The sequence below is a fragment of the Variovorax sp. SPNA7 genome (assembly GCF_033807855.1).
Lineage (GTDB): Bacteria > Pseudomonadota > Gammaproteobacteria > Burkholderiales > Burkholderiaceae_C > Variovorax > Variovorax beijingensis.
In genome coordinates, this window is record NZ_CP138514.1 from 619333 (window position 1) to 676832 (window position 57500).

50 protein-coding genes (2 of these 50 only partly in view) are annotated in these 57500 nt (G+C 68.7%); 31 read left to right on the top strand and 19 right to left on the bottom strand.

What is annotated here, in order from left to right:
- Both RZE77_RS30610 and RZE77_RS30615 read left to right on the top strand, forming a co-directional pair.
- On the top strand, window positions 1–174 hold the end of the coding sequence (locus tag RZE77_RS30610) for an SDR family NAD(P)-dependent oxidoreductase (RefSeq protein ID WP_319442444.1). Its footprint begins 627 nt before the window's first position; 174 of the gene's 801 nt are visible here — the last part of the coding sequence; its start codon lies off the left edge, out of view; it ends in the stop codon at window positions 172–174.
- Between the two features lie 53 nt (window positions 175–227).
- Window positions 228–1304, top strand: a complete 1077-nt coding sequence (locus RZE77_RS30615; RefSeq protein ID WP_319442445.1) for an alkene reductase — start codon at window positions 228–230, stop codon at window positions 1302–1304.
- 45 nt (window positions 1305–1349) lie between these two features.
- Here RZE77_RS30615 and RZE77_RS30620 read toward each other — a convergent pair whose 3' ends face one another.
- On the bottom strand, window positions 1350–1796 hold the full coding sequence (locus RZE77_RS30620) for a hypothetical protein (protein ID WP_319442446.1): 447 nt from the start codon (window positions 1794–1796) through the stop codon (window positions 1350–1352).
- 215 nt (window positions 1797–2011) lie between these two features.
- On the opposite strand from RZE77_RS30620, the gene RZE77_RS30625 reads away from it, so the two are divergent.
- Window positions 2012–2203: a hypothetical protein gene (locus RZE77_RS30625; protein ID WP_319442447.1), complete on the top strand. Its 192-nt coding sequence runs from the start codon at window positions 2012–2014 to the stop codon at window positions 2201–2203.
- A gap of 51 nt (window positions 2204–2254) precedes the next feature.
- Here RZE77_RS30625 and RZE77_RS30630 read toward each other — a convergent pair whose 3' ends face one another.
- Both RZE77_RS30630 and RZE77_RS30635 read right to left on the bottom strand, forming a co-directional pair.
- Window positions 2255–2797, bottom strand: coding sequence for a 2'-5' RNA ligase family protein (locus RZE77_RS30630; RefSeq protein WP_319442448.1), 543 nt, complete (start codon window positions 2795–2797; stop codon window positions 2255–2257).
- A gap of 61 nt (window positions 2798–2858) precedes the next feature.
- On the bottom strand, window positions 2859–3251 hold the full coding sequence (locus RZE77_RS30635; RefSeq protein ID WP_319442449.1) for a VOC family protein: 393 nt from the start codon (window positions 3249–3251) through the stop codon (window positions 2859–2861).
- A 73-nt stretch (window positions 3252–3324) separates the two neighbouring features.
- Between RZE77_RS30635 and RZE77_RS30640 the strand changes: the two genes are divergently transcribed.
- Window positions 3325–4086 carry a response regulator transcription factor gene (locus tag RZE77_RS30640; RefSeq protein WP_319442450.1) on the top strand — a complete coding sequence of 254 codons (762 nt, stop codon included), beginning with the start codon at window positions 3325–3327 and terminating at the stop codon, window positions 4084–4086.
- A gap of 114 nt (window positions 4087–4200) precedes the next feature.
- On the opposite strand, the gene oxlT is transcribed toward RZE77_RS30640, so the two are convergent.
- Complete coding sequence (oxlT, locus tag RZE77_RS30645) at window positions 4201–5553, bottom strand: oxalate/formate MFS antiporter (RefSeq protein ID WP_319442451.1); 1353 nt, start codon at window positions 5551–5553, stop codon at window positions 4201–4203.
- A 223-nt stretch (window positions 5554–5776) separates the two neighbouring features.
- Between oxlT and RZE77_RS30650 the strand changes: the two genes are divergently transcribed.
- From RZE77_RS30650 to RZE77_RS30665, 4 genes are all read left to right on the top strand, one after another.
- A complete protein-coding gene (locus tag RZE77_RS30650; RefSeq protein ID WP_319442452.1) occupies window positions 5777–7597 on the top strand; it encodes a sensor histidine kinase in 1821 nt (606 codons plus the stop codon).
- A 208-nt stretch (window positions 7598–7805) separates the two neighbouring features.
- Window positions 7806–8240, top strand: a complete 435-nt coding sequence (locus RZE77_RS30655; RefSeq protein WP_319433677.1) for a DUF4019 domain-containing protein — start codon at window positions 7806–7808, stop codon at window positions 8238–8240.
- 729 nt (window positions 8241–8969) lie between these two features.
- Window positions 8970–16862 carry an ESPR-type extended signal peptide-containing protein gene (locus RZE77_RS30660; protein WP_319442453.1) on the top strand — a complete coding sequence of 2631 codons (7893 nt, stop codon included), beginning with the start codon at window positions 8970–8972 and terminating at the stop codon, window positions 16860–16862.
- Window positions 16863–16891: 29 nt separating this feature from the next.
- Complete coding sequence (locus RZE77_RS30665; protein ID WP_319442454.1) at window positions 16892–17725, top strand: OmpA family protein; 834 nt, start codon at window positions 16892–16894, stop codon at window positions 17723–17725.
- Window positions 17726–17748: 23 nt separating this feature from the next.
- Here the strand turns inward: RZE77_RS30665 and RZE77_RS30670 are convergent, their stop codons facing one another.
- The gene (locus RZE77_RS30670; RefSeq protein WP_319442455.1) at window positions 17749–18339 is read right to left on the bottom strand and encodes an exopolysaccharide biosynthesis protein; all 591 of its coding nucleotides are present in this window, start codon (window positions 18337–18339) and stop codon (window positions 17749–17751) included.
- A gap of 213 nt (window positions 18340–18552) precedes the next feature.
- On the opposite strand from RZE77_RS30670, the gene RZE77_RS30675 reads away from it, so the two are divergent.
- From RZE77_RS30675 to RZE77_RS30690, 4 genes are all read left to right on the top strand, one after another.
- On the top strand, window positions 18553–18837 hold the full coding sequence (locus tag RZE77_RS30675) for a hypothetical protein (protein ID WP_319442456.1): 285 nt from the start codon (window positions 18553–18555) through the stop codon (window positions 18835–18837).
- Window positions 18834–19133: a hypothetical protein gene (locus tag RZE77_RS30680; protein WP_319442457.1), complete on the top strand. Its 300-nt coding sequence runs from the start codon at window positions 18834–18836 to the stop codon at window positions 19131–19133. The genes RZE77_RS30675 and RZE77_RS30680 overlap by 4 nt, the downstream gene beginning before the upstream one ends.
- Before the next feature lie 310 nt (window positions 19134–19443).
- Entirely contained in the window at window positions 19444–20166 is a 723-nt protein-coding gene (locus RZE77_RS30685; RefSeq protein WP_319442458.1) for a hypothetical protein, read from the top strand.
- 22 nt (window positions 20167–20188) lie between these two features.
- Window positions 20189–20938 carry a Crp/Fnr family transcriptional regulator gene (locus tag RZE77_RS30690; RefSeq protein ID WP_319442459.1) on the top strand — a complete coding sequence of 250 codons (750 nt, stop codon included), beginning with the start codon at window positions 20189–20191 and terminating at the stop codon, window positions 20936–20938.
- Window positions 20939–20966: 28 nt separating this feature from the next.
- On the opposite strand, the gene RZE77_RS30695 is transcribed toward RZE77_RS30690, so the two are convergent.
- Both RZE77_RS30695 and RZE77_RS30700 read right to left on the bottom strand, forming a co-directional pair.
- On the bottom strand, window positions 20967–21263 hold the full coding sequence (locus RZE77_RS30695) for a hypothetical protein (protein ID WP_319442460.1): 297 nt from the start codon (window positions 21261–21263) through the stop codon (window positions 20967–20969).
- A gap of 99 nt (window positions 21264–21362) precedes the next feature.
- Window positions 21363–21767, bottom strand: coding sequence for a c-type cytochrome (locus RZE77_RS30700; protein WP_319442461.1), 405 nt, complete (start codon window positions 21765–21767; stop codon window positions 21363–21365).
- 142 nt (window positions 21768–21909) lie between these two features.
- Between RZE77_RS30700 and RZE77_RS30705 the strand changes: the two genes are divergently transcribed.
- From RZE77_RS30705 to RZE77_RS30720, 4 genes are all read left to right on the top strand, one after another.
- Window positions 21910–22563 carry a hypothetical protein gene (locus RZE77_RS30705; protein WP_319442462.1) on the top strand — a complete coding sequence of 218 codons (654 nt, stop codon included), beginning with the start codon at window positions 21910–21912 and terminating at the stop codon, window positions 22561–22563.
- Between the two features lie 63 nt (window positions 22564–22626).
- Complete coding sequence (locus tag RZE77_RS30710; protein ID WP_319442463.1) at window positions 22627–23580, top strand: ribose-phosphate pyrophosphokinase; 954 nt, start codon at window positions 22627–22629, stop codon at window positions 23578–23580.
- Window positions 23581–23644: 64 nt separating this feature from the next.
- Window positions 23645–23848: a YgaP family membrane protein gene (locus RZE77_RS30715; RefSeq protein ID WP_319442464.1), complete on the top strand. Its 204-nt coding sequence runs from the start codon at window positions 23645–23647 to the stop codon at window positions 23846–23848.
- A 185-nt stretch (window positions 23849–24033) separates the two neighbouring features.
- Window positions 24034–24246: a hypothetical protein gene (locus RZE77_RS30720; RefSeq protein WP_319442465.1), complete on the top strand. Its 213-nt coding sequence runs from the start codon at window positions 24034–24036 to the stop codon at window positions 24244–24246.
- Between the two features lie 42 nt (window positions 24247–24288).
- Here RZE77_RS30720 and RZE77_RS30725 read toward each other — a convergent pair whose 3' ends face one another.
- The 5 genes from RZE77_RS30725 to RZE77_RS30745 form a co-directional block, all read right to left on the bottom strand.
- Window positions 24289–25092 carry a slipin family protein gene (locus tag RZE77_RS30725; protein ID WP_319442466.1) on the bottom strand — a complete coding sequence of 268 codons (804 nt, stop codon included), beginning with the start codon at window positions 25090–25092 and terminating at the stop codon, window positions 24289–24291.
- Window positions 25089–26552 (bottom strand): NfeD family protein, encoded by a 1464-nt coding sequence (locus tag RZE77_RS30730; RefSeq protein ID WP_319442467.1) that lies wholly within the window; start codon window positions 26550–26552, stop codon window positions 25089–25091. Before RZE77_RS30730 ends, RZE77_RS30725 begins: the two co-directional genes overlap by 4 nt.
- A gap of 237 nt (window positions 26553–26789) precedes the next feature.
- Window positions 26790–27794 (bottom strand): sodium:calcium antiporter, encoded by a 1005-nt coding sequence (locus tag RZE77_RS30735; protein ID WP_319442468.1) that lies wholly within the window; start codon window positions 27792–27794, stop codon window positions 26790–26792.
- Between the two features lie 83 nt (window positions 27795–27877).
- Window positions 27878–28306 (bottom strand): universal stress protein, encoded by a 429-nt coding sequence (locus tag RZE77_RS30740; protein ID WP_319442469.1) that lies wholly within the window; start codon window positions 28304–28306, stop codon window positions 27878–27880.
- 37 nt (window positions 28307–28343) lie between these two features.
- On the bottom strand, window positions 28344–30977 hold the full coding sequence (locus RZE77_RS30745) for a cation-translocating P-type ATPase (protein WP_319442470.1): 2634 nt from the start codon (window positions 30975–30977) through the stop codon (window positions 28344–28346).
- Between the two features lie 145 nt (window positions 30978–31122).
- Between RZE77_RS30745 and RZE77_RS30750 the strand changes: the two genes are divergently transcribed.
- Window positions 31123–32787 (top strand): PHA/PHB synthase family protein, encoded by a 1665-nt coding sequence (locus tag RZE77_RS30750; protein WP_319442471.1) that lies wholly within the window; start codon window positions 31123–31125, stop codon window positions 32785–32787.
- Window positions 32788–32810: 23 nt separating this feature from the next.
- Here the strand turns inward: RZE77_RS30750 and RZE77_RS30755 are convergent, their stop codons facing one another.
- The 5 genes from RZE77_RS30755 to RZE77_RS30775 all read right to left on the bottom strand — a co-directional run bounded on the left by RZE77_RS30755 (window position 32811) and on the right by RZE77_RS30775 (window position 39587).
- The gene (locus tag RZE77_RS30755) at window positions 32811–33653 is read right to left on the bottom strand and encodes a universal stress protein (RefSeq protein ID WP_319442472.1); all 843 of its coding nucleotides are present in this window, start codon (window positions 33651–33653) and stop codon (window positions 32811–32813) included.
- A 164-nt stretch (window positions 33654–33817) separates the two neighbouring features.
- A complete protein-coding gene (locus RZE77_RS30760; RefSeq protein WP_319442473.1) occupies window positions 33818–35206 on the bottom strand; it encodes a phenylacetate--CoA ligase family protein in 1389 nt (462 codons plus the stop codon).
- Window positions 35190–36464: an efflux RND transporter periplasmic adaptor subunit gene (locus RZE77_RS30765; protein ID WP_319442474.1), complete on the bottom strand. Its 1275-nt coding sequence runs from the start codon at window positions 36462–36464 to the stop codon at window positions 35190–35192. Before RZE77_RS30765 ends, RZE77_RS30760 begins: the two co-directional genes overlap by 17 nt.
- Window positions 36465–36469: 5 nt before the next feature.
- Window positions 36470–38860: an ABC transporter permease gene (locus RZE77_RS30770; RefSeq protein ID WP_319442475.1), complete on the bottom strand. Its 2391-nt coding sequence runs from the start codon at window positions 38858–38860 to the stop codon at window positions 36470–36472.
- 7 nt (window positions 38861–38867) lie between these two features.
- Entirely contained in the window at window positions 38868–39587 is a 720-nt protein-coding gene (locus RZE77_RS30775) for an ABC transporter ATP-binding protein (RefSeq protein ID WP_319442476.1), read from the bottom strand.
- Between the two features lie 208 nt (window positions 39588–39795).
- Between RZE77_RS30775 and RZE77_RS30780 the strand changes: the two genes are divergently transcribed.
- The 4 genes from RZE77_RS30780 to ubiM all read left to right on the top strand — a co-directional run bounded on the left by RZE77_RS30780 (window position 39796) and on the right by ubiM (window position 42916).
- Complete coding sequence (locus RZE77_RS30780; protein ID WP_319442477.1) at window positions 39796–40374, top strand: Rossmann-fold NAD(P)-binding domain-containing protein; 579 nt, start codon at window positions 39796–39798, stop codon at window positions 40372–40374.
- Between the two features lie 85 nt (window positions 40375–40459).
- The gene (locus RZE77_RS30785; RefSeq protein WP_319442478.1) at window positions 40460–40927 is read left to right on the top strand and encodes an OsmC family protein; all 468 of its coding nucleotides are present in this window, start codon (window positions 40460–40462) and stop codon (window positions 40925–40927) included.
- Window positions 40928–40960: 33 nt separating this feature from the next.
- On the top strand, window positions 40961–41629 hold the full coding sequence (locus tag RZE77_RS30790; protein ID WP_319442479.1) for a hemerythrin domain-containing protein: 669 nt from the start codon (window positions 40961–40963) through the stop codon (window positions 41627–41629).
- A 66-nt stretch (window positions 41630–41695) separates the two neighbouring features.
- A complete protein-coding gene (gene ubiM, locus RZE77_RS30795; RefSeq protein ID WP_319442480.1) occupies window positions 41696–42916 on the top strand; it encodes a 5-demethoxyubiquinol-8 5-hydroxylase UbiM in 1221 nt (406 codons plus the stop codon).
- On the opposite strand, the gene RZE77_RS30800 is transcribed toward ubiM, so the two are convergent.
- On the bottom strand, window positions 42913–43356 hold the full coding sequence (locus RZE77_RS30800) for a bacteriohemerythrin (RefSeq protein WP_319442481.1): 444 nt from the start codon (window positions 43354–43356) through the stop codon (window positions 42913–42915). The genes ubiM and RZE77_RS30800 overlap by 4 nt on opposite strands.
- Before the next feature lie 34 nt (window positions 43357–43390).
- Window positions 43391–44008, bottom strand: a complete 618-nt coding sequence (locus RZE77_RS30805) for a YitT family protein (protein WP_319442482.1) — start codon at window positions 44006–44008, stop codon at window positions 43391–43393.
- Between the two features lie 201 nt (window positions 44009–44209).
- Here RZE77_RS30805 and RZE77_RS30810 point away from each other — a divergent pair, with 201 nt between their 5' ends.
- The 10 genes in view from RZE77_RS30810 to RZE77_RS30855 are tightly spaced (at most 45 nt apart) and all read left to right on the top strand, a layout consistent with a single transcriptional unit that may run on beyond the window.
- Entirely contained in the window at window positions 44210–45475 is a 1266-nt protein-coding gene (locus RZE77_RS30810) for an MFS transporter (protein WP_319443444.1), read from the top strand.
- On the top strand, window positions 45472–47124 hold the full coding sequence (locus RZE77_RS30815) for an MFS transporter (RefSeq protein WP_319442483.1): 1653 nt from the start codon (window positions 45472–45474) through the stop codon (window positions 47122–47124). Before RZE77_RS30810 ends, RZE77_RS30815 begins: the two co-directional genes overlap by 4 nt.
- 45 nt (window positions 47125–47169) lie before the next feature.
- A complete protein-coding gene (locus RZE77_RS30820; RefSeq protein WP_319442484.1) occupies window positions 47170–50958 on the top strand; it encodes a nitrate reductase subunit alpha in 3789 nt (1262 codons plus the stop codon).
- A gap of 14 nt (window positions 50959–50972) precedes the next feature.
- Window positions 50973–52505 (top strand): nitrate reductase subunit beta, encoded by a 1533-nt coding sequence (narH, locus tag RZE77_RS30825; protein WP_319442485.1) that lies wholly within the window; start codon window positions 50973–50975, stop codon window positions 52503–52505.
- Between the two features lie 16 nt (window positions 52506–52521).
- Window positions 52522–53205, top strand: a complete 684-nt coding sequence (gene narJ / locus RZE77_RS30830; RefSeq protein WP_319442486.1) for a nitrate reductase molybdenum cofactor assembly chaperone — start codon at window positions 52522–52524, stop codon at window positions 53203–53205.
- Window positions 53202–53996, top strand: a complete 795-nt coding sequence (narI, locus tag RZE77_RS30835; RefSeq protein WP_319442487.1) for a respiratory nitrate reductase subunit gamma — start codon at window positions 53202–53204, stop codon at window positions 53994–53996. Before narJ ends, narI begins: the two co-directional genes overlap by 4 nt.
- Complete coding sequence (locus RZE77_RS30840; RefSeq protein WP_319442488.1) at window positions 53993–54772, top strand: peptidylprolyl isomerase; 780 nt, start codon at window positions 53993–53995, stop codon at window positions 54770–54772. Before narI ends, RZE77_RS30840 begins: the two co-directional genes overlap by 4 nt.
- Window positions 54769–55449, top strand: coding sequence for a carbonic anhydrase (locus RZE77_RS30845; RefSeq protein ID WP_125966172.1), 681 nt, complete (start codon window positions 54769–54771; stop codon window positions 55447–55449). Before RZE77_RS30840 ends, RZE77_RS30845 begins: the two co-directional genes overlap by 4 nt.
- Window positions 55433–56665: an NAD(P)H-dependent flavin oxidoreductase gene (locus RZE77_RS30850; RefSeq protein ID WP_319442489.1), complete on the top strand. Its 1233-nt coding sequence runs from the start codon at window positions 55433–55435 to the stop codon at window positions 56663–56665. The genes RZE77_RS30845 and RZE77_RS30850 overlap by 17 nt, the downstream gene beginning before the upstream one ends.
- Window positions 56662–57500, top strand: the start of a protein-coding gene (locus RZE77_RS30855) for an adenosylcobalamin-dependent ribonucleoside-diphosphate reductase (protein WP_319442490.1). Its footprint extends 1552 nt past the window's final position; 839 of the gene's 2391 nt are visible here — the first part of the coding sequence; it begins with the start codon at window positions 56662–56664; its stop codon lies off the right edge, out of view. Before RZE77_RS30850 ends, RZE77_RS30855 begins: the two co-directional genes overlap by 4 nt.

A 57500-nucleotide genomic window follows, 5' to 3' on the forward strand; every position in this document is an offset into this window, starting at 1 on the left:
ATGACCACCGAGCACATGGTCGATGCGGCACTCGCGGGATGGGACCAGGGCGAAGCGGTCACGTGGCCGTCGGTCGCCGATGCAACGCTGTGGGACAAGTACGAAGCAGCGCGCTCCGCGCTGTTCGCCGCCACGCAGGTGGGAACGCCGGCTCCGCGCTACCAGATCGGCTGAGGCCATTCCTTCTTCGCCTCTCTTTTCCCATTCCATTTTTCTCAGGACAGTCCATGCTTTTCGACGCCTTCTCCTTGCGCGCCACCCCGCTCAAGAACCGTGCCGTGATGTCGCCGCTCACCCGCAGCCGCGCGGCCGAGAACAACACGCCCAACAGCCTGATGGCCACGTACTACGCCCAGCGCGCGGGCGCCGGGCTCATCATCACGGAAGGCACCTCGCCCTCGCCCAACGGCCTGGGCTACGCCCGGATTCCCGGCCTGTTCAACGACGCTCAGGTGCAAGGCTGGAAGCTCGTGACCGACGCAGTGCATGCCAAGGGCGGCAGGATCGTCGTGCAGCTCATGCACACCGGCCGCGTGGCCCACACGGACAACCTGCCGGCCGGCGCCGAAGTGCTGAGCTCGTCATCGGAAACATGCCCCGGCCAGATGTGGACGGATACGCAGGGCAACCAGCCGCACACGCCGCCGCGCGCCATGACCGAGGCCGACATCCAGGCTGCGATCGGCGAATACGCCACGGCCGCGCGCCTTGCCATCGAGGCCGGCTTCGACGGCATCGAACTGCACGCGGCCAATGGCTACTTTCTCGAGCAGTTCCTGAACGCCAACGTCAACCGCCGCACCGATGGCTACGGCGGCACGGCCGAAGGGCGCAACCGGCTGGTGCTCGAGGTGGCCCGAGCGGCCGTGAAGGAAATCGGCGCGGAGCGCGTGGGCATCCGCCTGTCGCCGCACGGCGTGCTCAATGGCACGGGCGCATTCGAAGGCGTGGACGAACAGTACCTGGCGCTGGTGAAGCAGCTCTCCGCATTCGGCCTCATGTACGTTCACGTGCTCGACCATTCGGCCATGGGCACCCCGCCCGTCCCGGCCAAGCTGAAGACCGACCTCAGGGCTGCGTTCGACGGCCCCTTCATCCTTGCCGGCGGACTCGACAAGGCCAGCGCACTGCAGGCCCTGAGCGAAGGCCGCGCGGACCTGACGGCCATGGGCAGGGCTTTCATCGCCAACCCCGACCTGGTCGACCGCATGCGCCAGGACGCACCGCTGAACGCGCCCGCTCCGGAAACGTTCTACACGCCCGGTGCCAAGGGCTACACGGACTATCCGACGCTCGCGGGCTAGGCGCCGCCGGTTGCAAACAAGCACGCCGCCGGCGTGGCCGACGGCTCAGGCGCGCCGGCTGAACAGCCGGAGCGGCGAGCTCAACAGGCAGCCCAGCCAGAGCGCCGCAAGTCCGTCGGAGGCGTTGTCGTGCCAGCCATGCTTGTCGTCCCACAGCAGCGCGTCGTCTTCGATCTGCACGCTCCACAGCGCATCGGCAAGCACTTCGCGGCGAATCCGGTTGAGGCACTCGACCCAGTGACGGGCGCCCTTGTGCATGGCGAAGGGCTTGTTGTCGGGCAGGGCCGTCGCACCCGAGAACACCTCTGCGCCAGTCAGCCGCGATGTCTCGTAGCGCGTGAAGCTCTCCCAGTTGAGGCCCTTGCCCGTGTGCGCATAGCGCTCGATGTCGGCGATGATGTCGAAGGATTGCGCGATCGCGTCGATGCGCTGCGATTCGATGGGCGTCAGAGGCGTGTCCCGCTTCGCGGTGTAGTAGATGCTGAAGCCCATGGTGGGATGCGATGCCTGGGTGCTGGGTGAGTCCGCGGCGGAGGCGCGTTGGTCGGTGGATTCTGCCGCAGGGCCATGGACCGTCGGCACTTGCTTCCTGCGCTTGGATCGGCGTTACTCGGAGTCGTGCCAGGAGTCGCCTCGGCTCGGGAGGTCGCGATGTCAGGCCCGGCGTCCTTTCGCTATAGCCAGCCTGGAGAAGGAATTCGATCCCCATGCTTGATGCACTCGTCTCACCTTGGTCCTGCGTTGGCGCCGTCGTCGGGCTGCTGATTGCGATGGTGATCTACTGGGTTGCGCCCGCTGACATTGATACCGTCCAGATCGGCGCATGGCTGGTCGGCATTGGCTGGGCTGCTGGTCTTGCATGGGATCTCATTGGCTCGGAGCGCAGGAACAAACGGTAGACCGGGCGATCCGTCGAGCGGTAGTGGTTTGGCATCTGGAACCGAGCGGCGTCAATTGTCACGGGCCAGGGTATCGGCCGACGGCAAATGGAAGACATGGAACTCTTCCCAACGGCCCGTCGAATTTTCGATCAGCACGACCGAGGCGCAATCCGCCTTGATGCCGCCAGATGCATCCAGCCGCTCTTGCAACTCAGCAGCGGCTGCATCGGCCTCGGACGGGTTCCCATGAGCCACAGTAAGGTGCGGAACCACTCCTTGGTGTTCCCCTCCGTACGGCTGGAAATCCGGAAAGACATCGGCGAGCGCCCTGGTCATGGCGATGAACGGCCCGGGCGGTTCCGGCGCGAGATACGCGGTCGCCGGGAAGCGCGCCACCCTGCCCAGCGAAAAGGAAAAGGCGGCGACTCGATTCAACGCGTGTTGCGCTCGGTCCAGTACGGCAGGCGTGATGTGCCGAGGGTCCATGAACGGCACAAGCACAGTGATGTGCGCTGGCACCCCTAGCTGTGTCGTCGCGTCGAAACGCTGCCGAAGGTCGCCGACCCACGGCTCGGCCGAGGGCACCTTGACAGCAAACGCGGATATCGCCATGGGTCTCATGATATTCAACCGGCGATAGGCCGGAAGGTCCGCAACCGGCTCACAAGCCGTCTCAGCTCCCCGCCCTCGATGCAAGGTCCTGGCCAATCATGAGGCGGTGTCCATCAGGCGTCGTGACCAGGAACTCGCGCATGCCATGCGGCTTGTCTTCCGGCGCCTGCTTTATCAACGCGCCGCGCCGGACGAATTCTTCATGGAGTGCATCGACGTCATCCACATGCAGATATCCGAAGTAGCTGTGATCGCCCGTCGCAGACGGCGGGACGGCGTCCGGGCAATGGCCGATCATGATGCGCACATCGCCGCGCGAAAGAAGCTGCCAACCGGTCCCTTCCGGCCACTGTGCCTCGAAGCCCAGGGCGTCCCTGAAGTAGGCGGTGTTTCGCTCGAGGTCCGGAACGGCGAGCACGAACGAGAACGGGCGCAGCTGGTTGGCTTGTGACATCGGATTTCCTTTTGTGCAGTGGTCGCGGCGAATTGTGACGGGCCGGAGTACCTCGGGGCACAATGGCCCTGCCATGAGCACCATTGCCGAACCGTCATCCTCTTCTTCGCATGCCGCGCCCAAAATCCGCGTGCTGATTGCCGACGATCAGGCACTGATCCGTCGCGGCATGGCCATGCTGCTGGACGCTGCGCCGGACATCGAGGTGCTCGGCCAGGCGGCCGATGGCGTGGAAGCCGTGGAGCTGGCCCGCCGCCTGCTGCCCGATGTGGTGCTGATGGATCTGCACATGCCGCGCAAGGGCGGCGTGCTCGCGACGCGCGAGATCTCGGCCGCCTTGCCGCACACGCGCGTGATGGTGCTGACCACCTTCGACCGCGACGACCTGGTCTTCGACGCGGTGCGTGCCGGCGCGCAGGCTTACCTGCTCAAGGACGCTTCGGAAGAAGAGGTGCTGGACACCGTGCGGGCCGTGCATCGCGGCGAGTCGCGGCTGACGCCGCAGATTGCGCGCAAGGTGATGGACCAGTTCCGGCTGCTGGCCGATCGCGTCGCGCAAGAGCCGCCCTCCCCGCCGGCGCCGGACCCCCGCGCCGCAACACAGGCCGCCGCGCCCGGGGAGCCATCACCGTCCGATTCGGCGACGGCGACCAAACCGCTGACCGAGCGCGAGGCCGCGGTGCTCGAACTGATCGCCAAGGGCTATGGCAACCGCCAGATCGCGACGGCGCTCAACCTGGCCGAGGGAACGGCAAAGAACCACGTGAGCCGGATCATGCAGAAGCTCCACGCGAACACCCGAACCGAACTGGCAGTGCTGGTGTTGAAGAAGTAACCTCCCGAAGCGCCTTCGGCGCCTCCCCCCAAGGGGGGCGCACCCGGTGGCCCGGCAAAGCCGGTTCCACGGGTGCGCTGGACTTGGTAGTGCGGAGCTTGGTAGCGGTGCCGGTCAGGCCGTGCGGCCCGCAGGCGACAGGCCGCCGGGCATCGCGAGATCAGGCGCTGGCGAAGGCGCATGCGATGCGGCGGCATTGCTGGCCGTGTGCCTTGCGAGCATCGGCCGCAGCGCGACGATGGCCAGGAAGGCGGCGAACAGGTCGAGCGCTGCAACTGTGTAGAGCACGGTCGACCAGGTGCCGGTGGCTTCCATCATCAAATTGCCGAGCGGCACGAACAGCGCGCCGACGCCTTTGGCGCAGTACAGCACGCCATAGATCTTGCCGATGTGCTTGGTGCCGAAGGCGTCGCCCGCGAGCGCAGAGAACAGCGAGTACACCTCGCCCCAGGCCAGGAAGACCACGCCCGACAGGATCAGGAAGGCCCACGGGTTGTGGCCGAAGTAGCCCAGCGCAATGATGCCGATGCCTTCCAGCGTGAAGGCGATCACCATGGTCTTCTCGCGGCCGATGTGGTCGGAGATCCAGCCGAACAGCGGGCGCGAGATGCCATTCATGACACGGTCGAGCATCAGCGCGAGCGGCAGCGCGGCCATGGTGACGAAGTACAGGTCCACCTTGAAGTTCTTCACGCCCAGGTCCTGTGCGATCACGCCCAGTTGCGCCACGGCCATCATGCCGCCGGTGACCACGCAGGAGAACATCAGGATCATCAGCCAGAACAGCGGCGTGCGAAGCGCCTCGCCCAGCGTGTAGTCGCGCCGGCTCTGGGCGACCTTGGCCGAGCCGCGCACCTCGTTGCCCTTGGGCTGGCGCAGGAACCAGGCAGCGGCAAAGGCCAGCGAGCCCTGCAGCAAACCGAAGAACAGGAAAGCCTCCTGGAAGCCGGACGATTCGATCATCGCGGCGATCGGCAGGATGGTGGCGGCCGAGCCGGCGCCGTAGCCGCCAGCCGTCAGGCCCACCGCCAGGCCGCGCCGGTCGGGGAACCACTTGAGCGCGTTGTTGATGCAGGTGGCGTAGATCGAACCCACGCCGATGCCGCCGATGGCCGCGCCGATGTAGAAGCCCATCAGCGTGGTGGCCTGCGAGTTGATGACCCAGGCCGCGCCGATGAACAGCGCGCCAAAGGCCACGATCAGCCGCGGACCGAACTTGTCGATGAAGTAGCCCTCGATCGGCGCGAGCCAGGTCTGCACCAGCACGAAGATGGTGAAAGCAATCTGGATCGATGCGCGCTCCCAGCCGAACTTGCCCTGGATTTCCGGCACAAACAGAGTCCACGCGTATTGGATGTTGGCCGTGGCGATCATGCAGACGATGCCGACCACCAGCTGCAGCCAGCGGTTGTCGATCAATCGCGGCGGTGCGCCGGATGAGATGTATGTCGTGGAAGTGGGATTCATTCGTTGGGTCTCCATTCGTTGTCGCGCCGATCGCGTCGCGGCACGTTGAGGGTTGGGATTCAGTCGCGCTGCGGGCACGGATCGCGATGGGTGCAACTGTTGCCGCAAACCGCCGCCAGCGCGCCTGCCGGAAGTCACGCGGTGGATCGAGACAAACCCCGAGGACTCAGGGGAAGTACCCATGCCGAAAGTCACGGCCGCCGTTTGCGAGAATCCGCAGCCAATGAACCTCGCACGTCGCATCGATCCACGGCGCTCCATGGCTGCCGCGATCGGCTGGCTGCTGATTGCGCTCACGCTGTGCCTGGCGCTCGTGGCCAACCTGTGGCTGCGCAGCTTCGTGCGTGCGACGCTGCTCGAGCAGCACGGCCAGCGCCTGGAAGCCGCGGCCGAGCACGTCAACGCCGAACTCGACACCGCGCTGCTGCTGCGCCTGCAGGCCGTCAGCGTGGTGGCGGCCATGCTGTCGGAAGACGTTCAGCACAGCGAAGGCGCACGCCTGAAGCGGTCGCTCGAGGCGGTACGCCGCGGCGTGCCCGACCTGATCTGGCTGGCGGTGACCGATGCCGACGGCTTCATCGTCGCCGCGACCGACGAGCAGGTGGTCGGCCAGAACGTCAATCAACACGCGTGGATCTCGCAGGGCCTGGACGCCGCGTGGATCGAGGAAGGCCGCTCGCCGAACGAGCGCTTCCTGAAGCTCACCGCGCCGGTGCGCAACGCAGACGGCGCGATCATCGGCGTGGTCGCGGCGAACCTCCGCTGGAACTGGGTGCAGAAGATGATGGCCGAGATCCGCGCCTCCCCGGGCGAATGGCTGCTGATCGACCGCGACGGCATCGTGCGCCACGGGCCGAGCGCGCTCCTGGGGCAGCGCTGGCAGGACGCCGGCGATCCGATCACGCCCTTCGATCCCGTGGTCGCAGGCCTGGGCAACGACGGATCCGATCTGCCCACGCGCATCCGGACGAGGCGGCTGCTGGACAACCGGCCCTACCTGATCGCGACTCCGCCCAATGCCCGCGACGGCACGCTGCGCCGGCTCGGCTGGCAGGCCGTGGTGATCCAGCCGGTCGAATCGGTCGCGGCTTTTGCGACCGCCATCGAATGGCGCATCTCGATCGTGCTGAGCCTGCTGGGTTTGGCCGCCGCGGTTGCAGGCATCGTCATGGCGCGCCGCCTCACGCGCCGCGTGAGCGTGATCGCCCGTTCCGCGGACGCGGTGCTGGCCGGCAACGCCTCGCGCATCGAAGTGCCGCAAGGCGCCGACGAAGCCGCGCGGCTGGGCAGCGCACTCGACCGGCTGCTGGACACGCTGCGGCGCGAACGCGACGAGCTGCGCCGGCTCAATGCCGAGCTGGACGAACGCGTGCGGCAGCGCACCGAAGAGATCAACCGGCTCGCACGGGAATCGCGCGATGCGGCGGTGGTGCGCGAGCGGCTGCGCCTCGCGCGCGGGCTGCACGACACGCTGGCGCATTCCATGATGGCGATGCTCACCGAAATCCGCGTGCTCAAGCACCTCGCATCGAACCGGCCCGATGCGCTGCCGGACGAGCTGGTCCGGGCCGAGCGGGCGGCGCGCGACGGGCTGGACGAGGCACGCCGTGCGATCGACCAGTTGCGCAGCAACCCGGTGCGCGACATCGGGCTGGGGGCAGCGCTGGCCGAGCTGGCCAAGAGCCTGGGCGAGCGCTCCGGCATCGAGCTCGACTGCCGGATCGACCCTGCCTTGTCCGCCCTCGCGGCCGAGCCGGCCGAAACCGTGTTCCACATGTGCGAGGAAGTGCTGCGCAACGTCGAACGCCATGCGGGCGCGGCACGTCTCCTGATCCGCCTGCAGCGCGCAGGGAGCGACGGCATCGAACTGGAGATCGCGGACGACGGCATCGGCTTCGAGCCGAGTGCAGGCGCCGCGGGGCACTACGGGCTCGTGGGGCTGCGGGAGCAGGCCGACGCGATCGGCGCCCAGCTGCGCATCGACAGCCGCAGCGGCGAAGGCACCCGGGTGTCGCTGCGCTGGACGCATGCGGGCGCCGCCTGAGACGGGATCCGCAAAAGACTCGCCCTTCAATGGGAATGGCAATGGATAGATAGGGCGGTTCCATTAATTGCCCGTCATCGTGCGATCGCAGGGCGGCATCTGCATTCGCGCCTCAATCCTGAGTGCTATAAACGATTGGTACCATGAAAGTGCCACATGCAAATCGGCATACTTACATATTGAAATTAATATCACTCCCGGACCTGACATGACCTCAAAAAGCAAACTGCTGCTCGGCGCCGCATTCCTAGCGAGTTGGATGAGCGTGGCCTCGGCCCAGGACGCCGATCCGACGAACATGGTTCGCGGCGGCCTGCAGGCCATCCAATTGGTGGACCAGGGCAAGATCGGCGAACTCTGGGACGGCTCGGGCCCCGCCACCAAAAAGCGGGTCGCGCGTCCCGAGTTCGTTCGCCAGGTCGAGGCCTCGCGGTCGCCGCTGGGTGCGGCGCAGCAGCGCACGTGGATCTCGGTCAATCGCCAGTTGGTCGCCAACGAAGATCCCGATGTGGCCGGCCAATACATCAACGTCGAATACGAAACCCGCTTTGCCAACGCCGGCAACCGGGTGGTGCGCGAGATGACGAGTTTTCGCCTCGACCCCAGCGGCACCTGGCGCCTGAGCGGCTACGTGCTGCGCTAAGCCGCTCCCTCCAAGCCGCTCCCCTTCGATGCGCCGCGGCTCCGCGGCGCATCTGCCTGACGAATGCCCCATGGCGGCAGGCGTTCGCAACAGAATCTCCCCTTCCCGGTCGACGGATCGCCGCACCGCCTCCTGAGCGCGCGCCGTAGCGATCAGCAGCAGTTCGCCGCCTTTCTGGCAGCGCCATCTCCCCCGGCCTCGGCCACCCCTCAGTACCGAAAACGACCTCGGGCCCGACATTCCGTCGCCTGCGCCAATTCGGTGCGCATCAATTCGGTGCCGTCCAATTCGGGGCGCCAATTCGGCGTGCTACCACCATCAATTAACCGATATAAATTTTCAATCGAAAACTACGGAAATCCGTAGTAATAAATTTAACTTTTAAAAACTTCGTATTACTATTTGTAGATAATTATCAATAGAATTTTCCAAAAATAGCGTTTGAATAATATGCTAAGCAACTAAATTTATAATAACTTTACATTACTATTCATAAGACCACTCCAATAAAAATTCTTGATTGTTGCAATGCCGCAATGACGCGAATCCACCACACGCCAGTTGCATTCCTCCGCAATCTCTTAAGATCCGCCAAAAAATGTTTCCGTTTAATTGCAATTGAGAAAAAAGTTTTGCAATTATTTCTAAAGGTTCTATGGCATATGCCATCCATGGATCCGCTTGCCGTGGGCAAGGCTTCTGGCGTCTTGAACAATCGAGGAGAAATGCATGAATAAGTCGTACCGCAGCATCTGGAATGAGGCATTGGGCGCCTGGGTGGCGGCCTCGGAACTCGCGTCGACCCGGGGCAAGAAGGGTTCTTCGCGCGCCCTGGCGAGCGGCCCGGATGCCGAGGCATCACGGCCGGCGGACACCTCGAGAGTCCACGCCAAGTTCGCCAGGATCGTGGCCGCACTGGTGGCGATGGGCGGGATGGGTTGGGCCTCGTCGGTCCAGGCGCAGGTGAACTGCACTGCGGCGCCTTACAACTTCTACAGCGGCAGTGCGACGTGCGCGGGTGTTGAGTCCCAAGCGACCTTCGGCGGAGCCACTGCCATCGGTTTCAGGGCCACCAGTTCGGGGCTGAATGCCATTACTCTCGGCTATCAGGCCCTTGCCTCGGCGACGAATGCCCTTTACCTGGGTGCGCGCACCGCCCCCGGCACAGGCGCACTGGCGGAAAGCACCATCGCCATCGGCACGGATGTGACGGCCAGTTCTAACGCGGCCATCGCCATCGGCGTCCAGGCCAAATCCACCGCGCTCTTCGCCACGGCGATCGGCGTCAGAGCAACCGCCACCGGACAGGCAGCGGTCGCCCTCGGTGAGGACACGAACGCCCAGTCTGCGAACAGTGTTGCCATTGGTTTGGAAGCCGCCACGTCAGGTTCGACCGGTGCGGTTGCGATCGGCGCCCGCTCGAACTCGAGTGGCATCAACGCGACAGCGATCGGGGTCCAAGCAACCGCCACGAACACCAATGCCTTCGCCGCCGGCACGAGCGCGGCCGCGACCGCGGTGCGCAGCGTCGCCGTTGGGGCCGGGGCGACAGCAAGCGACGATGCAGCCGTCGCCCTCGGGAACGCCGCCCAGGCGCTTGGAAACAGTTCACTTGCACTCGGTGTGCAAGCGGTCGCTGTCGGGGCCAGCACGGTGGCGGTCGGCCAGGGTGCCGGCGCGGGCTCGACGGTCGCCAATACGGGTTCGGCCGCCGTTGGCATTGCCGCCGGCACGCTGGTCAGCGGCGCGCTGAACACCGCCATGGGGGGAGGCATTGCGAGCGTGATGCGGGGCGCGGGCTCGGGCGTCACGGGATCGCGCAACGTCGCCTTCGGCTCGGGCGACGGCACGGTCGCCTACGACGCCACGCTGGACGCTTCGGCAGGCAATCTGGTCAGCGGCAGCGACAACATCGCCATCGGCACCAACGCAGGTATCGGCGTCGCGGGCAATGCAACCACGTCGATCGGCCTGAACGCGAATGCGAGCGCGGACAACGCGATCGCCCTCGGTTCGCAGGCAAAGGCATCCGCACCAAATACCGTCGCGCAAGGCACCGGCACCAGTGCCAGCGGCGTGAACGGCATCGCGATCGGCTTCCAGGCGGTCGCATCCAAGACCAACTCCATCAACCTTGGCGCGCGCACGGCTCCGGGAGCGGGCGCCCTGGGGGAAAGCGCCATCGCCATCGGCACGGATGTGACGGCCTCGCAAGATCGCGCCATCGCACTGGGGATCGGAAGCCGGGCCACCGGCCTGGATGCGCTGGCGACTGGTACCCGGACCCTGGCGGCGGCCGACAACGCCACCGCGCTCGGCTCGGGCGGGACCACCGCTGCGACCGCCGTGCGCGCCACCGGCGTTGGCTCGCTCGCCATCGGCGGCAATGCCACCCTGGGTGCTCTTGCATCGGGCGCCAATGCCATCGCCATCGGCGGTGAATCCGTCGCCGATGCCGATGACGCAGTCGCCATCGGCCGGGCCTCCAGGGCCACCGGCGGCCGCGCAGTCGCCATCGGTTCGGGCAACGTCGCCAACGGCGACGGTGCCGTGGCGATCGGCGACCCCAACACCGCGACCGGCAACGGCGCGATCGCTTCGGGCCTGGACAACACCGCCACGGGCAATGGTTCGGTGGCGATGGGCAACACCAACATGGTCGGCGGCGGCGGCCAGGCGGTGAGCACGCCCGGCACGGCGGCCCAGGGCGCGGTCGGCATCGGCTACCGGAACACCGTGGTCGGCCAGGGCAGCGTGGCGATCGGCAGCACCAGCAGCGCACTGGCCGCGGGCGCAGTGGCGTTCGGCGACACGGCGGTGGCCAACAACGCGGACGACGTGGCGCTGGGCTCGGGCTCGGTGACGGCTGCTGCGGTTGGCACGGCCAGCGCCGTGATCGGCGGCACCACCTACAACTTTGCCGGCACCACGCCATTGAGCACGGTCAGCGTCGGCGCAGCGGGTGCCGAGCGCACCATCACCAATGTGGCGGCGGGCCGGATCTCTGCAACCTCGACCGATGCCATCAACGGCTCGCAGCTCTACGCCACCAACCAGGCGGTGCAGGCGATCGCGGCCAGCACGCCCACGCACTACTACAGCGTCAACGACGGCGGCGTGCAGCAGGGGAACTACACCAATAACGGTGCGACCGGCGCCAATGCGCTGGCGGCTGGCGTGGGCACCCTGGCAGCGGGCACACAAGCCACCGCCGTTGGCCCATTGGCAAGTGCCTCCGGAAAGTCCTCGATCTCGGTGGGTCTCCAATCCGAGTCGAGCAACGTCAGCACCATCGCGGTCGGCAACCGGTCCAACGCCTCCGGCTCCAACGCCACCGCGATCGGGTCGGTATCCAATGCCTCCGGCGACAACGCCATTGCATTCGGGTCGAGCACCATTGCGTCGGCCGCGAATGCCACCGCCGTGGGCAACCGGGCCACCGCGAGCGCCGCCAACGCCCTCGCGCTCGGCGTCGGCGCCACGGCCGCCCAGGCCGACGACGTGGCACTGGGTTCGGGATCGGTGACGGCCGCTGCAGTCGGCACGGCCAGCACCGTGATCAACGGCACGACCTACAACTTCCAGGGCACCACGCCGACTTCGACGGTGAGCGTCGGCGCTCCGGGCGCCGAGCGCACCATCACCAACGTGGCGGCCGGCCGGATCTCCGGCACCTCGACCGACGCGATCAATGGCTCGCAGCTGTTCGCCACCAACTCGGCGATCGATGCCGTGGCCGTCACCGCCGGCAAGGGCTGGAACGTGACCACGGGCCAGACCGGCACCGGCACCGCCACGGGCACCAGCCTGCAGAACATCGCCCCGGGCGGCACCGCCACCTACACGGCGGGCAACAACATCGCCATCACGCAGAACGGCGCGGAGGTGCAGATCGCCACCAGCGCGACGCCCAGCTTCACCAGCGTGACCACGGGCGGCACGGTGATGAACAACAACGGCCTCACGATCACGGGCGGCCCGAGCGTGACGATCAACGGCATCGACGCCGGCAACACGGTCATCACCAACGTGGCGCCCGGCGTGGCCCCCACCGATGCGGTGAACGTGGACCAGCTGACCGACACGGTGGCGGCCAGCAAGACCAAGTACTACAGCGTGAACGACAACGGCGTGGCCGGGGGCAACGTCAACAACGACGGGGCGCAGGGCATCAACTCCATTGCCGCAGGCGTGGGCGCCAGCACCACCGCGGCGGCCACCGGCAGCGTGGCCATGGGCACCAACGCCGCGGTCAGCACGGTCAATGGCGTGGCGCTGGGCTCCGGTGCGGCAGCAAGCGCCAATGCGGGCGACGTGGCGCTGGGCTCGGGTTCCGTGACGGCCACTGTGGTCGGCACGGCCAGCACCGTGATCAATGGCACGACCTACAAGTTCCAGGGCACCACGCCGGCTTCGACGGTGAGTGTCGGCGCTCCGGGCGCCGAGCGCACCGTCACCAACGTGGCGGCCGGCCGGATCTCCGGCACCTCGACCGACGCGATCAACGGCTCGCAGCTGTTCGCCACCAACTCGGCGATCGATGCCGTGGCCGTTACCGCCGGCAAGGGCTGGAACGTGACCACGGGCCAGACCGGCACCGGTACTGCCACAGGCACCAGCCTGCAGAACATCGCCCCGGGCGGCACCGCCACCTACACGGCGGGCAACAACATCGCCATCACGCAGAACGGCGCCGAGGTGCAGATCGCCACCAGCGCAACGCCCAGCTTCACCAGCGTGACCACGGGCGGCACGGTGATGAACAACAACGGCCTCACGATCACGGGCGGCCCGAGCGTGACGATCAACGGCATCGACGCCGGCAACACGGTCATCACCAACGTGGCGCCCGGCGTGGCGCCCACCGATGCGGTGAATGTGGACCAGTTGAACGACACGGTGACGGCCAACAGGACCAAGTACTACAGCGTCAACTCCGCCGGCGGCGGCAACGAGGACAACCTCGGCGCGACGGGTGCCGATGCGATCGCCTCGGGCAAGAACGCGACGGCCGCGGGAACCGCTGCAGTGGCCATCGGCCTGGGTGCGACGGCGGCGAACGCCAACAGCGTGGCACTGGGCTCGGGCTCGGTGACGGCCGCTGCAGTCGGCACGGCCAGCACCGTGATCAACGGCACGACCTACAACTTCCAGGGCACCACGCCGACGAGCACCGTGAGCGTGGGCAGCGTGGGCAACGAGCGCACCATCACCAACGTGGCAGCCGGCCGCATCTCCCAGACCTCGACCGATGCCATCAACGGCTCGCAGCTGTTCGCCACCAACTCGGCGATCGATGCCGTGGCCGTCACCGCCGGCAAGGGCTGGAACGTGACCACGGCGCAGACGGGCACCGGTACCGCCACGGGCACCAGCGTGCAGACCATCGCCCCGGGCGGCACTGCCACCTACACGGCGGGCGACAACATCGCCATCACGCAGAACGGTGCCGAGGTGCAGATCGCCACCAGCGCGACGCCCAGCTTCACCAGCGTGACCACCGGCGGCACGGTGATGAACAACAACGGCCTCACGATCGCGGGCGGCCCGAGCGTGACGCTCACCGGCATCAACGCCGGCAACACGGTCATCACCAACGTGGCACCCGGCGTGGCGCCCACCGATGCGGTGAACGTGAGCCAGCTGACCACCCAGGTGGACGCGGCCAAGACCCGCTACTACAGCGTGAACGACAACGGCACCAAGCAGGGGAACTATGCGAACGACGGCGCCACGGGCATCAACGCGCTGGCCGCCGGCGTGAACGCCTTGGCGGCCGGTGCCAGCGGCGTTGCCATGGGCAACGGCTCGCGCGCCAGCGCCGCGGACACCGTGGCGATCGGCAGCGGCGCGACGGCCGATTCGGCAGAGGCCGTCGCCATCGGCAAGGGAGCGACGGCCACGGGCGGCAAGTCGATCTCGATCGGTTCGGGCAACACGGCCTACGGCGACGGCGCCGTGGTGATCGGCGATCCGAGCTATGCGAGCGGCACCGGTGCCTTTACCGGCGGTGCCAACAACACCGCCAACAGCGACGGCACGGCCTCGGCCACCGCGGCCAACCAGGCCAACGGCGCGGTCGCGATCGGCAATGGCAACAAGGCGATCGGCCAGGGATCGGTGGCACTGGGCAATGGCTCCACCGCCGGTGCGGTTGGCAAGGCGGGCAACGTGGCCATCGGCAATGCCGCGTCGGCGACCGCCAGTGCGGGCGACGTGGCGCTGGGCTCGGGCGCGGTGACGGCCGCTGCAGTCGGCACGGCCAGCACCGTGATCAACGGCACGACCTACAACTTCCAGGGCACCACGCCGACGAGCACCGTGAGCGTGGGCAGCGTGGGCGCCGAGCGCACGATCACCAACGTGGCAGCCGGCCGCATCTCCGGCACCTCGACCGATGCGATCAACGGCTCGCAGCTGTTTGCCACCAACCAGTCGATCGAGGACCTGAGCACCACGGTCACGACCAACAAGACCAAGTACTACAGCGTCAACTCCACCGGCGGCACCAACGAAGACAACCTGGGCGCCACGGGGGCCGACGCCATCGCATCGGGCAAGAACGCGGCGGCGGCCGGCACCTCGGCCGTGGCCATCGGCCTCGGCGCCACGGCGTCGGACGCCAACAGCGTGGCGCTGGGTTCCGGCTCGACCACGGCCGCGGCCGTCGGCACGGCCAACGCGGTGATCGGCGGCACCACCTACAACTTCGCCGGCACCACGCCGACGAGCACGGTGAGCGTGGGCAGCGTGGGCAACGAGCGCACCATCACCAACGTGGCGGCGGGCCGGCTTTCCAACACCTCGACCGATGCCATCAACGGTTCGCAGCTCTATGCCACCAACCAGCAGGTGACGGCGAACACCACGCAGATCACCAACCTGGGCAACACGATCGGCGACATCAACAACGGCGGGGGCATCAAGTACTTCCACGCCAACTCGACGCTGCCCGATTCGCAGGCGCTGGGCACCGACTCGGTCGCGATCGGCCCGAACGCGGTCGCCACCAACGCGAACGACGTGGCACTGGGCGGCGGCTCCACCACGTTGGCGGCGGTGGGCACGGCCAGCACGGTGATCAACGGCACGACCTACAACTTCGCCGGCACCACGCCGGTGAGCACGGTGAGCGTGGGTGCGGCGGGCGCCGAGCGCACCATCACCAACGTGGCGGCGGGCCGAATCTCGGGCAGCTCGACCGATGCCATCAACGGCTCGCAGCTGTTCGCCACCAACCAGTCGATCGAGAACCTCAGCACCACGGTGACGGCCAACAAGATCAGGTACTACAGCGTCAACTCCACGGGTGGGGGCAACGAGGACAACCTGGGCGCCACGGGTGCCGACGCCATCGCCTCGGGCAAGGATGCGAGCGCAACGGTCGCCGGCGGGGTGGCCATCGGCTCGGGCGCGGTTTCCGACCGCTTCGTGGCGCCCTCCACCGGCAGCATTCCGGCGGGCAGCTCGCTGATCAGCTACAACACCACCGACCGCGCGCTGCTGGGCGCCCTGTCCCTGGGCAGCGCCACCAGCTACCGCCAGATCACCAACGTGGCCGACGGCACGCAGGCGCAGGACGCGGTCACGGTGCGGCAACTCTCGGGCGCGCTGATGTCCTTCGCGGTCACGCCGACGCTGTACTTCCATGCCAACTCGAGCGCGGCCGATTCGCTGGCCGTCGGCGCCGAGTCGGTGGCGGTGGGCCCGCAGACGGTGGTCAACGGCAACAACGGCATCGGCATCGGCAATGGCGCGGTGGTGCAGCAGACCGCGCCGGGCGGCGTGGCGATCGGCCAGGGCGCAATCTCGCACATGGCCGACTCCATTGCGCTGGGCACGCAGTCTTCCGCCGCGGCCGTGCAGGGCGTGGCGCTGGGCGCAGGCACCAGCGTGACGCAGGCCGGCGGCGTGGCACTGGGCGCGGGCTCGGTGGCCTCCACCGCCGCGGGCGTGGCCGGCTACGTGCCGTCCACGGCCACCGAGGCGCAGCGCATCGCCATCGGCGCCACCACCAGCACGCTGGCGGCGGTGTCGGTGGGCGATGCAGCCAACGGGCAGTTCCGCCAGATCACCGGCGTGGCCGCGGGCTCGGCCGACAGCGATGCGGTCAACGTCTCGCAGCTGCGCGGCGTGCAGGGCCAGGTGGCGGTGATCGACCAGTCGACCGTCAAGTACGACACCAACCCCGATGGCTCCATCAACTACAACAGCGTGTCGATGGGTGGCAGCAACGCGACCGGGCCGGTCACGGTGCACAACGTGGCGCCCGGCGTCGCGGGCACCGATGCGGTCAACGTGAACCAGCTCAACAGCGGCATCGCGGGGGCCAACGCCTACACCGATGCGCGCGTCAACGCCCTCGGCGGCGAGATCCGCAGCATTGCCAAGGACGCCAGCGCGGGCGCAGCCGGTGCGATGGCCATGGCCAACATGCCGCAGGCCTACATCCCGGGCAAGAGCATGGTGTCCGCGGGCGTGGCGGGCTTCGACGGCCAGGCCGCGCTTGCCATCGGCGTGTCGAAGCTCTCGGACAACGGCCGGTGGGTCGTGAAGTTCAGCGGCTCGGCCAACTCGCGCGGCAAGGTCGGCGTGGCGGCCGGTGCGGGCTTCCACTGGTAAGCCGGCGGCATCACAAGAGGAACAACATCATGACAACGCAAATCCATCGCTTCTCGGCCATTGCAGCGGGCGCCGCAGCACTGCTGCTGCTGCAGGGCTGCAGCTCCTACGTGAGCCGCGGCATCACTGACGACGGCAAGGCCACCGAAGTGATCTTCCCCAACATCGACAACGATGCATGGCTCAAGGAAGGCACCTTCCCCAACCTGGACAACCTGCGCGCCGTGGCGCCCGGCGTCACCAAGGACCAGCTGTACGACCTGCTCGGCCGTCCGCATTTCCGCGAAGGCATGGCGGGCCCGCGCGAGTGGGACTACATCTTCCACTTCCGCAAGCCTGGCGGCGGCGTGACCACCTGCCAGTACAAGGCGATCTTCGACAAGGACTACAAGGCGCAGACCTTCCACTGGCTGCCGGCCGGCTGCGGCGACGTGCTGGTGGTGCGTGCGCTGCCGGCGGCCGAACGGCCGGCCGCCGCGAGCCCGGCGGCACCGCGCCGGACCACGCTGGGTGCCGACGGCCTGTTCCGCTTCGACGGCCGGTCGCTGGCCGACCTGCTGCCGGAGGGGCGCCGCAAGCTCGATGCGCTGGCCGGCGATATCAAGGGGGCGGATGCCGTCAAGGTGACGGGCTACACCGACCAGCTCGGCAGCCAGGCCTACAACAGCGCCCTCTCGCTGGCGCGCGCCAACACGGTGCGCAACTACCTGGTTCAGGCCGGCGTGCCGGCGCAGAAGATACAGGTGCAAGGCAAGGGCGAGTCCGAGCCGAAGGTGCAGTGCACGCAAACCGCGCGCGCGGCCCTGATCGACTGCCTGGCACCGAACCGCCGCGTCGAGATCGAGGTCTTCGCGGAGCGCTGAGCAGCACCGCGCGGGTTCGCGCCTCAGGCAAGCACGATCGCCATGAACACGATGGCCGCCGCAGCAGCGACGAACGCGGCCACCATCAGCGCGCCGTCGTGCACGAGAAGCGCAAGCCCGAAGAGGGCAATGGCCGCCATCGGCGCCGTGCTCGCAAACGGCACGAACTCGAGCAGCGGCACCGTGCAGGCCAGAAGAATGCATGCCATCGCGGCCGCCCGAACGGCCGTGCCCCGCGTGAGCTTGCGAAGCCGGCCGTGGAACCAGCGGTCCAGGCGGCTGGCGAGCGGCCGCATCTTTTCAGAGGCGCGGCGGATCTTTGCGGATGGCACGGAACCGCGGGTCAGCATCCGCGGCAGCCAGCAGCATTCCAGGCCGAACATCATCTGGCCGGCGACCAGCGCCACCACCACGGCCATGGTGCTTGCAAAGCCCGGCACGCCGCCCAGGGGCGATATCTCCAGCAGGGGTGGAAGCATCAGCACGGGACCATAGCTTCGGCTGCCGAAGGCCCGGACCAGTGCGCCACCATTCACGCGGGGGCCCTGTGCCGCAAGTTCCTCGAGCCGCTCCAGGATGTCCGAGACGCTGTGGATTTCGCTGGTGGGACTCATGGCAGCTCCTTCCGCAGAGGACACTCGGGAGCCGGCGCCGGGATCGGCGGCAAGAATGACTGCACGTCTTGCGGCAGCGGCGCCCCTTTCAGCTCCGAGGCCGGGAAGGCCATCCTATTTTTTTCGTGATGGCAGCGATGTAGGGCGGGGCTCATATCGGCGTAGGCGCGCCTTTGTTTTCAGCGGGCATCACTTTTGCTGGACAGTTGGACCATGCACACCGGCCCGCTCCACGAACAGGCGGTGCAGCTGACTCCCGAGGCTGCACGCATTGCCGCGCTGCTCCTCGTCGACGACGACAACATCCCGCCGGCCCTTCGGCGTTCCCTGTGCATCGCCCTGTCGGACTGCGCAGCGCCCGAAGGCGATGCACCTGCGCTTCTGGCGGCTGGCGACCCGGATGCGGCGTCGGCGCAGCGCTTCGTGGCGGACTGCCTGGAAGTGATCCGGGGCCTGGCCGCCAGCGGCGGGCGACGCGAAGGGCGGGGCCCGGCATGATCGTGGTCTTCTGGCTCGAAGAAGTCAGCGAGGGCGCCATCGTGTCCCGGCACCAGGCCTTCGAAGCGACGGAACTCGCTGCGGCATTGGCATGCGCAGAGCGGTTGCGCAGCCTGCGCCGGGAAGGGCGAGGCATCAGCCATGTGTGCATCCAGTCCGAGCTTCCGGAATCCGTCGGCGCGGCCGGCGTGGCGGACCCGGGCCGCGACTACAGCCACTACAAGAGGAGGATCGATCCCTCCATCGTTCTGGGCCGGCCCAGGCTCGGCGTACCGCCGGTGCCCTCTCCCGGGTAGCCACGGACCCCGTGTCGCGCACCGGCCACTCACCATTTTGTGGGAGTGCTGCCCAACACCCGCCCCCACACAATGAACTTGAAACGCCCTCCAGCGGCGGCTGTGGTTGCGCCTGCTCCTTTTTCGGGCCCGTCCATCCCCGACATTGCGCGAGCCGCCAGAGGTCGAACACCAAATGTGTCTGATTGTGATTCGGAACACATCCACGACTCGAAACCCGATGCCAAGCCGCATGTTGCTCCGTAGCATTCCCTGAACACCGCTCACGAGCGGATCAAAAAAATGGTTCAACGATTCAGGGTCATGCCAAATGCAGAGAAAGTGGTGTCACGCAGGCGATGGAACGATCGCCCTGCCACGGATGGAAACCAGGCTCTTCGGGCCGCGGTGGCGCGCGGCCCTGGCGCACTTGCTGCCTGCGAAGCGTCGCAGTGGCACCGCCGCCACGGCGGCGAAGGAGCGAAACCGAAGCCCGCTGCCCGACAGGGTGTGCGCGCTCTTCTTCATCGCCAATTTCGCGCAGCTGGTCGATGCCGACGGGCCGGAGGTTGCCGCGGGCGTCAGCCGCGAGATCAGGCGCCGGATCCGCGCGAGCCTGCTGGCCTCGGCCGACACCGACCTGAGCTGCCTGCGCGACGACTGCTTCCTGCTGCGGATCCACGCCGCCTGCACGGTCGGCGGCTCCGCACCCGCGCAGCGCTCCGGCGGCGGGCAGCTCGAGGAGCTGCTGGCGAATCTCGGCCGCGAGCCGCTCAAGGTGCGCGGCATGACGGCACTGCCGCGGCTGCATGCGGACTGGATCGCGATGCGTGCGTCCAGGCGCATGGGCGCCGCGGAAATCGAACTGGCACTGTGGGCCGCGCAGGAGCGGCTCGCGCCGGATGTCGTGGTCGATTGCGTCGATCGCGTCTACGACGTGCATGTCGAGAAGAAAGCGGGAAGGCTCTGGTTGCGGGGCCGCGCCCTGCACGAGGCCGAAGAGCAAAGCCGCATCGAGGCGCTGTTCCGGCTGCTCCAGGCGGACTGCAAATGAGGTGGCCGACATAACCTTCGCCATGTACCTCCATCCCCTCATTGCCAGCGTGCCGCCCGCCGACCGGGCCGCCTTGATCCGCAGCAGCGAACTCCGGTCCTACCGGCGCAACGAGACGGTGCTTCTTGCGGACACCTGGACCGACCGCATCTACTGCGTAGCCAGCGGCCTGCTGCGAGCCGTCGATCGGGACGTCACGACCGACTTCATCCGCAGGGGCGATTTCTTCCTCGGCCCTTCATTGGGCGAGGACCGCTACCAGACCACGTCGACCCTGGTCGCGGCCCTGCCCTCGTCGGTCTACCTGATGCCGATCGGCGCCGTGCGCCGGCTGTGCTCGACCTACCCCGAGGTGACCATCGGCCTGCTCGAGGTCGCGATGAAGCGCATCACCATGATTCGCGGCCAGTTGCGCCGGATCTCGTCGCTGTCGGCCGAGAACCTGGTCGGCCGCGTGCTCCATGAACTGACCCAGCTGGCGCCTGCGGGCAGCGGCGGCTACGACAAGCGCATCACCCAGGCGGTCATCGCATCGTATTCGGGGCTCTCGCGCGAGGTGGTCAACAAGACCATGCGCGACCTGGAGAGCCGCGGCCTGGTCCGCCGCGACGAGAAAGGCATCCACATCCCGCCGAACTTCGCCTCGACGGATTTCGGCAGCCTGCTTCCGGATGCGCAGGACGCGCCCGCCGCAGAAGCCCATCCGATGTTCGACCCCGAGTTGTTCACCATGCCGGAAGACGCGGGCAACGCCGGACCGAAGGCCAGTTGATTTGCCGGGGCACCGCCGGTAGCCCCGATCAAGGAGCAGGCACCTGGGTCGCCTCTCCGCTCCTGAGCGACGTGATCGCGAAGCTGACCGCCCGTTTCGAAGCCAGTTGCGATTTTCCGCACCGGCTGCAGCAATAGAACCGCAGCCAGGGAAGGAGCTTCATCCACCAATGCCGATGGATGCGCTCCAGATGCGCGAGACCGCATGAACAGTTGAGGAAGAGACTGCTTGCAGGTGCGGCCGGATGCGCCGGCGCCGGCGAACGCGCCGGTTCTCGCGTTGCATGCTTCAGATGGCCGTGTTGCAGTTCGCGACTGTTGTTCATGCAAGCCATCGTGCCGGCATGGCGGCGTCTCGCGCGGCAGGCTGTGATCTTCCTCACCTGCTGCGGCAAAAAAAGAAAACTTCCCGGATTGAACGGGCCTCATGGCCGACCTGGCCGGGCAAGCCGCGTCGGTCCCGCGGCGGATGGCACTGGAACGGGAGACCCCAGCGAACCCGTCGTGTTCCTCGGCGCGAAGCCGTAGAAGCGCTCATTGAGATAGCGGGCGACCTCCATGATGTCCTCATCGTTCCATCCGAGCGAAGCCGCCTGCTGCCAGTGCCTCACCTGCGCATCGAGGCTGGCCCAGTCGTTGACCAGCTTTGCGCCGCGCCAGTGCATCTTCTCGCTGTGGCAGGCGATGCAGTTCATGTCGTAGAGCAGCTCGCCGCGGGACTGGGCCCGGGCCGGGCTGCCGTGCAGGAACACGAGGGCGAGGGCGATCGCTGCCAGCGTCCGGGCGCACTGCGCAAGGCAGCCATCCGCGGGAACGAGCAAGGGGCGCATCGGAGACTCCTCTGTCTATCTGTTCGACCGTCAGCGGCGAGACGCCATCTTCCGCTCCGCCGAAGATTGCCGCTTGATCCAGCGCAACCGAAGCCCGCGATCGGGTGCCTAGAGTGGATCGCACTGCTTCACCGAGAATCCCATGGCCCACCAAACCTTCCTCCTCTTTCCCCCGCATCGCGTCGTTCGCACCCTTGTCGCGCCGATCGCAATCGCCATGGGTGCCGCGGCATTCGCCCCCGCTGCACTTGCCCAGGACTACACCTCCCCTGCCCAGTTGAGCCCGTCGGAAGGCGGCGCCCAAAGGGCTCGCGACGCCGCCGCCCGGACCGCGCACGATGCGGAGAAGGCGGCCCGCAAGGCGGCCGATGCCGCCCAGGCCGCAGCGCAAAAGAGCAAGGTCGCCGCGGGCAAGCTGTCGAAGGCGCTGGCCGAAGGCATCCGCCGCGCCGCGCAGAAGGCGGCCGAAGCGGCCAGGCGGCTGGAAGAAAAGACCGCCGCATCCAGCGGCAAGGCGGTCGAGGAAACCAGGGATGCCGCGCGCGCCGCCCAGGAGGAAAGCACCAAGGCGGCGGCGGCCACCCGGGAGGCGCTCGCCAGGGCGGAGGATTCGGTCCAGCGCGCCGCGCAGTCGGGCAAGGAAGAAGCCGAGAAAGCCGCGCAGGCGACGCGCGAAGCACTCGACAAGGCGGAAGAAGCCACGCGCAACGCAGCCCGCGCCGCAGCGGACCTGTCGCGGCGCACCGCCGAGGCCGTGAAGCGCACCGCCCGTCCTGCAGACGCCGGAAGGAAGTGATCCTGCGGTCCTGGACCTTCGAAGGAGGCCAGGAAATCCGTTCGGCAAAAACCGGAGGCGATCATGCAGAACAGCAAAGCCAGGCCGCTGCCGCGCCCCGTCGTGATCGCGATGCCCGGAAACGATCAGCTCGCCGATGAGCTGGCCACCCTCCTCTGGCTGGAGCGCGGCGCTGCCACGGTGCGGCGCTTTCCCGACGGGGAGTCCTACGTGCGCATCGCGTCGCCGGTCGGCGCACGCACGGTGCTCATCGTCTGCACGCTCGACCGGCCCGACGACAAGCTCGTGCCGCTGCTGCTGCTGGCGAAGGCGCTCCGGGAGGCCGGTGCGCGGTCGGTGGGCCTGATCGCACCGTACCTGCCCTACATGCGGCAGGACCGGTGCTTCCAGCCCGGAGAAACGATCAGCGCCCAACATGTGGGCGCGTGGATCTCGCAATGCATCGACTGGGTCGTGACAGTCGATCCGCACCTGCACCGGATCGCCGACCTGTCCCAGGTCTACAGCGTTCCGTCGCGCGTCGTGCATGCGGCGGGGAGCGTGGCGCAGTGGATTCGGGCGCATGTGCGCGAGCCTCTGCTGATCGGTCCCGACGAGGAAAGCGCCCAATGGGTCGGCGCCGTGGCGAAAGACGCCCACGCACCCTTCGTCGTGTTGAGCAAGGCACGCCGCGGCGATCGCGATGTCGAGGTCTCGGTGCCGGATCTCGAGCGCTGGCGCTCGCACACGCCGGTGCTGGTGGACGACATCGTCTCGACCGCGCGCACCATGATCGAGACGGTCGGCCATCTGCGTCGGGCCGGGCTCGCTGCGCCCGTGTGCGTGGCGATCCACGCGGTGTTCGCGCAGACGGCCTTCGACGACCTGCGCGGCGCCGGCGCAGGCGAGATCGTCAGCTGCGACACCATCCGCCATCCGTCCAACCGGATCCCGCTCGCCGCGGCCATTGCCGCAAGCCTGCGCACGCTGCTGCCCGAAGGCACCGCGCGCGTCGGCCAGCGCGGCCGCATTCCTTGATCTGCCGCAACACCCGCCGCGCCTGCACCGCACAAGATGCTCTCCATCCTGCAAGGAGAAACGCATGTCCTTCCTCTCGAAAAACATCGGTCCCCTCGACCGCACGCTGCGCGTCAGCGGCGGCGTGCTGCTCATCGTGCTCGCCGCCACGGAAATCATCGGCCGCTGGGGCTACATCGGCGTGGTGCCGCTGCTGACCGGCGTGATCGGCACCTGCCCGCTCTATTCGCTCTTCGGCTTCAGCACCTGCGCCCACGCCAGGCGCTGAACATGTTCGTCTTCCGGGTCACGCTCGACTGAGGCCGCGAGGCCCTGATACCGGCGATTGACACAGTGTTTCCGTCTGATGCACAGCATTGGCGATGCGGTCAAGGACGGGTTCTAAATTGACATGGCGCGATTCGTCTTCCGATGGCGGCGACAGGCAAGACCCAAGCGCACAAGGAGATCAAGATGGACACACTCAATGCATCCGGCGGCGGCTACGAACTGCGGTTTCGTCCCTTGTTCGCCAATCACCGCGCCTTCGCCTTCCCGTGCGACGCGATCGGCCATGTCGACATGGACTCGCTCAGCGAGCCCATGTTCAACAACTACCTGTATGCGCGCGCCATGATGGGGCTGGAGCTCTCCTGGCCCGAAGTGCGCGTGAGCCCGTCGCACTGACGGGACTGGAGCAGATGGCCCAAGACGGCGCTGACATTGGCTTCACGGCGCCCGCGTCGCGACGCCGCCTTCTTGCGCCGGCGCGGCCGGCTGCCGGCCCATCAGCGAGCCGAGCAGATCCAGCGGCAGCGGCAGCACGACCGTCGAGGCACGGTCGCCTGCGACCTGGGTCATGGTCTGGAGATAGCGCAGCTGCATGGCCTCGGGCTGCTGGGCCAGCATGCGTGCGGCCTCGAGGAGCGCGGCCGAAGCCTGCTTCTCGCCTTCGGCATGGATCACCTTGGCGCGCCGCTCGCGCTCGGCTTCCGCCTGCCGGGCGATGGCACGGATCATCGTCTCGTTGAGGTCGATGTGCTTGATCTCGACGTTGGTGACCTTGATGCCCCAGGCGTCCGTCTGCGCGTCCAGGATCTGCTGGACATCCAGGTTGAGCTTCTCCCTCTCCGCGAGCATCTCGTCCAGTTCGTGCTTGCCCAGCACGACCCGCAGGGTCGTCTGCGCGAGCTCGCTCGTGGCGCGCAGGTAGTCCTGCACCTGGATGATGGCCCGCTGCGGGTCGACGACACGGAAGAACACCACGGCGTTGACCTTCACCGACACATTGTCGCGCGAGATCACGTCCTGCGGCTGCACGTCCATGGTCACCACGCGCAGGTCCACGCGCACCATCTGCTGGATGCCGGGGATCACCAGTACCAGCCCAGGGCCCTTGACCTTCCAGAAGCGCCCGAGCTGGAACACGACGCCGCGCTGGTATTCGCGCAGCACGCGCAGCGAACTCGCGGCGAGCACCAGCAACAGCGGCAGCAGGACCGCCGCGAGGCCGAAGTTGAAATCGAAGATCATGTTCCTTCTCCTTGGGAATCCGATGCGGGCTCGGCGCGGACCTCCAGCGTGAGGCCATCGATGGAGAGGACGCGCACCGCCTGGCCCGGTGCGAGCGCGTCGCTGCTCGTCACCTTCCATCGCTCGCCATGCACGCGCGCCCAGGTGCCGGCGTCGCCCTGCGCAATCACCACGCCTTCGGCGCCGACCAGTTCTTCCCGGCCGCTCAGCACCGGGCGGCCGCGGGCCCTCACCGCCATGTTGCCCCCCAGCAGCACGAGCACGGCGGAGGTGGCGGCCAGCCCGAAGATGAGCGGCAGCGGCACGCCGAAGCCCGGCACGTCGCGGTCGAAGAGCAGCAGGCCACCGGCAACGAAGGCCACGATGCCGCCCACACCGAGCACGCCGAAGCTGGGCGACATGACCTCGCCAGCAAGCAAGGCCATGCCCAGCAGGATGAGGGCCAGCCCGGCGTAGTTCACGGGCAGGAGCTGCAGCGCGAACAACGCCAGCAGCAGGCAGATCGCGCCGATCGTGCCTGGCACGCCGAAGCCGGGGGACGAGAATTCGAACATCAGGCCGTAGATGCCGATCATCATCAGGATGAGCGCGAAGCTGGGGTTGGCGATGACCGACAGCAGGCGCTGCCGCCAGTCGGGGAGTACCGTCGCCAGGGCGGCGTCCCGCGTTGCCAGGATGACCTCGGCGCCGCGCACGCGCACGCGCCGCCCATCGATCTGCGCCAGCAGATCCGGAATGTCGGCGGCGACCACGTCGACCACCTTCTCGCGCAGCGCCTCGTCGGCAGTGAGGCTGACGGCCTCGCGCACGGCGCGCTCGGCCCACTGCGCATTGCGCCCGCGCTGCTGCGCCAGTCCGCGGATGAAGGCGGAGGCGTCGTGCACCTGTTTGGCGGTCATCGCATCCGCGGGAGCGGACGGCGGCGACGGCTCGCGATCGCGCTTGTCCTTGCCGGTACCTGCCCGGGAATCGGCGGGGTCCCCGGATTCGCGCTTCCTGTCGTCGGCGGGCGGCTTGCTGCCGGCCCCCGGAAACCCGATGGCGACCGGCGTCGCGGCACCCAGGGTCGTTGCCGGCGCCATCGCAGCCACGTGCGCCGCATAGAGCATGTAGGTACCGGCACTGGCCGCCCGCGCGCCCTCGGGGCTGACGTAGATGGCGACCGGCACTGGCGAGGCGAGGATCGCCTGGATGATGTCCCGCATGGACGTGTCGAGCCCGCCCGGCGTGTCGAGCCGGATCACCACCAGCGGCGCGCCGCCTTCCGCTGCTTTCGCCATGCCGCGGATGATGTAGCTGGCACTCGCCGGCCCGATGGCGTCGCGCACTTCGAGCACCAGCACCGGCGCCACAGCCGATGCAGGGCCGGACCATCCGAGCAGCATGGCCACGCCGATCACGAGTGCCCGAGCCACCCGGCAAAGACGGTGGACCGCACGACCGGGCGTGCCTGTCAACATGGTGTCGCTCGCTTTCCTTGCGAACCGCCCGCAGGCGGGGACCGGATCGCACCCGCAGACGAACTGCCGCGATCCGACGCATATGAAGGCCACTGTATGCCGCGCGAAATGGTCCCGCTTGATTTTCGTCAAGCCATAGATGGCCAAGTGGACTCTGCCGGGAAACGAATACCGTTCGCCCCGCAGCCGGTCAACCGAACAGGCCCTGGTACGGACAACGGCACATGCATGCGCGCCTCACGCTCCGCCGAGGTAGACCAGGGCCGCGTTGACAGCGTACGTCGCCGCGAGTGCCACGCTGACCCAGCTCAGCACCCGCAGGGGCCGACCCTGCGGCCGCATCACCAGGCCGATGATCACCAGCCCCGTCATCACCAGGGCAGACACCGCGGTGCCGGCATGCACGGGCGCGGCGTCGGCGAGCAGCGGGCCGCGGACATAGAAGGCGTCGTCCAGCGCCAATATCATGACGTTGAACAGGTTGCTGCCCAGCAGGTTGCCGATGGCCATGTCCAGCGCCCCGACCCGCAGCGCGCCCAGCGTCACGGCCATCTCCGGGAGCGTTGTCACGACGGCCATCAGCACCGTGCCGACGAAGCTCCTCGACAGGCCCATCGCGTTGGCCAGGTCGTCGGCCACTTCGGGCAACCAGGCGCCTGCAGCCAGCACGACCAGCGCCGCAAGCGCGAACCGGCGCCACTCCCGCCGTGTCTGCGCCGCCGACGCCGGCGTGGATGTCGCAGCGCGGGCGGCCATGGCCTCGCACTCATGTCCATGAACGCTCTTGAGCGCGAGCAGGTACAGCGCCAGCAGGATCGGGCTGTAGATTCCGATGTGCAGGACGACCGGCGCGTGCGTGCCGGTGAGCAGGCTCATGGCCACGAAACCCAGCATCACCACGCCGAACCCGGCCGACAGCAGATGCGTGGCGCTGGCCTCGCGGTACATCGGCTGGTCGCGCTGCAAGGCGTCGACGACGACGAGGAACAACAGGTTGACGACACAGGCGCCAAGAGAGTTTCCGATGGCCAGGTTGGGTGCTTCGACAATGGCCACCGCGCTCAGGCCCGAGGCCAGTTCGGGCAGCGAGGTCACGGTGGCGAGCAACGCAAGGCCGACCCAGCCGCGTCCCCACCCGTAAGTGCCGGCAAGGGCGTCGGCGCTGCGGCTGAGAACGTAGCCCGCGCGCGCAATCAGCACCGCGCAGCCAGCGAGCTGGAAAAGCAGCCAGGCCTGCGTCATGGCCGAGCCGCGAAGATTCGCCTGGGCAGTGGGGACTCGGACATCATGGCCTCCTGGTGGTCGTGCAATTTCGACGGCCCCTGTCAGCGGCGCACGATGAGCACCGGCACCCTGCACTGCGCCAGCACCTGCGAGGTGACCGAGCCCAGCAGCAGCGCGCCGAGCGCCGAGTGGCCGTGCGATCCCATCGCGATGAGGTCGAAGCCTTGTTCCACGGCCATGTCCACGATCACCCTGCCGGGCTGCCCGATCCGGTGAACGATGGCCGGCTGCCATGCGTGCCGCGCGGCGAACTCGACGACCTGCTGCAGCGCTGCTGCGGCTTCTTCCCGGTAGAAGGCTTGCGCCTCGGCTTCGTCCATGCCCCCGCGCGCGCGGGGAGGCAGAGGCTGCACCACGGCCAGGAATGTGAGCTCGTGCGGCATGCTGCCGAGCCAGCAGCCCTGCGCGGCCGCGTAGTCGAGCATGTGGCGGGTGTATTCGCTGCCGTCCACCGGCATCAGTATCTTCATGGTCGTTGCTCCTCTCGGCAAATGACGCATGCAGCCGTCAGACGACCACGGCCACAGGGACCGCGCCGCGGGCCGAGCGGCGGCGAATCCATTTCTCCGCCTCCACGGCAAGAAAGACCACCACCGCGCATGCCAGGCACAGCGCCAGTTCGCCGGCCGTCAGCGCCTCGGTGCGGAACACCGGCTGCAGGGCCGGAACGTAGATCACCGCGAGCTGGAGCGCCAAGGTCGACAGGACCGCGCCGGCCAGCGGCAGGTTGCTTCGCAGCCCCTGGGTGAACAGCGAATCGGTCTCCGAGCGGATGGCCAGCACGTGCCCCATCTGCGACAGCGTGAGCACCGTGAACACCATGGTCTGCCAGTGCATGCCCGTCTTCAGGGCCCAGGCCTGGATGCCGAGGCACAGCGCCGCGATCAGCAGGCCGACCCACAGCGTGTGCTGCCACAGCCCGCCCGCGAACACGCTTTCGCCCGGCGCGCGCGGCGGGCGCTGCATGACGCCCCGCTCCGCGGGCTCGGCGGCCAGGGCGAGGCCGGGCAACCCGTCGGTCACCAGGTTCACCCAGAGGATGTGCAGCGGCAGCAGCGGAATCGGCATGCCCATCAGGGGCGCGAGGAACAGGGTCCAGATCTCGCCGGAATTCCCGGTCATCGCGTAGCGGATGAACTTGCGGATGTTGTCGAAGATGCGCCGGCCTTCGCGCACGGCCGCCACGATGCTCGCGAAGTTGTCGTCGAGCAGCACGAGGCTGGCCGCCTCGCGCGCGACGTCGGTGCCGCCCAGCCCCATGGCCACGCCGATGTCCGCCTGCTTGAGCGCGGGCGCGTCGTTGACGCCGTCGCCGGTCATGGCCACGAACTGGCCCTGGGCCTGCAGCGCCTGCACGATCCGGATCTTCTGGGCCGGGTCGACCCGTGCATACACGCGCACGTCGCGGGCCGCACGCTGCAGCGCAGCGTCGTCCATCGCGCCGAGGTCCGCGCCGGTGAGCACCGGCGCGCTGCCTTCGGCAATGCCGAGTTCGCGCGCAATCGCCAATGCCGTGGCCGGATGGTCGCCCGTGATCATCACCGGCGTGATGCCCGCGCTGCGGCAGTCGGCCACGGCCGCCTTGGCTTGCGGCCGCGGCGGATCGGCCAGGCCGACGAGGCCGAGCAGGACCATGCCGGATTCGACGTCCTCTGCGGACCGGCCCACCGGGTTCTGCGCGAAGGCGCGGCGTGCCACCGCGAGCACGCGCAGTCCGCGCGCCGCCATCGCCTGCGCAGCGGACAGGGCTTCGGCGCTGTCCAGCGCGAGATCTTCCTTCCCCGATATCAGGTGCGTGCAGTGCGGCAACACGGTTTCTGGCGCGCCCTTGGTGACGACGACCCAGCCATCCTGCTCGCGATGCAGCGTGCTCATGCGCTTGCGGCCGGCGTCGAAGGGCCACTCGTCCAAACGTGCATGGGCCGCACGCACGGCAGCCGGCTCGAAGCCGGCCGCCTGGGCGGCCTCGACCAGCGCGGTCTCGGTGGGGTCGCCCACCCACTCTCCGCGGGCCCCCAGGCTGGCGTCGGTGCACAGCAGCACCGCACGCCACAGGGGATCCCGCGAACCGCCGGCGAGCAGATCCACCACCTGCACCCGCATGCGGTTCTGCGTCAGGGTGCCGGTCTTGTCGGAGCAGATCACGCTGACGGAGCCGAGCGTCTCCACCGAGGGCAGGCGGCGCACGAGCGCATTCACCTTCACCATGCGGCGCGCGCCCAGCGCAAGCAGCACGGTCACCACGGCCGGCAGCGCCTCGGGAATGGCCGCCACGGCGAGGCTGATGGCGGTCAGCGCCATGAGCAGCACCGGCTCGCCCCGCATCACGCCGATGCCGAAGATCAGCGTGCACAGGCACAGCACCACCAGCGACAAGCGCTTGCCGAACGAGGCCAGGCGCAGCTGCAACGGCGTGCTTCGCGCCTGCGTGTCGCGCAGCAGGCCGGCCACGCGGCCCAGTTCCGTCCGGGGGCCGGTGGCGACCACCAGCCCTTCGGCGCGGCCATGCGTGACCAGCGTGCCCTTGAAGGCCATGTTGAGCCGATCCCCCACCCCGTGGACACCGTCGGGCAGATGCGCCGTGTGTTTTTCCACCGTGACCGATTCCCCGGTCAGCGTCGATTCGTCCACCCGCAACTGCGCCGCATGGTGCAGGCGAAGATCGGCCGGCACGAGATTGCCCGCCTCGAGCAGCACCACGTCGCCCGGCACCAGCGCGCTGGTCTCCAGCACCTGGGAACTGCCCTCGCGCCGCACGGTCGCGTGCGGGCTGGCCAGGCGCTTGAGCGCGTCGAGCGCGCGCTCCGCGCGCCACTCCTGGGCCAGGCCGATGGCGGCGTTGAGCACGACGATGACGGCAATGGCCACAGTGTCCGCCACATCGCCGATGAATCCGGAGAGCAGCGCCGCCGCAATCAGCACCAGCACCATGAAGTCGCGGAACTGGTCGAGCACCCGTTCGAAGAGGCCCCGCGGCGGCGACTGCGGCAGGCTGTTGGGGCCATGGAACGCATGCCGCTTCAGCGCCTCCTCGGCGCTCAGGCCTTCGCGCGGATCCACCTCCAGCCGAGCGGCGAGTGCGGCGGCGGGATGCAGGTGCGCATCGCGGGCCAGCGTGCTGGCATCTTGCGGGTCGTTCATCCGGCCATCGTGCGCGCCGCGCGCGATGCGGACCTTGAGCGAGCGCAAGGCAGCGGCCGGATGCGGTCCCTACAGTCGGGGCAAACCGGAGGCGCCATGCGCAATGTTCGAACGATTGTCTTTTCTTGTCCGGGTGGGCGCTGCCGTGAATGAAGCGCCCGACGAACTGGACAGAACCCTGCACGCCTTCTGGGGACACCTGGGTGGCGGCATGTCGCCCGCCGCCCAGATGCTGGCGTGGTCCGACTGGGCCCTTCACCTCGCAACCCAGCCCGGGCGCACGGCGCGGGTCGCCATCGACGCGGCCGACGTCGGCACACCCGGCCAGGTGCATGAGCCGCGCCTGTCGGGCAAGGAATGGGATGGGTGGCCGTTCAGCCTGTACCGGCAGGTCCACGAGACCATCGCCCACCGGCTGTGCAACTTCATCCACGGCGTGCCCGGCGTGGACCGGCATCATGAGCAGCTGGTGGCCTTCATGGCACGGCAGTGGCTGGAACTGATGTCGCCCGCCAACTGCGCGGTCACCAATCCGCAGGTGCTGCAGCGGATCGCCGAGACCGGCGGCGCCAGCCTGGCGAGCGGCGCAATGCACTGGATCGAGGATGCAGGCCGCGCGGCAGGGGGCCCGCCGCCCGCCGAGGCCGCATCGTTCCGGCCCGGGCACGAAGTCGCGCTCACGCCGGGAAAGGTCATCCTGCGCAACGAGCTGATCGAGCTCATCCAGTACGCCCCGGCGACGCCGACGGTGCATGCCGAACCGGTCCTGGTCGTCGGCGCCTGGATCATGAAGTACTACGTGCTCGACCTCTCGCCGCACAACTCGCTGATCCGCCATCTCGTGGCCCAGGGGCACACGGTCTTCGCCATTTCCTGGAAGAACCCCGGGGCGGCGGATGCGCAGCTCGGCATGGCCGAGTACCTGCGCCTGGGCATCATGGCGAGCCTCGACGCGGTCGAGGCCGTGGTGCCCCAGTGCCGCATCCATGCCGTGGGCTACTGCCTCGGCGGGACCCTGATGGCCATCGCCGCGGCTGCCATGGCGCGGGACCGGGACGACCGCCTGGCCACGCTCACCCTGCTGGCCGCGCAAACGGACTTCACCGAGCCCGGCGAACTGGGCCTCTTCATCGACGAAAGCCAGCTGGCGTTCCTGGAAGACATCATGTCGCGCCAGGGCTACCTGGACGCGCGGCAGATGGCGGCGGCTTTCCAGGCGCTGCGCCCCGGCGAGCTGCTCTGGGCGCCGGTGGTGCGCAACTACCTGCTGGGCGAGCGCGTGCCGATGACCGACCTGATGGCGTGGAACGCGGACGGCACGCGCATGCCCTACCGCATGCATTCGGACTACCTGCGCAGCCTCTTCCTCGAGAATGCGCTGGCCGCGGGCCACTACCTGGTCGACGGACGGCCGGTGTCGCTGAACGACATCGACATTCCCGTGTTCGCGCTCGGCACCCGCACCGACCACGTGGCGCCCTGGCGGTCGGTGTACAAGATCCATCTGCTGTGCGATGCCGAAGTCACCTTCGTGCTCACGGAGGGCGGCCACAACGCCGGCATCCTGAGCGAACCGGGCCATCCGCACCGCAGCCACCGGGTGCTCGAGCGAACGAGGAACGCACCCTACGTGGCGCCGGACGAATTTCTCGGGCGTTCGAAGGAGATGGCTGGCTCCTGGTGGCCCTGCTTCGAACAGTGGCTGGCCGCGCATTCGGGGCCGAGGCGGCGGCCGCCGGCCATGGGTTCGCCGCGGCGCGGCTACCCGCCGCTCGGCGACGCGCCGGGCAGCTACGTTCTCGTGCGCTGAGTTCGCCGGCCGGCGCGCCGCTTTCAGTGCGCCGTCAGGACCGGCACGGTCATCTGCGCAAGGATCTGCCGCGTGACACCGCCGAGAATCAGCTCGCGCAGCCGCGAATGGCCATAACCGCCCATCACGAGCAGGTCGGCGCCCAGTTCGGCGACGCGCGACAGCAGCGCGTCGGCAATATCGATGCCGGTGACATTCCGCTCGAACGTCGCCTGGATGCCGTGCCGCGACAGGAATCGGAGCATGTCCGCGCCAGATGGCTGCCGGTCGTCGTCCTCTTCCTTCGGGCGCCGGAACGAAGCGAGCGTGACGCTGGATGCACGCCGCAGCGCCGGCAGCGCGGCATGGAGGGCAACGGCGGCCTCCCGCGAGCCGTTCCAGGCGACCACGGCGTTGCGCGGGACGCTCTCGAACTGCCCGGCAGAAGGCACGATCAGCACGGGCTGCCCCACCTCCATCAGCACATGCCCCGCAAGGCCATGCAGCGGGATGTCCATCGCGTTCGATGCGTCGTCCTGCCCCAGCACGACGAGGTCGCTCGCGCGGCCATGCTGCACCACGGCATCGATGGTCGCGCCCTCGACCAGGCGCACCTCGTACGAGAGGGAACCCGCCGCCGAAATGCTCTGCCTGAACTCACGGCTGATGGCTTCGGCACGCCGGCGCAGGTAGTCGGCCGATTCCGCAATGAAGTCGGTCATGCCCGTGGCGACGGCATCGGCGGGAATCACGCCGTCGCGCAGCCCCGTCGGCACGAGGCCGACCAGATGGCTTTCGTGCGCCCTGGCCCAGCGGGCCGCCAGCGCGGCGCGCGCCGCACTGCGCTCCGAATGGTCGAGGTGGACGAGAATGGTCTTGAAGCTCATGGCATGGCCCGTTCGGTGATGCGTTGCGCCTCGGGCGCGGAAGAGATGAGGTTGGATGGATCATCGGTTCCCGCGGCACGGCTGCATTGATCCTGATCAAGCCGGCACGCGGCATCTGTCCGGTGCGTGTCCGCCGCCTCGGCGACGCGCCGCATCGCACATCCTCATCGCAGCAAGGAAACCACGCGCCTGGTCTTGCCGCTTCGCCCGCAGCAGCCGCTCTCGCCGGCACGGCACTGAACGCGCACATCGCCCGCGCCCTGCGCCGCCAGGAAGTCCCGGAGCATCCGCCCTGCCTTCTCCAGCGCCGCTTGCGCGTCCGCACCGCTTCGGCCGCTTCGCAGCAGCAGTTCGCCGCAGGCTTGCTGCACCAGCTGGAAATCGAACAGCCCGGCCTCTTCCTCCAGCACGGTGCTCACCGCCAGCGGAACGATCTTCACGGGCGGCGCACCGCGGGCGCCGCGAAAGACGAGCGTGTCGTCGTCGCGGCCCTCGACCTCGATCGCCGGAAGCCGCGAACCGCATGCACAGCGCGACGCCAGCAGCGTGACGCGGTCGCCCAGGTCGTAGCGGATCAGCGGCTGCACGTGGTTGGCCAGATTGGTCAACAGGGTCGTCGAGCCGGGGCGGCCCGGCGGCACGGCCGCGCCATGCGCATCGACAGGCTCGAGAATCGCCCAGTCGCTGTTCAGATGCAGCACGCCGAGGCTGCATTCGAAGGCCAGCGACAGGAACTCCGAAGCGCCGTAGCTGTTGGCAACCGGACACGCGAACGCCGTCCCGACGAACGCGCGCCTGGTGCGGGAAAAGCCTTCGCCGCCGGTCCAGATCTCTTGCAGCGACACCTTCAATCGCCCGCAGCGCCGCTCCTGCGCCAGCAGCACGGCCGCGCTCGGATAGGTGGCGAGCACCGTCGGGCGGAACGCATTCAGCTGCGCGACCAGTGCGTCGATCGGCTGCAGGAAGGAGAAGCTGCGCAGGCGGTCCGACAGGCCGGGCTGGAGCCGGCGCAGCCGCTCCACCGACACCGTGCTCGCGAAATGGCCGCCTGTCGCGCCGACGAAGGCGATGCGCTCGGTCAACCCCCACGGGTCCAGCCACCGCTGGAGCGGCCGAAGCACCGGCCGGCGCACGGCTTCGAGGGCGTCGTACACCGCCATGGCCGCCGCATCCTGCACAAAGAGGCCCGGCTCGCCGGTGCTGCCCGAACTCTCCCAGACCATGTAGCGGCCGAGCCAGGGCTTGGCGATGTTCGCGCGGTCCGCGACAAAGCCGCGCAGGCTGCCCAGGTCGAGCGCCGGATCGGCCACCCAGGACTTGAAGTCGCCCATCAGCGCCTTCTTGTGTGCGATGGGCAGATCCTCCAGGCGGGTGGTCGCCGGATCGCGGCCGGCGAACAGGCGCCGGTACAGGGCCGATCCGGCGGCGGCGGAGAAGAGCGAAGCCAGGCGGCTCGCGCGGCGGCGCCGAAGCGCTTCGTCGGAAGCGCGCGAGGCCAGGGACACGTCCGCCGCGGCCGCGCATGCCTGCCACGGATCAAGGACGGGCAGCATGGGAGTCGTTTCCGGAGGGGGCGAGGCGCAGGGCGGTTTCTTGGAACGGCGAGCTTGCGCGCACCGCACGCACCTTGACGCGCATGCCGTCGCGCAGCGCCGCCGCCGGGTAGACGATCACCTCGGCCCCCTCGGCAATTCCCCCGCGCACCCAGGCCTCGCTGCCGTTGCGTCCACCGAAATCGACCGGCGCAAGCTGCGCCCGTCCCGCCTTCACCACGAACACGGCCATGCCGCCACCGGGCTGCGGAAAGACCGCGCTCACCGGCACCCGCAGGACCGCGGAGCGCGACAGCGTCACGATGCGCACCCCCACCCGGTAGCCGTCGCCCAGCGCCTGCCACGGATCGGGCGGCCCGACCAGGTCGATCAGGACGTTCACGCGCTGCTCCTCGATGCCCAGCGCCGACACCTTGGTGAACGCGGCCGGCTCGACGCGGCGCACACGGCCCTCCAGCACGCCCTCGCCGCCCCAGCGCTCGATGCGCACCGGCGCGCCGGGCAGTGCCTGCAGCGCATCGGTGGTCAGCAGCTCGGCCACGATCTCCAGCCGCGTGGTGTCGCCGATGTCGATCAGCGGCGCGCCGAGCATCACCGTCGCCTCGCTGGTCTGCGCCACGCGCAGGACGCGGCCGCTCACCGGGGAGCGCAGCGCAAAGCTGCCCTCGCCGGTGCCGGGTGTGCGGATCGCGACCAGGGCGGCGCGCGCGGTGTCGCGCTCGTGCCCCGCGACCTGGCGCGACTGCGCGGCCGCTTCGAGTTCCATCCGGGCGGCCTCGAGCGCCAGCCGGTCGGTGTCGACCTTGGCCGGCGAGATGAAGTGCTGCTGCGCCAGCTGCTCGTTGCGCCGCAGTTCGATGCGCGCCTGCTCCACGGCGACGCGCGCGCGCTGCACGCCGGCGTCGGCCCTGCGCACCGCCGCCTCGGCGGCTTCGGCGCGGGCGGACTGCTCGCGCCGCGTGCGCTCGTCGAGCATGGGCGAAAGCGCCGGCGTGATGGTGGCAACCACCGCACCGGCTTCCACCGCGTCTCCCTCGCGCAGCGCGATGCGGGCCAGCCGGCCGCTCAGCGGCGCGCTCAGGGCATAGCGGTCGCGCAGGCGCGTCCGGCCATCTTCGAGCACGGCCTGTTCGTACGGCCCCACGCTGGCGCGCGCCACCTCCACGGCCAGCGGCCTGGGCGCGAAGGCCCACAGCAGCGCGGCCGAGAGGGCCGCGCCTGCCGAGATCGATATCCACAAGGTTTTTTTCGAGGTCACAGGGTTCACTCTCTCGTTTTCAGGGCCGAGACCATGTCGATGCGATCGATGCGGCGGCGCACGATCAGCGCGCTGGCCGCGGCGGCCAGCACCACGGCCAGCCCGGCCAGGGCGTAGGTCCGCGCACGGATCACCACGGGAAACAGGAACTGGTCGGACTTCAGCAGCATGGCAATCAGGTGGACCAGCGCATCGCCCGCCAGCATGCCCAGCGGCAGGGAGATGGCGATGCCGATCGCCATCTCGCCCAGCAGCAGGCCCGATACTTCCGCGCGCGTGAAGCCGAGCACGCGCAGGCTGGCCAGCTCCCAGGCGCGCTCGGCCAGCGCGATGCGCGCGTTGTTGTAGACCACGCCCACGGCAATCACCGCGGCAAACAGCGTGAGCACCGTGCTCATGATGAGGATGTTGCGCGCCGTCACCTCCTGCATGTTGCGCAGCATCGCCGCCTTGCTGAACGCCCCGGCCGCGCGCGGCAGCGCCTGGACCGCCTGCAGCAGCCGCGCCTCGCTGCCCTGCTCCAGCGCCAGCAGGAAGCCGGTGGCGATGTCGCCCTCGCCCAGCGCGCGGTTCAGCGCCGCGCGGTTCATGTAGGCGTTCAGTCCCATCATCTCGCGCACCGTGCCGTCCACCCGCGCCTCGAAGGCGCGCCGGCGGCCCTCGTGCACCTCGACGCGCACCACGTCGCCCACGCGCAGGCCCAGCTTCTCGGCCAGCCGGTCGGTCAGCAGCAGGCCGTCGCCGTGCGGCATCGACTGCCGGCCGTCCACATCCACGATGCGCAGCAGTTCGCTGCGCACTGCGCCGCCCCGGATCTGCAGGCGCTTGCGCAGATGGCCGTTGACCAGCGTCACCTGCACGTCGCGCAGCGACTCGTGCGCGAGCACGCCGGGCAGGCGCGCCAGCTGCAGCGCCACGGCGTTGTCCGCCGGCTCCACCAGCCAGACCGAGACGTTGCTGCGCATCGACAAGGTGAATGTGCTGTCGACGATCACGTCGATGGCGTCGCGGAAGAAGTTGCCCATCACCACGATCGCCACCGCCGCCGCGACACCGCCGATCGACAGGCCCGTGCGCACCGGGCGGCGCTCCATGTTGCGCAGGATCATGCGCACCGCCGGACTGAGGCGCGCGATGCCCAGGCGCTCGGCCAGCGTGCGGCGGTAGCGGCCCGGCGCCGGCGGCCGCATGGCCTCGGCCGGCGTCAGCCGAACGGTTGCCGCAATGGCCGAGAGCGTTCCCAGCAGCGCCGTTGCCAGCGTCACGCCGGCCGCCAGCAGCACCAGCCGCGGATCCATGCGGTGCTCGAATTCCGCAAAGTGGAAGACCTCCGCATAGAGGCCGACCAGGCGAGCGCCCAGCCAGTCGCCCAACGCCACACCCAGAACGAGGCCCAGCGCGACGATCACGAGCACCAGGCTCAGGAAGTGGGCGGCGATGGTGCGGTTCGCATAGCCCAGTGCCTTGAGCGCGGCGATCTGCTCGCGCTGCGTGGCGATCAGCCGCGCCACCACCACGTTCAGCAGGAACGCCGCCACGCCGAGAAAGATGGACGGCAGCATGATGCCGAGCACCCGCTGCTCCTTGATCTCGTTGTCGAGCATCGCGTGCGATACCTGCTCCTCGCGCGTACGTGGCGCGGCGCCGCCGAAGCGCGCCAGCGGCCGGGCCAGCGCATCGGCCACCTCGGCGTCGGAGACGCGCCGCACCGCGGCCGGGGCGAGCCGCACCGCGAGCGTGTTGAACGCGCCTTCCATGTCGTAGGCGCCGGCCAGCACCTCCTGGTCGACCCAGATGATGCCGAAGCCGCGCTGGTCCGGCATGCCCCACAGCCCCGCGAACACGAACTCCGGCGACACGGCGGTGCCGACGATGCGCAACTGCCGCTGCCGGCCGTTGAGCAGCGCGCCGAAGGTGTCGCCGGGCTTCAGGCCGCGCGCCTGCGCAAAGCCCAGCGACACCAGCGCATCGATGGCCTCGAGCCCGCCGCCGCGGGGAGCGGCGCCGTCGAACAGCCCGCGCCCGGCCACGATGCTCACCTGGTTCAGGCGCGGCGGCACGGCGCGGTCGATGCCGATCAGCTGTCCGAGCACCGGGTCGGTGCTCGCGGGCAGATGGATGCGCACGATCTGCTCGATGGTCGGCTGGACCTCGGCCACGCCCGCCACTTCGCGCAGCTGGCCGACCAGCGCAAGCGGCGCGCGCTTGACCGTGATGAAGATGTCCGCAAAGCGCCCCTGCGCATAGAAGACGTCGCGGGCGGTGGCCAGCGAGTCGATGGCCGACAGGCTCGTGAGAAAGCCGCCGGCGCCGCTGGCCACCACCAGCGCGATGGTGAGCACCTGGCTCCACATCGTGCGCAGGTCGCGCAGCAGCTTGCGGTCGAGTGCTCTCACGGCCGTGCTACCAGGACAGTTCCGCGGGCGCGAGCCGATGCGCATTGCGCTCGATCTTCTGCATCCGGCCATCGCCGAGCGAGATCACGCGGTCGGCCATGCCTGCGATCGAGGCGTTGTGCGTGATCACCAGCGTGGTGGTGCCGAGCTCGCGGTTGACGCGGGCAATCACGTCGAGCACCAGCTTGCCCGTCGCATAGTCCAGCGCGCCCGTGGGTTCGTCGCACAGGAGCACCCGGGGCCGCTTGACGATGGCCCTGGCGATCGCCACGCGCTGCTGCTCGCCGCCCGAGAGCTGGGACGGAAAATGGTCGCGCCGCGCCGACAGGCCCACGCGGTCCAGCGCGTCGTCGATCGGCATCGGATCGGTCGCGATGTCCGTCACCAGGGCCACGTTCTCGTGGGCCGTGAGGCTGGGAATCAGGTTGTAGAACTGGAACACGAAGCCCACGTGCTCGCGCCGGTAGCGCGTGAGTGCCCTGTCGCCGGCGGCGACCAGGTCCTGCTCGTAGTAGTGCAGGCTGCCGGTGCTGGCCACCTCGAGGCCGCCCAGGATATTGAGCAGCGTCGACTTGCCGCTGCCGGAAGGTCCGAGCAGCACCACGAACTCGCCGGCCATGACGTCCAGGTCGACATCGCGCAGCGCCACGACGTCGACGTCGCCCGCGCGATAGGTCTTTCCGAGGCCGCGGGCCCGGAAGACGGGAAGCAGTGGATCCAAGGTCATCCGCCGATCCTGCGGTGCGACGGCGCCGCGCGCCCTGATCTTCATCAACTCCGGGCGGCTCGCGCGGGTGTGCAGGGGCCCGGAACCGGGGGGCGTTCGGCGCCACGGTGAACGGCGGGTGAATGCACCGTGTCATTCGTTCCTGCCGTGGCGGGGAGTTGATGCCCGTCAAGGATGGCGGCGGCACGGGCTATAGGCTGCGATCGTCATGCAAACGACCCAGAGCTCCTTGCACCGTCCCGGCCTGCACGCCGGCGGCGAATTCCTGGCCGGCGATCTTTCGGCCGTGCACGAGCTCGCCTGCCGGCTGAAGGCCGCATCGCTCGCGGGCCGCACGGGCGACCGGCCGCTGGCCGGCAAGAACATCGCCCTGCTGCGCCAGCGGCCGCCCGACGCGGAAATGTCGGTGCTTCATCGCGCCGCACTGGACCTGGGCGCGCGCGTGGCCCATGTGCGGCTCGGTCCCCCGGTCGATCCGGGCGGCACCGAGTTCCGCCACCTTTCGCAGATGCTGGGCCGGCTCTACGACGCCATCGATTGCGCCTCCCTCACGCCCGCCGAAGTGCGGCAGATCGAGCAGCATGCGGGCGTGCCCGTCTATGACGATCTCGAAGGCATCGACCATCCCGCCTCGGTACTGGCGGACCTGATGACACTGCGCGAACAGGGCTGCGCGACCGATGTGCGGGCGCGGATCGCCTGCCTCGGCGAGCATGCCGCCGAGCGCTCGGAGAACCATCGCTTCGTGCTGCAGGCCATGCTGCTTGCCACGATGACTGGCAGCTGAGCCGGCGCCCTGCGGGTATTCCTTCGCCGGTCCCTTGCGCCACGTCAAGCCCGCGCAGCGGCGCGGGCTCCACACTGGCCTCGCGATGAAGACCCTGACGACCCTTGAACCCACCGAGCACATCACACTGGTGCTGCACGACGCCTACCGGTTTGCCGTCGATTTCGGAACGCCCGGCGCCGCCGCGCTCCTGACCGACGTGAAGCCGCCGCTGGGAACGGGGGCCGGGCCGGACTCGGAGCAGTTGCTGGTGGCCGCGGTGGCCAACTGCCTGTCGTCCAGCCTGCTGTTCTCGCTGCGCAAGTTCAGGAACGAGGCGGTCCCCATGCGAACGACGGCCGATGCCACGCTGTCGCGCAATGCCCAGGGCCGGCTGCGCGTGGCGGGCATCGAGGTCGCCATCCGGCTTGGCGTTGCGGCATCGACGCTCAGGCAGCTCGACCGGGCCCTGGCCCAGTTCGAGGACTTCTGCGTCGTGACGCAAAGCGTGCGCGCCGCCATTCCGGTCGAGGTGCGCGTCTTCGACCACAGCGGTGCGTTGCTGACAACCTGAAAAGCGGGCCCTGGTCCCCGCGGGAGGTGCCTCATGACCCACGACAGCCTGACCATCATTCGCCACGAGCACCGTGCCCTGTCGGCCATGCTGCGCTCGATCACGCTGCTGCTGCGCGAACACCGGCGGCACGGCACCCTGCCCGACTTCGATGCGCTGCAGGCCATGCTGTTCTACGTCGACGAGTTCCCGGAGAAGCTGCACCATCCGAAGGAGAGCCTGCTGCTGTTTCCGAAGCTGCGCGGCCGCAGCGCGCAGACCGATGCGGTACTCGACCGGCTCGAGCGCGAGCATGCGCACGGCGAGTGCGCCATCCGCGAGCTCGAGCATGCGCTGCTGGGGTTCCGCACGATGAGCGGCACCGCCCAGTGCGAGATGCGGCGCGACAAGTTCGAGCAGCTGATGCGGCACTACGCCGACTTCTACCTGGCCCACATGCAGGTCGAGGAAACGCAGATCCTGCCGCTCGCCGAATCGGTGCTGAGCGACGGCGAATGGGCCGAACTCGACGCCGCCTTCCGCATGAACCGCGATCCGCTCGCGGGCCACGAGGCCGACGAAACGTACAAGCCGCTGTTCCGCACGATTGTCGCCGCGCTCCACGCTTGCGGCAACGTCGGCTCGGTGCTCGAGGCATTCGCGGGCACCGCGCTGCCGGTGTACGCGGGCGATGCCCCCGCCCCGCAGCGGCCGCGGCCTTGATGCCCGTCAAGGCGCACGGCGCCGCCCCGCCCAACAATTCCTGCCTTCACCTCCGCAGGAACCCGCATGCAGCAAGAACCTGACGCCCTCATCGTCGGCGCCGGCCCGGCCGGGCTGGCGCTGGCCATTGCCCTCGCCGATGCCGGCTTCACCGCCACCGTGCTCGACGCGCAGCCGCGCGAAGCGTTGGCCGCTCCGCCCGAGGACGGACGCGACATCGCGCTGACGCACGCCAGCGTCGCCACCTTGCGCGCCCTGGGGCTGTGGCAGCGCCTGCTGCCCGAGGAGATCGGCTGCATCCGCGAAGCGCGCGTCATCGATGGCGACCGGCAGGACGCGGCACTGAGTTTTTCCCCGCGCGGCCCCGGCACCGAGGTCCTCGGCTGGATCGTGCCCAACCATGCGCTGCGCCGCGTCAGCTTTGCAGCCGCGGCCGAGCGCCCGGCACTGCGCCTGATCGACCGCGCGCACGTGCTGCGCGTCGCCACCGAGCCCGGCCACGTACAGCTGGACTTCGAGACCGCGCCGGGCCTGCCGCAGCAGCTGCGGGGCCACCTGTTCGTCGCGGCCGACAGCCGCTTCTCCTGGTCGCGCAAGCAGCTGGGCATCGCGGCCGACATGCACGACTTCGGCCGCACCATGATCGTCTGCAGGATGCAGCACGAACTGCCGCACCACGACGTGGCCTACGAGTGCTTCGGCTACGAGCGCACGCTCGCCGTGCTGCCTGCGGTCGGCCATGTCTCGTCGGTCGTGGTGACCGCCGACGCCGCGGCCGCCGAACGGCTGATGCAACTGTCCGAAGGCGAATTCGCGATGCTCGTCGAGCGCCAGTTCCGCAGCCGGCTGGGCCGGATGCAGCTGCTGGGCCAGCGCTTTCCCTATCCGCTCGTTGCCGCGTATGCCCGGCGCTTCGTGGGCCAGCGCAGCGCGCTCGTCGGCGACGCGGCCGTCGGCATGCATCCGGTCACGGCGCACGGCTACAACCTCGGCCTGCAGAGCGTCGCGTCCCTGGTCCACGCACTTTGCGCAGCCCGCGCGGCCCACCGGGACATCGGCGACGCCGCGGTGCTCGCGGGCTACGAGCGCGCGCACCGCCGGGATGCGGCGCCGGTCTATCACGGCACCAACGCCGTGGCGAAACTCTATGCCAGTACCGGTGCACCGCAGCGGCTCGCGCGGCAGCTGATCCTGCGCGGTGCGCAGCATCTACCGCCGCTGAAGGCGGCGATCACCGCGCGCCTCACGGGACGCGGCGGGCTGCGATTGCCCGGCGCCGCGGCCTAGGCGCGCTGCACCGCCTGCGAGCCCCGCGGCCGCGCAGCGACGCTCCCGCGGCCGGCCCGCCGCATGCGCAGATGGCGCGCCAGCGGCGCATCCATCGTCCGGCCATGCGCCTCATGCCAGGCCCTCAACTGGCACGCCATCTCCCGCAGCTGCGCAAGCCGCCCCTCGGCTGCATGCACCGCACCTTCGCGCATCACCTCCAGCACCACGCGGTGCTGCGCCGCGTGATCCCGGCGCGCAGCAAAGCCGGACGCCCGCATCCAGATGTCCTCGCATGCGAAGAGCTCGGCGGCGTACGCGAGCAGATCGCGCCAGGCTTCCGGCAACGCGGCGTTGCCGGCGGCCTCCACCTGTGCCAGCAGGCGGGCGAAGCGCCCCCGGGCCTGGTCCATGAAAGGCAGGCCGAGCGAAGTGGCATCGGATCGGTCCAGGACAGCCATGCGGTCTCCTCTGAGGATGGAACTGGCGGCAAGGTTATCGATGGCCGGCGGGTGGGCCCTTGATGCCGCTCAACGATCGCACCGCCTGCGCGCCGGGCCGGTGGTTCCACAGCAGGACCAGGTTCACCATCACGGCCGAAACGATCGAGTAGCCGACACGGCTCGGCTCCACGAGGGCGAAGGCCGAGGCCACGATCGCGGCATCGCAGGCCATCTGCACGGCGCCCGTGCGCCAGCCGTAGCGGCGCTGCAGGAACAGCGCCAGCACGCCGAATCCACCGAGGCTCGCGCCATGGCGGAACAGGATGAGCAGGCCGACGCCGATCAGCAGGCCGCCGGCGACCGCCGCGGCCAGCGGGTGTGCCGAGTGCACGCTGAGCACCCGTCCTATTCCCTCGACGCTCAGCGACAGGCCGGCAACGACGAGCATCGTCTTCCACGTGAAGCGCAAGCCGAATGCATGCCAGCCGAAGGCAATGAAGGGCAGGTTCACGATCAGCAGGGTCCACCCCAGGGGCCAGCCCGTCGCATAGTTCAGCACGAAGGCCAGGCCGGGAAGACCGCCCGTCAGCAGATGGGCGCTGCGAAGCACCGCCAGCCCCAGCCCGACCAGCAGCACGGCCGTCGCGAAGCCCTGTGCGTCGTCCAACACAGGGTATGGCCGTGCGGGCCGGGCTCGCGGGTCTTGATCCATGGCCCAGTGTGTCTGTGCGCAAGCGGTGCCGCTTGATGTGGATCAAGCCGCCCGGAAAGCCCTCTTCCTAAGCTCCGGTAGCCCTTCAGGAGACCCACCGTGCAGCAGCGCGCCACCGCATCCAGCCCCCCACTCTCGCCGCCATCGGCCACCCAGGCCGTGCCCGCCAAGGCCTGGCGCGTGCTGGCTGTGAGCACGCTGGCGTTCACCGTCTGCTTCATGGTCTGGATGATGTTCGGCGTGATCGGCATCCCGATCCGCAAGGCGCTCAACCTCAACGCGACCGAGTTCGGCCTGCTCACGGCGATGCCGGTGCTCACGGGCTCGCTGGTGCGCGTGCCGCTGGGCATCTGGACCGACCGCTTCGGCGGGCGCATCGTCATGACGCTGCTGATGGCCGCCACCGTGCCCGCCATCTGGCTGATGTCCTACGCCACACAGTACTGGCACTTCATCGTGCTGGGCATGTTCGTCGGACTCGCGGGCGGCTCGTTCTCGGTCGGCACGCCGTACGTGGCGCGCTGGTTTCCGCGCAGTCGGCAGGGCTTTGCGATGGGCATCTACGGCGCCGGCAATTCGGGTGCGGCCGTCAACAAGTTCGTGGCGCCGGCCATCGTGGTGGCCTTCGGCTGGGCCGTGGTGCCGCAGGTCTACGCGGCGATCATGCTCGGCGCCACGGTCCTGTTCTGGATGCTGAGCGCCAGCGATCCCGCGCACCTGGCGGGCAAGAGCGCCGGCTTTGCCGAGCAGCTCAGGACGCTGAAGGATCCGCGCGTGCTGCGCTACTGCCAGTACTACAGCATCGTGTTCGGCGGCTATGTCGCCATCTCGCTGTGGATGGTGCAGTACTACGTCGGCGAGTACGGCCTGGACATTCGCATTGCCGCACTGCTGGCGGCCTGCTTCTCGCTGCCGGGCGGCGTGCTGCGCGCCGCGGGCGGCTGGCTCTCCGACCGGTACGGCGCGCACAGCGTCACCTGGTGGGTCATGTGGGTGTGCTGGATCTGCCTGTTCCTGCTGAGCTATCCGCAGACCGATCTCACGCTCCTCACGGTGAACGGCCCGCGCACCTTCCACATCGGCCTGAACGTCTACAGCTTCACCGCGCTGATGTTCGTGCTCGGCATTGCCATGGCCTTCGGCAAGGCCAGCGTCTTCAAGTACATCAGCGACGACTATCCCACCAACATCGGCGCGATCAGCGGCGTCGTCGGCCTGGCCGGTGGGTTGGGCGGCTTCGTGCTGCCCGTGATGTTCGGCGCGCTGATGGACCTCACGGGCATCCGCTCGAGCGCCTTCATGCTGATGTACGGCGTGGTGTGGGTCTCTCTCGTCTGGATGTACTGGACCGAAGTGCGCGGCACCCAGGTCATGGGTGTCAAGCGCGCACGGACCCCGAACCTCAACCTGGAACCCGAATCATGAGCACCAGCACCATCGCCGTTCCCCCGGGAACAACCGGCGGCCGCGCCGACATCGCCGACTGGCGCCCCGAGGACGAGCAGTTCTGGGAGAGCACCGGCAGGCACATCGCATGGCGCAACCTGTGGCTGTCGGTGCCCGCCCTGCTGTGCGCCTTCGCGGTGTGGGGCATGTGGGGAATCATCACCGTGCAGATGAACAACCTGGGCTTTCCCTTCACCCAGGCCGAGCTGTTCACGCTCACCGCCATCGCGGGCCTGGCCGGCGCCACCATGCGCATTCCAGCGGCGTTCCTGATCCGCCTGGCGGGCGGGCGCAACACCATCTTCCTGACCACGGCGATGCTGCTGGCGCCGGCCATCGGCACCGGCATCGCGCTGCAGCACAAGGAGTGGCCGCTGTGGGTGTTCCAGCTCATGGCGCTATGGTCGGGCGTGGGCGGCGGCAACTTCGCCAGCTCGATGTCCAACATCAGCACCTTCTTTCCCAAGCGCCTGCAGGGCACCGCGCTGGGCCTGAACGCGGGCATCGGCAACTTCGGCGTCACGACCATGCAGATCGTCATCCCGCTGGTGATGACCGTGGGCCTCCTGGGCAGCATCGGCGGCGAGCCGATGACGCTGCTCAAGGACAGCGGCTGGATCATGGGCAAGATCACCGCCGGCACGCCCACCTGGATCCAGAACGCGGGCTTCGCCTGGGTGCTGTCGCTGGTGCCGCTGTCGATCCTGTGCTGGCTCGGCATGAACAACCTGCGCACCGTCTCACCCGACACCGGCGGCGTGGTCCAGGCCTTCCTGAAGATCATCTGGCTGTACACGCTGTCGTTCGCCCCGGCGATCGCGGGCCTGTACCTGTACCTGCCGGCGCCCACGGGCCTGGGCCTGCTCAACATGTGGGTGGCCATGCCGCTGATCATCGTGGCCACGCTGTTCACCATGAAGCTCGCCGCGTTCGGCACGATGAAGGAGAACATCGCCAGGCAGTTCGAGATCTTCCGCGACAAGCACACGTGGTCGATGACGGCCCTGTACATCGTGACCTTCGGCTCCTTCATCGGCTTCTCGATGGCGCTGCCGCTGTCGATCGCGGTGATCTTCGGCATCAGCCACGTGCCCGACGCGGCCGGCGTGCTGCAGCACACGCTGAAGAACCCGAACGCGCCCTCGGCCTTCACCTACGCGTGGATCGGCCCCTTCGTCGGCGCGCTGATCCGCCCGGTGGGCGGCTGGATCTCGGACAAGGTGGGCGGGTCGATCGTCACGCAGGTGATCTCCGCGGTGATGGTGGTGGCCTCGGCCGCCGTGGGCTACGTGATGCTGCTGGCCTACAGCTCGCCGCAGCCAGAACAGTATTTCCTGCCCTTCATGCTGCTGTTCGTGCTGCTGTTCGCGGCCAGCGGCATCGGCAACGGCTCCACCTTCCGCACCATCGGCGTGATCTTCGACCGCGCCAAGGCCGGCCCGGTGCTGGGCTGGACCTCCGCCATTGCGGCCTACGGCGCCTTCATCGCGCCCGTGGTCATCGGCGCCCAGATCAAGGCCGGCACGCCGCAGTACGCGATGTACGGCTTTGCCGTGTTCTACGCGCTGTGCCTCGTTCTCAACTGGTGGTTCTACCTGCGCCGCGGCGCCTATGTGAAGAACCCTTGAGCCAACCAGTCAGCCAGCCAATCGAACCCATACGAAAGACCCACGATGAGCCACTTTCTCGACCGCCTGACCTACTTCGCGCAGCCGCGCGAATCCTTCGCCGAAGGCCATGGCCAGGTCACCGGTGAAGACCGCACCTGGGAGGACGCCTACCGCACGCGCTGGGCGCACGACAAGATCGTGCGCAGCACGCACGGCGTGAACTGCACGGGCTCCTGCTCGTGGAAGATCTACGTCAAGGGCGGCATCGTCACCTGGGAAACCCAGCAGACCGACTATCCGCGCACCCGCTGGGACATGCCCAACCACGAGCCGCGCGGCTGCGCGCGCGGCGCCAGCTACAGCTGGTACCTGTACAGCGCCAACCGCGTCAAGTACCCGATGGTGCGCGGCGCGCTGCTCAAGGCATGGCGCGAAGCGCGCAAGACGCTCGCGCCCGTCGAGGCCTGGGCCTCCATCGTGCAGGACGAGGCCACGCGCCGCAGCTACCAGAGCGTGCGCGGCCTCGGGGGCTTCGCGCGCTCGGGCTGGGACGAGGTCAACGAGATCGTCGCGGCCAGCAACATCCACACCATCCGCCGCCACGGGCCCGACCGCATCATCGGCTTCTCGCCGATTCCCGCCATGTCGATGGTGAGCTACGCCGCGGGCAGCCGCTACCTGAGCCTGATCGGCGGCGTGTGCATGAGCTTCTACGACTGGTACTGCGACCTGCCGCCGGCCAGCCCCCAGGTGTGGGGCGAGCAGACCGACGTGCCGGAATCGGCCGACTGGTACAACTCCAGCTACATCATCGCCTGGGGCTCCAACGTGCCGCAGACGCGCACGCCGGACGCGCACTTCTTCACCGAGGTCCGCTACAAGGGCGCCAAGACGGTCGCCATCACGCCCGACTACTCCGAGGTCGCCAAGCTGTCGGACCTGTGGATGCATCCCAAGCAGGGCACCGATGCCGCTGTCGCCATGGCCATGGGCCACGTGATCCTCAAGGAGTTCTACTTCGACCGGCGCAGCGCCTACTTCGACGACTACGCCCGCCGCTACACCGACCTGCCGATGCTGGTCATGCTCAAGGCGCACACCCTGCCCTCGGGCGAACAAGTGATGGTGCCCGACCGCTACCTGCGGGCCTCTGACTTCGACGACCGGCTCGGGCAGCCGAACAACCCCGAATGGAAGACCGTCGCGCTGGCCGAGGACGGCCGCGTGGTGGTGCCGCAGGGCGCCATCGGCTTTCGCTGGGGCGCGGACGGCCGCGCCGATGCCGGGCAGTGGAACCTCGAGGCCAAGGAGGCGGAGCACGGCGCCGAGGTGAAGCTCACGCTGTCGCTGCTCGACGACGCGGCCACGGCGATCCAGCCCGCGCAGATCGGCTTCCCCTACTTCGGCGGCATCGAGAGCGAGCACTTTCCGAACAACGCGCAAAGCGACGTGCTGGTGCGCACGGTGCCGGTGCGGCTCATCGCGCTCGGCGCGGAAGGCCAGACCGCGCTGGTCGCCACGGTGTTCGACCTGCAGGCCGCCAACTACGGCCTGGCGCGCGGCCTGCCGGGCGAGATGGCCGCCACCGGCTACGACGTCGACACGCCCTACACGCCGGCCTGGCAGGAAAAGATCACCGGCGTACCGCGCGACCAGGTCATCACCGTGGCGCGCGAGTTCGCGGCCAATGCCGAGAAGACGCACGGCAAGTCGATGGTGATCATCGGCGCGGCCATGAACCACTGGTACCACAGCGACATGAACTACCGCGGCGTCATCAACATCCTGATGATGTGCGGCTGCATCGGCCAGAGCGGCGGCGGCTGGGCCCATTACGTGGGCCAGGAAAAACTGCGCCCGCAGACCGGCTGGACGCCGCTGGCCTTCGCGCTCGACTGGATCCGCCCGCCGCGGCAGATGAACTCCACGAGCTTCTTCTACGCCCACACCGACCAGTGGCGCTACGAGAAGCTCGGCATGGAGGAAGTGCTGTCCCCGCTGGCCGACAAGGCCGCATTCGCCGGCACGATGATCGACTACAACGTGCGCGCCGAGCGCATGGGCTGGCTGCCGTCGGCACCGCAGCTGCAGACCAATCCGCTGCAGGTGGCGCGCGACGCGCAGGCCGCCGGCCTCGACGGCGCGGCCTACACCGCCAGGGGGCTGAAGGACGGCACGCTGCGCATGAGCTGCGAAGACCCCGACCATCCCTCGAACTGGCCGCGCAACATGTTCGTGTGGCGCTCCAACATCCTGGGCTCCTCGGGCAAGGGGCACGAGTACTTCCTCAAGCACCTGCTGGGCACCACGCACGGCGTGCAGGGCAAGGACCTCGGGCCCGACGACGCCAAGCCGACCGAAGTGGTCTGGCACGACAAGGCGCCCGAGGGCAAGCTCGACCTGCTGGTGACGCTCGACTTCCGCATGAGCACCACCTGCCTCTACTCGGACATCGTGCTGCCGACCGCCACCTGGTACGAGAAGAACGACCTCAACACCAGCGACATGCACCCCTTCATCCATCCGCTGTCGACCGCGGTCGACCCGGCATGGCAGGCGCGCAGCGACTGGGAGATCTACAAGGGCTTCGCACGCACCTTCAGCGCCATGTGCCCGGGCCACCTGGGCGTCGAGAAGGAAGTGGTGCTCACGCCGCTGATGCACGACTCGCCCGCCGAGCTGGCACAGCCCTTCGGCGTGGCCGACTGGAAGCGCGGCGAGTGCGAGCTGATCCCCGGCAAGACCGCGCCGCAGATCGCGGTGGTCGAGCGCGACTATCCCAACCTCTACAAGCGCTTCACCGCGCTGGGCCCGCTGCTCAAGAAGATCGGCAACGGCGGCAAGGGCATCGGCTGGAACACGGAAGTGGAGGTGGACGAACTCGGCAACCTCAACGGCCGCGTCACCGACCCCGGCGTCACCGAGGGCATGCCGAGCATCGACACCGACATCGACGCCTGCGAAGTCGTGCTGCAGCTGGCGCCCGAAACCAACGGCCACGTGGCCGTGAAGGCGTGGAAGGCCCTGGGCAAGCAGACCGGACGCGACCACACGCACCTGGCGATCTACCGCGAGGACGAGAAGATCCGCTTCCGCGACATCCAGGCGCAGCCGCGCAAGATCATCTCCTCGCCCACCTGGAGCGGCATCGAGAGCGAGAAGGTCTCCTACAACGCCGGCTACACCAACGTCCACGAGCTGATCCCATGGCGCACCCTGACCGGCCGCCAGCAGTTCTACCTGGACCATCCGTGGATGCGCGCCTTCGGCGAGAGCCTGGCGGTCTACCGCCCGCCGGTCGACCTGAAGACCACCAAGGACATCCACAACATCCGCAGCAACGGCAACAAGGAGATCCAGCTCAACTTCATCACGCCGCACCAGAAGTGGGGCATCCACTCCACCTACACCGACAACCTGCTGATGCTCACGCTGAACCGCGGCGGGCCGGTGGTATGGCTGTCGGAGGACGACGCGAAGAGCGCCGGCATTGTCGACAACGACTGGGTCGAGCTGTTCAACATCAACGGCGCCATTGCGGCGCGCGCGGTGGTGAGCCAGCGCGTCAATCCGGGCATGGTGATGATGTACCACGCGCAGGAGAAGATCATCAACACGCCGGGCTCCGAGATCACCGGCACGCGCGGCGGCATCCACAACTCGGTGACCCGCATCGTGCTGAAGCCCACCCACATGATCGGCGGCTACGCGCAGTTCAGCTATGGCTTCAACTACTACGGAACCATCGGCACCAACCGCGACGAATTCGTGGTGGTGCGCAAGATGAACAAGGTCGACTGGCTCGACACGCCCGCGGACGCGCCCCACGCGGCCGCCGCGGCGGCGGTTTGAACGAGGTACCCACGATGAAAATACGCGCGCAAATCGGCATGGTCCTGAACCTGGACAAGTGCATCGGCTGCCACACCTGCTCGGTCACCTGCAAGAACGTCTGGACCAGCCGGCCCGGCGTCGAGTACGCCTGGTTCAACAACGTCGAGACCAAGCCCGGCATCGGCTACCCCAAGGAATGGGAGAACCAGGGCAAATGGCAGGGAGGCTGGGTGCGCAAGCCCGACGGCTCCATCGAGCCGCGCCAGGGCGGCAAGTGGAGCCTGCTCATGCGCATCTTCTCCAACCCCAACCTGCCGCAGATCGACGACTACTACGAGCCCTTCACCTTCGACTACGAACACCTGCAGTCGGCCCCTGCGATGAAGGCACCGCCGACCGCGCGCCCGCGCAGCCTGATCACCGGCAAGCGCATGGAGAAGATCGAGTGGGGCCCGAACTGGGAAGAGATCCTGGGCGGCGAATTCTCCAAGCGCAGCAAGGACGCCAACCTGGACAGCTTCGACGCGGTGCAGAAGGAGATGGTCGGCCAGTTCGAGAACACCTTCATGATGTACCTGCCCAGGCTGTGCGAGCACTGCCTGAATCCGGCGTGCGTGGCTTCCTGCCCCTCGGGCTCGATCTACAAGCGCGAGGAAGACGGCATCGTGCTGATCGACCAGGACAAGTGCCGCGGCTGGCGCATGTGCGTCTCGGGCTGCCCCTACAAGAAGATCTACTACAACTGGCAAAGCGGCAAGGCCGAGAAGTGCATCTTCTGCTACCCACGCATCGAAGCCGGCCAGCCCACCGTCTGCTCCGAAACCTGCGTCGGGCGCATCCGCTACCTGGGCGTGGTGCTGTACGACGCCGACCGCATCCAGGAAGCGGCCAGCGTGCCGGACGAGAAGGACCTGTACGAAGCCCAGCTCGGCATCTTCCTCGACCCGCACGATCCGGAAGTGATCGCGCAGGCCCGGCGCGACGGCATTCCCGAGGCCTGGCTCGAAGGCGCGAGGAAGAGCCCGGTCTACAAGATGGCGATGGAGTGGAAGGTGGCGCTGCCGCTGCACCCCGAGTACCGCACGCTGCCGATGGTCTGGTACGTGCCGCCGCTGTCGCCGATCACCGCGGCCGCCAACGCGGGCCACGTGGGCACCAAGGGAGCGATTCCCGACGTCACGCAGATGCGCATCCCGGTGCAGTACCTGGCCAACCTGCTGACCGCGGGCGCCACCGAGCCGGTGATCCGTGCGCTCGAGCGCATGCTGGCCATGCGCACCTACCAGCGCGGCAAGCACGTCGACGACTTCGCGGACCCGGCCGTGCTGGCGCAGGTCGGCTTGACCGCCGCGCAGGTGGAAGAGATGTACCAGGTGATGGCCATCGCCAACTACGAAGACCGCTTCGTGATCCCCTCGACGCACCGCGAGTACGCAGAGAACACCTTCGACATGAAGGGCGGCTGCGGCTTCTCGTTCGGCAACGGTTGCTCCGACGGCAGCTCCGAAGCCAGCCTGTTCGGTGCCGCCAAGCGCCGCACGATTCCGATCCACGCCAAGGTCTGACGCCGGGAGCGAAACGATGAAAACCCAACGCCACACCCTTCGCGCGCTCGCCCTCTTGCTCGGCTATCCCGATGCCGAGGCGCGCGCACTCATGCCCCAGCTGGCCGATGCGATGGACGCCGAAGCGGCGCTGTCGCCGGCGCGCCGCAAGGAACTGCGGGCACTGGCCCGCGCGCTGGTCTCGGTCGACCCGATCGAGGCCGAGACGCAGTTCGTCGAACTGTTCGACCGCGGCCGCAGCACCTCGCTGCACCTGTTCGAGCATGTGCACGGCGACTCGCGCGAGCGCGGCCCGGCCATGATCGACCTGGTCCAGACCTACGAGAAATCGGGACTGCTGCTCGGACCGCATGAAGCGCCCGACCACCTGTGCGTGCTGCTCGAGTTCGCCTCCACGCAGCCGGCGGCGGTGGCGCGTGCGTTCCTCGGCGAGATGGCGCACATCCTGGCTTCCATCTTCAGCGCGCTGCGCAAGCGCGAGAGCGCCTACGCGAGCGTGCTGGCGGCCGTCATCGAGCTGGCCGGCCACAAGGCCGAAGCGGTGGCGGTGGCCGACGACCAGCCGATCGACGAGAGCTGGGCCGAGCCCATCGTCTTCGACGGCTGCAGCACGCAGGGCCAGGCCCGGCCCGGCGCTGCGCAGCCCATCCACATCGTCCGCAAGGCGGCAGCACCCGCCCCCAGTGGAGCCCCCGTATGAACGCCCTCGACAACTTCATCTTCGGCATCTATCCGTACATCTGCCTGAGCGTCTTCTTCATCGGCAGCCTGATCCGGTTCGACCGCGACCAGTACACCTGGAAGAGCGACTCCTCGCAGCTCTTGCGCGCCGGCCAGCTGCGCTGGGGCAGCAACCTGTTCCACGTGGGCGTGCTGTTCCTGTTCTTCGGCCACAGCGTCGGCATGCTGACGCCGCACTTCCTGTACGAGCCGTTCATCGGTGCCGGCAGCAAGCAGCTGGTGGCGATGATCTCGGGCGGCGTGGCCGGCCTGCTGGGCTTTGCCGGCGTCACGATCCTGCTGCACCGGCGGCTCGGCGACGAGCGCATCCGCCTCAACTCCAGGACCAGCGACATCGTGCTGCTGGTGCTGCTGTGGCTGCAGCTGGCACTCGGCCTGGCGACCATTCCGCTGTCGGCGCAGCATCTGGACGGCAGCATGATGGTGCTGCTGGCCGAATGGGCGCAGCGCATCGTCACCTTCCGCGGCGGTGCGGTGGAACTGCTGGACGGCGCGAGCTGGGTCTTCAAGGCCCACATGTTCCTCGGCATGTCGATCTTCCTGGTCTTCCCGTTCACGCGGCTGGTGCATGTCTGGAGCGGCTTCGCCACGGTGGGCTATGTCTTCCGGCCCTACCAGGTGGTGCGCAGCCGCCGGGCGCTGGTGTCCGGCAAGCCGGCATCGGCGGCCGCGCCGAGCGCCGCGCCGCATGCGCCGCCCAAGGCGGTGCCAAGCGGCGCCGCGGCCAGGTCGACGGGGGTGGCCCGGTGAGCGCCGGCGAATGCGCGGCGATCAACGGCGTCGCGCTGCACCTGCCGGGCGAACGTCCGGACGAATACAGCCTGCGCGAGGCGGCCTGGGCCGAGCTGCTGCGGCAAGAGGCCGTCGTGCGCGGGCTGCTGCCGCCTTCGGATGCGCTTCTCGCGCCGCGCCTCAACACAGCCGAGCAGGCGGTGATCCAGCAGATGCTCGACGACGAGATCGAGGTGCCCGCGGCCAGCGAGGACGAGTGCCGCCGCTACTACGCGGCGCGCAGCGCGCACTTCGCCATCGGCCGCCGCGTGCATGCACGCCACATCCTGTTTGCCGTGACGGACGGCATCAACGTGGCGGCGCTGGCCGCGCGCGCCGAGCAGGCCCTGCTCGAACTGCGCCACAGGGAGGCCGCGCCCGGCCGCTTCGCCGAACTCGCGCGGACCTTGTCCAACTGCCCGAGCGGCGCCGATGGTGGCGACCTCGGCTGGATCGGCCCGGACGATTGCGCCGACGAGCTCACGGCCGAGCTGTTCCACAACACCGAGCGGCTCGATGCGCTGGGCCTGCATCCGCGTCTGGTCCACAGCCGCTACGGCTTCCACATCGTCGAGGTGCTCGCGCGCGATGCGGGGCGCCGGCAATCCTTCGAAGAGGTGGGCCCGCGCATCGCGGTGCAGTTGGCCCAGCAATCGCGCGCCAAGGCCCTGCACCAGTACATGCAGCTGCTGGCCGGCCGCGCCGAGCTGAACGGCCTGGTCCTCGAAGGGGCGGACTCCCCGCTGGTGCAATGACCGCCCAGGAACCTGACGACCTGCTCTTGCGCCTGCGCAGGTTCCGCTCCGACTATTTTCCGCGGCACCAGCAGCGCTTCCAGGACCTGGTCGCCGAAGGCCAGCATCCGAAGACGCTCTTCATCGGCTGCTCGGACTCGCGGCTGATGCCCTACCTGCTGACCGGCACCGGCCCGGGCGAACTCTTCATCATCCGCAACGTCGGCGCGTTCGTACCGCCCTGCGACGGATCGCACGGGCTGCATGGCACGGTGGCCGCGATCGAATTCGCGCTGCTCGAGCTGAAGGTCGAACGCATCGTGGTGTGCGGCCACAGCCACTGCGGCGCGATCCGCGCGGCCTACGAAGGCGTGGCGGACGAAGCGGTTGCGCTCAAGTCATGGCTGCGGCTGGCCGACGAGGCGCTGCTGCCGGTGCGTCCCAGCCCCGCCGCGCTGCGCCGCAGCGAACAGCGCGCGGTGGTGCTGCAGCTCGAGCGCCTGATGGCCTACCCGATGGTGCGCAGCCGCGTCGAGCGCAACGCGCTCACGCTGCATGGCTGGCACTACGTGATCGAGGAAGGCGAAGTCCATGTGTTCGATGCCCAGGCGGGCGACTTCGTGCCCGCCTCGCTCGCCTCCAACGCCGGCACCGGCCCCTATCAACCTTATGTGGAACATGATGGATCGATCCTCTGACGAAACAGCAATCGCCCTGCAAGCGCTTTCGCGTGATGCGGGCCTGCGCAACTGGCGCCTCAAGGGCGTCGAACGCCTTCCCGTGATCCAGGGCGGCATGGGCGTGGGCGTGTCGGCCGGCCGGCTGGCCGGCACGGTCGCCGGGCTGGGCGGCATGGGCACGATCTCGGCCGTCGACCTGCGCCGGCTGCATCCCGACCTGATGGCCCGCACCGCCCACCTGAATGCCGAGCCGGACGCCGGGCAGCGCATCGATACCGCCAACCTCGAGGCGCTGGGCCGCGAGATCGCGCGGGCACGCGAGCTCTCCGGCGGGCGCGGCCTGGTGGCCGTGAACGTGATGAAGGCGCTGACCGCCTACGAGGCCTACCTGCGCCACGCCATGGCCTGCGGCATCGACGCGCTGGTGGTGGGCGCTGGCCTGCCGCTGGACCTGCCCGAGCTCGCGCGCGACCATCCCGAGGTGGCGCTGATCCCCATCCTCTCGGATGCGCGCGGCGTGCAGCTGGTGGTGCGCAAGTGGGAGAAGAAGGGCCGCCTGCCCGACGCCATCGTGATCGAGCATCCGCGGCTCGCGGGCGGCCACCTGGGCGCTGCCAAGGTGGCCGACCTGCAGGACCCGCGCTTCGACTTCGAGGTCGCCATTCCGCAGGTGCTCGAATTCTTCAAGACGGCCGGCCTCGAGGGGCGCATTCCGCTGATCGCGGCCGGCGGCATCGGCAGCCTGGAAGACATCCGGCGCCTGCAGGGCATCGGCGCCGCGGCGGTGCAGCTGGGCACCGCGTTCGCGGTGACCGCCGAATGCGATGCGCACCCGGCCTTCAAGCAGGTGCTGGCCGACGCCCAGCCCGCCGACATCGTCGAGTTCGTCAGCACTGCCGGCCTGCCGGCGCGCGCGGTGCGCACGCCATGGCTCGACAAGTACCTGCGGCTGGAGCCGCGGCTGCAGCACAAGGCGCACAAGAAGGAAAGCTGCACCATGCGCTTCGACTGCCTGGCGCACTGCGGCCTGCGCGACGGCACCCCGAGCTGGGGCCAGTTCTGCATCGACAAGACGCTGGGGCACGCGCTGGAAGGCCACCTCGACCGCGGCCTGTTCTTCCGCGGTGCGGGGACGCTGCCCTTCGGCAGCGAGATCCGTCCCGTGCGCGACCTGATGCGATGGCTGCTCGGCGGCATCCGTCCGGCCGGCCTGGCCGGGGAGGCCGCGGCATGAAGCGCGAAGACGCCAAAAAAATGGAGCCGCTGCCCGTGCAGCCCATCAGCCGCGACGTGCTGCATGAAAAATACCTGAAGCCGGGCGAGACCGACGTCGAGGCCCTGTTCGCGCGCGTGGCGCGTGCGCTGGCCTTGGTCGAAGCCGAGGAAGAACGCGCGCCATGGGAGGCGCGCTTCCTCGCCAACCTGCGCGCCGGCGCGATCGGCGCCGGCCGCATCATGAGCGCCGCGGGCACCGAGCTGGAGGCCACGCTGATCAACTGCTTCGTGCAGCCGGTGGGCGACTGCATCCAGGGCCAGGACGCCGGGGGCTACGCGGGCATCTACGAGGCGCTGCGCGAGGCCGCCGAGACCATGCGCCGCGGCGGCGGCGTCGGCTACGACTTCTCGCGCATCCGACCGCGCGGCGCGCAGGTGCGCACCACCGCGTCCACGGCATCGGGCCCGTGCAGCTACATCGACGTGTTCGACCGCTCCTGCGCCACGGTGGAGAGCGCGGGCGCGCGCCGCGGCGCGCAGATGGGCGTGCTGCGCATCGACCACCCCGACGTGCTGGACTTCATCACGGCCAAGCGCACGCCGGGGCGCTGGAACAACTTCAACGTGTCGGTGGCGGTGAGCGACAAGTTCATGCGTGCGCTGGCGGACGACGAGGAATGGCCGCTGGTGCACAGCGCCAGGCCCGGCGCCGAGCTGATCGCGCGCGGTGCGGCGCAGGCCGCCGACGGCAGCTGGGTCTACCGCAGCCTGCCGGCGCGCGAGCTGTGGGACCTGGTGATGCGCTCGACCTACGACTTCGCCGAGCCCGGCATCCTGTTCACCGACACCATCAA

Excerpts from the sequence above, each read along its gene's own strand:
- RZE77_RS30625 (WP_319442447.1), top strand. The coding sequence starts at position 2,012 with ATGCTTGATGCACTCGTCTCACCTTGGTCCTGCGTTGGCGCCGTCGTC.
- RZE77_RS30755 (WP_319442472.1), bottom strand. The coding sequence starts at position 33,653 with ATGAGCTTCAAGACCATTCTCGTCCACCTCGACCATTCGGAGCGCAGT.
- RZE77_RS30665 (WP_319442454.1), top strand. The coding sequence starts at position 16,892 with ATGACAACGCAAATCCATCGCTTCTCGGCCATTGCAGCGGGCGCCGCA.
- RZE77_RS30785 (WP_319442478.1), top strand. The coding sequence starts at position 40,460 with ATGAAGACCCTGACGACCCTTGAACCCACCGAGCACATCACACTGGTG.
- narI (WP_319442487.1), top strand. The coding sequence starts at position 53,202 with ATGAACGCCCTCGACAACTTCATCTTCGGCATCTATCCGTACATCTGC.
- RZE77_RS30670 (WP_319442455.1), bottom strand. The coding sequence starts at position 18,339 with ATGAGTCCCACCAGCGAAATCCACAGCGTCTCGGACATCCTGGAGCGG.
- RZE77_RS30620 (WP_319442446.1), bottom strand. The coding sequence starts at position 1,796 with ATGGGCTTCAGCATCTACTACACCGCGAAGCGGGACACGCCTCTGACG.
- RZE77_RS30740 (WP_319442469.1), bottom strand. The coding sequence starts at position 28,306 with ATGAAGATACTGATGCCGGTGGACGGCAGCGAATACACCCGCCACATG.
- RZE77_RS30635 (WP_319442449.1), bottom strand. The coding sequence starts at position 3,251 with ATGTCACAAGCCAACCAGCTGCGCCCGTTCTCGTTCGTGCTCGCCGTT.
- oxlT (WP_319442451.1), bottom strand. The coding sequence starts at position 5,553 with ATGAATCCCACTTCCACGACATACATCTCATCCGGCGCACCGCCGCGA.
- RZE77_RS30850 (WP_319442489.1), top strand. The coding sequence starts at position 55,433 with ATGGATCGATCCTCTGACGAAACAGCAATCGCCCTGCAAGCGCTTTCG.
- RZE77_RS30650 (WP_319442452.1), top strand. The coding sequence starts at position 5,777 with ATGAACCTCGCACGTCGCATCGATCCACGGCGCTCCATGGCTGCCGCG.
- RZE77_RS30680 (WP_319442457.1), top strand. The coding sequence starts at position 18,834 with ATGATCGTGGTCTTCTGGCTCGAAGAAGTCAGCGAGGGCGCCATCGTG.
- RZE77_RS30715 (WP_319442464.1), top strand. The coding sequence starts at position 23,645 with ATGTCCTTCCTCTCGAAAAACATCGGTCCCCTCGACCGCACGCTGCGC.
- RZE77_RS30745 (WP_319442470.1), bottom strand. The coding sequence starts at position 30,977 with ATGAACGACCCGCAAGATGCCAGCACGCTGGCCCGCGATGCGCACCTG.
- RZE77_RS30615 (WP_319442445.1), top strand. The coding sequence starts at position 228 with ATGCTTTTCGACGCCTTCTCCTTGCGCGCCACCCCGCTCAAGAACCGT.
- RZE77_RS30775 (WP_319442476.1), bottom strand. The coding sequence starts at position 39,587 with ATGACCTTGGATCCACTGCTTCCCGTCTTCCGGGCCCGCGGCCTCGGA.
- RZE77_RS30640 (WP_319442450.1), top strand. The coding sequence starts at position 3,325 with ATGAGCACCATTGCCGAACCGTCATCCTCTTCTTCGCATGCCGCGCCC.
- narH (WP_319442485.1), top strand. The coding sequence starts at position 50,973 with ATGAAAATACGCGCGCAAATCGGCATGGTCCTGAACCTGGACAAGTGC.
- RZE77_RS30690 (WP_319442459.1), top strand. The coding sequence starts at position 20,189 with ATGTACCTCCATCCCCTCATTGCCAGCGTGCCGCCCGCCGACCGGGCC.
- RZE77_RS30725 (WP_319442466.1), bottom strand. The coding sequence starts at position 25,092 with ATGATCTTCGATTTCAACTTCGGCCTCGCGGCGGTCCTGCTGCCGCTG.
- RZE77_RS30705 (WP_319442462.1), top strand. The coding sequence starts at position 21,910 with ATGGCCCACCAAACCTTCCTCCTCTTTCCCCCGCATCGCGTCGTTCGC.
- RZE77_RS30655 (WP_319433677.1), top strand. The coding sequence starts at position 7,806 with ATGACCTCAAAAAGCAAACTGCTGCTCGGCGCCGCATTCCTAGCGAGT.
- RZE77_RS30700 (WP_319442461.1), bottom strand. The coding sequence starts at position 21,767 with ATGCGCCCCTTGCTCGTTCCCGCGGATGGCTGCCTTGCGCAGTGCGCC.
- RZE77_RS30815 (WP_319442483.1), top strand. The coding sequence starts at position 45,472 with ATGAGCACCAGCACCATCGCCGTTCCCCCGGGAACAACCGGCGGCCGC.
- narJ (WP_319442486.1), top strand. The coding sequence starts at position 52,522 with ATGAAAACCCAACGCCACACCCTTCGCGCGCTCGCCCTCTTGCTCGGC.
- RZE77_RS30760 (WP_319442473.1), bottom strand. The coding sequence starts at position 35,206 with ATGCTGCCCGTCCTTGATCCGTGGCAGGCATGCGCGGCCGCGGCGGAC.
- RZE77_RS30720 (WP_319442465.1), top strand. The coding sequence starts at position 24,034 with ATGGACACACTCAATGCATCCGGCGGCGGCTACGAACTGCGGTTTCGT.
- RZE77_RS30675 (WP_319442456.1), top strand. The coding sequence starts at position 18,553 with ATGCACACCGGCCCGCTCCACGAACAGGCGGTGCAGCTGACTCCCGAG.
- RZE77_RS30710 (WP_319442463.1), top strand. The coding sequence starts at position 22,627 with ATGCAGAACAGCAAAGCCAGGCCGCTGCCGCGCCCCGTCGTGATCGCG.
- RZE77_RS30780 (WP_319442477.1), top strand. The coding sequence starts at position 39,796 with ATGCAAACGACCCAGAGCTCCTTGCACCGTCCCGGCCTGCACGCCGGC.
- ubiM (WP_319442480.1), top strand. The coding sequence starts at position 41,696 with ATGCAGCAAGAACCTGACGCCCTCATCGTCGGCGCCGGCCCGGCCGGG.
- RZE77_RS30630 (WP_319442448.1), bottom strand. The coding sequence starts at position 2,797 with ATGGCGATATCCGCGTTTGCTGTCAAGGTGCCCTCGGCCGAGCCGTGG.
- RZE77_RS30695 (WP_319442460.1), bottom strand. The coding sequence starts at position 21,263 with ATGAACAACAGTCGCGAACTGCAACACGGCCATCTGAAGCATGCAACG.
- RZE77_RS30845 (WP_125966172.1), top strand. The coding sequence starts at position 54,769 with ATGACCGCCCAGGAACCTGACGACCTGCTCTTGCGCCTGCGCAGGTTC.
- RZE77_RS30685 (WP_319442458.1), top strand. The coding sequence starts at position 19,444 with ATGCAGAGAAAGTGGTGTCACGCAGGCGATGGAACGATCGCCCTGCCA.
- RZE77_RS30790 (WP_319442479.1), top strand. The coding sequence starts at position 40,961 with ATGACCCACGACAGCCTGACCATCATTCGCCACGAGCACCGTGCCCTG.
- RZE77_RS30820 (WP_319442484.1), top strand. The coding sequence starts at position 47,170 with ATGAGCCACTTTCTCGACCGCCTGACCTACTTCGCGCAGCCGCGCGAA.
- RZE77_RS30660 (WP_319442453.1), top strand. The coding sequence starts at position 8,970 with ATGAATAAGTCGTACCGCAGCATCTGGAATGAGGCATTGGGCGCCTGG.
- RZE77_RS30730 (WP_319442467.1), bottom strand. The coding sequence starts at position 26,552 with ATGTTGACAGGCACGCCCGGTCGTGCGGTCCACCGTCTTTGCCGGGTG.
- RZE77_RS30800 (WP_319442481.1), bottom strand. The coding sequence starts at position 43,356 with ATGGCTGTCCTGGACCGATCCGATGCCACTTCGCTCGGCCTGCCTTTC.
- RZE77_RS30735 (WP_319442468.1), bottom strand. The coding sequence starts at position 27,794 with ATGACGCAGGCCTGGCTGCTTTTCCAGCTCGCTGGCTGCGCGGTGCTG.